This window comes from Ruegeria sp. ANG-R (genome assembly GCF_000813985.1).
Taxonomy (GTDB): Bacteria; Pseudomonadota; Alphaproteobacteria; order Rhodobacterales; family Rhodobacteraceae; genus Ruegeria.
On the sequence record NZ_JWLJ01000013.1, the window covers coordinates 1 to 56102 of the forward strand.

Genomic DNA, 56102 nt, shown 5'->3' on the forward strand with positions numbered 1-56102 from the left:
ACCGCAAGCAGAAAAAACACTTCTAACGGGATTTTTTTGATTTTTCATAATAAAGCGATTATTTTCAATTAGTTATACATCTTCATCGTGATCGTTACTCATCAATTTTGACTGTGCCCGGCCTAGAAACTCTTATTCGGGCTTCGATGCGTCTCCACACGAGCCCTATATATAGTGAATGCGCCACACCCGACTACAAGACTCATCCGACTCGTTGGCGATGGCATGATTCACTTTCTCCGCAAAAGTCGTGCTTTAACCGCCAAAATCATCAGGGCCTTGCGCATTTCATCCGGATGCGGTCAGGTCGCGGTATAGACCAGCCGACGATCCTGCAGACCGCTCATGAAACAAGTTATCAAATTCCCCCTGATGCGTTCCGTTGGTTTTGACGGCCTGCTTGTAACTTTTGCCGATACCATGACAGAATCTTCCAACCGGGCTGCACTGGCGCTTCGAAGTGCGGTGGAACACCTGGACCTGGACGGTGTTATTGAGACCTCGGCCTCGCTGGCATCGACCTATATCCGCTTTGACCCCCGGCAACTTCCGCATTCACGCATCAAAGGTCAGGTTCAGCAGGTGCTGGATCAGCGGAATTGGTATGACGCCCCTTTGCCCTCCGGCCGTCGATTAATACAGGTGCCGACCGTTTACGGCACCGATCTCGCACCGCAGCTGGATGAGGCGGCTGCAGCGGCGGGGCTGTCGACAGACGAAGCAATCGAAAGGCTTGGTCAGTCTCGCGTCCGGGTGCTGACAATCGGATTTGCTCCGGGGCAGCCATACCTCGGTCCGCTTGGACCCGAATTTAACATTCCGCGCCTGAAAGAACTAACGCCAATAGTTCCGGAAGGTGCCCTTGTACTGGCGATTTCACAGTTCGTGTTATTTTCAGGGCCCACGCCAACAGGCTGGCGGCATGTGGGGCAAACCGCGTTTCGGTGTTTCCGGCCCGAGATGACGCAGAGCTTTGCCCTTAATCCCGGCGACGAAATGCAGTTCGTTCCGATCTCGCGCGATGATCTGGAAGATATCCGTGCAACCTGCACAGATGGCAGTGGCGGGGCAACCTGTACGGAGATTCCTTCATGACCCTGGCCGTACACCGTATCGGGCCTGCCTGCACCATTCAGGATCAGGGGCGCACGGGATATCTGGATCAGGGGCTGTCCCGATCGGGTGCCGCCGACGCGCTGGCATTGTATGAAGGGGCGGCGTTACTGGGCCAAAGCCCCACATGCGCTGCGCTGGAAATGGCGGGGATGGGGGGTGAGTTCGAAGCGACCGCACCAACGGCTTTTGCCCTGACCGGCGCACCGATGCAGGCCAGCGTTGATGGCAGTCCGATTGCCTGGGATGCCTCGCATCTGCTGGAGCCCGGGCAACGGCTGGTAATTGGTTCCGTCCTTCAGGGCAGCTATGGATATCTGCATCTGGGCGGCGGCATCGATGCCGAGGTGTTTCTGGGATCACGTTCGACACATCTGACCGCCAGAATTGGTCAGGCTGTCCAGGCAGGTGATCTGCTGCCTGCGACCGGAACCGGCCGAACCGGAATGAAGCTGCGCACGGACGATCGGTTTTCCGGAGGTGTGCTGCGCGTGGTGGCCAGCTTTCAAACCTCACTGTTTGACGATGAAACACTTGCACGGTTTACCCAAACCGATTTCCGACGTGGTGCGCGGGCCAACCGGATGGGGATGCAACTGGACAGCGAGGGCGAGGGTTTCGCGGCCAAGGGTCAATTGAACATTCTGTCCGAGGTCATTACACCCGGCGACATCCAGATGACCGGCTCCGGGAACCCATTTATTCTGCTACCCGAATGCCAGACGACCGGCGGATATCCTCGCATCGCAACGGTTCTGCCCTGCGACATGCCTCGTGCTGCGCAAACCCCTGCGGGCGCGCAGGTCCGGTTCCAATTCGTGACACTGGAACAGGCCGTCGCGTTGCAGTCCGCCTATGCCGCTGACCTCGCGCGCTTGCCCGGTCACGTTGAACCTTTGGTTCGCGATCCGCATGACATTCCTGACCTGCTGTCCTACCAATTGATCAGCGGAATGATCTCGGCCACTGATTAAGGAGTTTTGCCGATGCCCCACGTCGATCTGAATGCCGATATGGGCGAAAGCTTTGGTCCCTGGAACATGGGTGATGATGACGCCCTGCTTAAGATCATCACCTCGGCCAATATCGCCTGTGGCTTTCACGCGGGCGACCCGGATGTAATGGCCAGAACGATGGCATTGGCCGCCGAGAACGGCGTGGGCATCGGCGCGCATCCCGGATTCCCCGATCTGCAGGGCTTTGGTCGCCGCAACATGAAAGTGCCCCATGCGTCTCTGCGAAACTTGGTTCGCTACCAGTTGGGCGCTGCTATAGGCATGGCCAAAGCCGTAGGTACCAAAGTACGGCATCTGAAGCTGCACGGTGCGCTGGCCAATATGTGCTCAGTCGATATCGACATGGCGCGAGCCTGCTATCAGGGCGCACTGGATGTGGACCCGGATATCATCATCATGGTTTTAGCAGTGACCAGACAGGAAGACGCCGTGCGCGAACTGGGATGCAAATGGGTCGGTGAGATTTTCGCTGACCGGGCTTACAATGACGATGGCACGCTGGTGGACCGGTCGTTTCCGGGCGCCGTGATTCACGACCCCGAGCTTGCAGGCCCGCGTATCCTCAGCATGGTCCGCGAAGGCGCGATCATCACCGAATCCGGCAAACGGCTTGAGACGTCAATCGACACGATCTGCCTGCATGGCGACGGCCCGACGGCAGTTCAGATCGCCCGTTCCGTTCGTCAGAATCTGATCGATGGCGGGGTCAAGGTCACAAAATTCATCCGCTAGTCACATCACAGTAAGGTTTGCGCCCCAGGTCCAAGCGGTTGCCCACAAGGGCTCCAGCACCCGGCATGGCGGCAAGCGCATGTTCTGATTGGCGCAAATTCAAGCACCATCTCGCAAAGAGATGCCCCAATGTCATTCGACCTGATAGGTATGATGTCTTCTTAACCAAAGATAGTGTCGCCGCCCTGACCGCCGCTGCCGGACAGGACGAGCAATACGAACACGGGCATGTTTTCGACCACCATATTCTCAAAAAAAAGGCTGCGATCAGATCGCAGCCCAGACCCATCCAGGAGAGAATATGTCGGGTCTTATGACGGCCCGATCATGAAACAAGTAACGTTTCGCGCCTGCAACCTGCGGCAGGCCAGATCGGCCTGTTCGCGGGTCATGCCCTGAAATGTCGCGTCGAAGCCCCGCGCGCTCTGGTTTACTTTGCGCAACGTGCCTTCCAGAGTGGTCATTTCCGACAGGGCGGTTTTCAGCAGAACCTTCTCCGCCTCATATCGGGTGGTGTAGCGGCCCACGTTGACGCCCCAAAGATGGCCACCGGATGTCGACAGGCGGGTAACAACCTCCTGTTCCGGCTCGGGCTGTTTGATAGGTTCAGCCGAAGCCAGCACAACGTCTTCGGGTCGCGCTTCGGGACGAGTCGTGCCGTCTGAGGGCGCAATATCGGCCGCAGCGATGGCAGCGGCGATACCATTCTGAATCCGGGCACCGTTCTTCTCGGCAGCCTCGGCCACGGAACCGGCCAACTGAACAGATGTGCCCGCAACCGGACGCAGAACCGGGCGCAGGCTCTTCTTCGGCGGCCCTGCCTGGGCTACCTGTACTGTGCCCAGACCCGCGTTTCCGGCATAGGCCGGGCGGGCCGGTTTGCGAATCGGCGCGCGTGAGGGGGCACGGCGAAAGCCCATATCCAGCAGTTCAGCGACGCGGGCATTGCGCGACGCACCGGATTTCCCGCCAAAAACGGTGGCGATGATGCGCTCATCCTTGCGCTTGGCCGAGGCGACCAGATTGAACCCTGCCGCGCGGGTATAGCCTGTCTTGATACCATCCGCTCCTTTATACGCGGCCAGCAAGCGGCGGTTTGTGTTCGGAACGGTCTTGATCCCGGCATGAGTCGATTGGCGCGAGAACAGGTTGTAATACTGGGGATAATCATAAAGCAGATGCCGCCCCAGCGTGGTCATGTCGCGCGCGGTCGACAAATGCCCCGCTTCCGTCAGGCCATGGGCGTTCTTGAAGGTTGTCCGGCTCATCCCCATCGCCTTGGCGGTACGGGTCATGCGGCGGGCAAAAGCGGCCTCGGACCCGCTGATCGCGATGCCGATAGCCGTTGCCGCATCATTGGCCGACTTCACCGCCGCTGCCCGGATCAGATAGCGGAACGCGATCGTCTGACCGGTGCGCAGGCCCAGTTTCGAAGGCGGCTCGGACGCGGCTTTCTTGGTGATGCGGACGGGCGTGTCCAGCGTGATTTCACCATTCCGTACCGCCTCGAACGCGATGTAGAGCGTCATCATCTTGGTCAGCGATGCGGGGTGCAACCGGGTATCGGCGTTGCGGGAATGCAGCACCTCTCCGGTACGCGCGTCTATCACCATTGCGGCGTAAGGGGCCGCTTGGCCCTGTAGTGGCGCAAAAGAAAGCAGCCACAGGAATGCTATAAGGAATAGGCCCATTCGGGCCGGAACTGTCCGCCGAATCTGCACGGTCTTTGCCTCTGTCTGCCTCGCGCCGCCGGGTTTTCCCGATCAGCAATTCTTATTGTGATATCCTCAAGGCTAACACAGAGACGGACTTAAAGAAACTGAAAGCTGCGTGGTCGCGGATCGCATCGACGCCCGAGATTGCCCTATATATGGTGGATTTCGCCAGCCCGGATACCAGAACGGCAATTGAGCCGAAATTCAGGCAGGCCGCGCCTTCGAATTTTCCGCAACTGATGTGAAACGGCAACAGGTCAGGAAATCCGGGCCACCAGCATCGCGAGACCTCCCAGATCGCGCAACTCGTGGAACCGCGGGCTGGCTATCGGAGTCTCCGCCTGCTCGATCTCCCACACCAGCCCATGGGGAACATGCACACCCCAGCACCCCGCCTCAATGGGTGCCACGACATCCGACCGCATCGAATTCCCGACCATCATCGAAGCGTCCGGGCCATCCCCATACTGTGCGAAAATCGTCGCATAGGTTGTCGCCGTTTTCTCGGACACGATCTCAACGCCATCAAACAGCTCACCCAAGCCAGACTGCGCCAGCTTGCGCTCCTGATCGATCAGATCGCCCTTGGTGATCAGCAAAACCTTATGTGTCCCGGATACTGCTTCGATAGCCTCACGCGCATGAGGAAGAAGCTCGATCGGATGGGCCAGCATCTCTTGCCCCGCTTCAATAAGCTGTCGGATGACGCGGGCTGGAACACGGTCGTCGGTCACCTGAATCGCAGTTTCGATCATCGACAAGGTAAAGCCTTTGATTCCGTATCCATAGTGTCGGATATTCCGCTTTTCAGCCTCCAGCAGCCGGTCCATCAGGTGATCGCGTTCGGCATGATCGGCCAGCAGCTCGGCAAAATACTCCTGCGTCAGCTTGAAGAAACGCTCGTTATGCCAAAGGGTATCGTCGGCATCGAACGCGATTGTGGTCAGCTTGTCGTTCATTGCAATTCCGTCTGGTTGCTCTTTTCTCTGACCACGGTGACGTTATATAAGCCGTGAAACAAACCGAAGCCTGAATCGGATTCTCTCAAGCAATGCTCGAAGATCAATGGATGATGTCTGACAAACCGGACGAGGACGACGAGACGTCGATCCTTGTCCAGACACGTCCGAAAACCAAGCGCCCGCCGCTGTACAAAGTGCTGTTGTTGAATGACGACTACACCCCGATGGAATTCGTGGTGCACGTTCTTGAACGATTCTTCGGTATGACACACGCACAGGCGTTTGAGATCATGTTGACCGTGCACAAGAAAGGTGTCGCGGTCGTTGGTGTTTTCAGCCACGAGATCGCCGAGACCAAAGTGGGCCAGGTCATGGATTTCGCCCGTCGGCACCAGCACCCGCTGCAATGCACAATGGAACGTGAAGAGTGACCTCTCCACACCCCTACTGCGCCTGACCGGACTGCGGAATTGCCCATGTCTCCTCGCCTCGATCTTGCCCTGAACAGCGGGCTGAACCTTTCGCAACCGCTGTCTGTGCTTGCACCCACACCAGATCAGGACCTGTCACTCCTGCCGCGCGGTTCAGAGGTGGTGCAGCCTTTCAAACCATTCCACGACCACTTTGCCACGCTAGGCTTTACCGTAACACCGGAAGTCGACGCCCCCTGCCAGGATGTCATCGTCTTTCTGCCCCGCGCCAAGGCGCTGGCCCGGGCATTGGTCTTTCGGGCCTGCACCCGCGCCAGCGGAATTGTCGTGGTAGACGGGGCCAAAACCGATGGCGTCGACAGCCTGCTGAAAGACATCCGCAAGCGAGTGGCGGTTGAGGGGCCAATCTCAAAAGCGCACGGTAAGATCTTCTGGTTTCAATCCGATGCAGCCGTCTTTGCAGACTGGGCCGCGCCCGACGTGCAGATGGTCGAAGGTTACCGGACCGCTCCGGGTGTATTCTCCGCCGATGGGATCGACCCGGCCTCGGCCCTGTTGCTGAAATCGCTGCCGCGGAAACCGGGTGGGCATGTGGCCGATCTGGGCGCGGGCTGGGGATATCTCTCGGCCGGTCTTTGCAGGAATGAGGCGTTGCGCAGCCTGCATCTTGTCGAGGCGGATCATACCGCGCTGACCTGCGCGCGGGCCAATGTTGACGACCCCCGTGCACGGTTTCACTGGGCCGACGCCACGAGCTGGGCCGCGCCCGAGCCGCTGGATGCAGTTGTCATGAACCCGCCCTTTCACACGTCACGCAGCGCGGACCCAACGCTGGGTCAGGGCTTTATCGCCAGCGCCGCCCGCAATCTCAAACGCAGCGGCGACCTATGGATGGTCGCCAATCGCCACCTGCCCTATGAGGCCACACTCAGCGCGGCATTCGTTCACGTAGCGGAAGTGGCCGGAGACAACAGATTCAAGGTTTTCCACGCCTCTCGCCCTCGGGCCTAAGGGTCGCTAACCTGCGCCAGAACTCAGGAGGATTCGCATGTCCTTTTCCATCGCGGGAAAAACCGCAATCGTCACCGGTGGCGCCAATGGTATCGGGCTCGCCATCGGGCGTCACTTCGCGGATGCGGGTGCCAATGTCATGTTCGCGGACATGGACGAAAAGCGCCTGACCGAAGAACTTGGCGAACAGGCTGATGACAGCAACATCCGCTATTTCGCGGGCGATCTGCGTGAAAAACTGACCATCGCCAACCTGCTCTCGGCCACGCTGGATGCGTTCGATCAGGTTGATATCCTGGTCAATGGTGCCCGACAGGTGATTTCATCGGACCCGCTGGACAGCGACGATGACTCGATGCGGATACTGCTGAACCAGAACCTGATGCCTGCGCTCAGACTCAGCCAACTGGTCGCGAAGCGGTTCATCAAACAGGCCGATGGCGATGATGAAAACCCCGCAGGCTCGATCATCAACCTGTCCTCGATCGCGGCACGACGGACCCATCCCGATCTGATGGCCTACTCAGTATCGACTGCCGCGCTGGATCAGATGACCCGCTCATTGGCCGTTGCCCTCGCGCCCAACCGCATCCGGGTGAATTCAATCGCGCTTGGCTCGGTGATGAGCGCCTCGCTGCAATCCACCCTCAGGGAAAACCGCGACTTCCGCGACGATATTGAAAAGCACACCCCACTTGCCCGGATTGCGGCTCCGAACGAACTGTCCGAAACCGCCCAGTTCCTTGCGTCAGATGCTGCAGGTTTCATGACCGGGCAGATTCTGACCATCGACGGCGGCCGCACTTTGCTGGACCCTGTCGCAGCCCCAGCCCACTAGACAAAATGTTTGATACCGAAAAAACCACCGCATCCGCGTGGTTCCGCCAGTTGCGGGACAAAATCGTCGGCGCTTTCGAAGCTCTGGAAGACAGCCATACCACCGGCCCCTTTTCCGAGGCCGAACCCGGCCGTTTCGAGGTAAAACACACCACCCGCCAATCCGAAGATGGTTCGGACGCTGGCGGCGGCTTGATGTCGGTGATGCGCGGCGGGCGTGTGTTCGAGAAAGTGGGCGTCAATGTCTCGACCGTCTACGGTACGCTCGGTGAACGTGCGCAGAACGCGATGGCCGCGCGCAAGGGCATTCCGGGGATGAAGGATGACCCGCGCTTCTGGGCGTCGGGTATCAGCCTTGTCGCGCATATGCAGAATCCGCACGTCCCCGCCGTTCACATGAACACGCGGATGTTCTGGACCCCGCACGCCTGGTGGTTCGGCGGCGGATCGGATTTGAACCCCTGCATCGAGTATGACGAGGACACCACTCATTTCCATACAACTCAAAAAGCCCACTTAGATCCGCACGGCATAGGCCATTACCCTCGCCTCAAGGAATGGGCAGATGAGTATTTCTACATCCCTCATCGTAAGCGCGCGCGCGGTGTCGGTGGCATCTTCATGGATGACTATTGCACCGGTGACTGGCAGGCGGATTTCGCCCTGACCCAGGACATAGGCCGCGCCTTCCTGCCCGCTTTCCTGCCCCTGGTGAAAAAGCGGCGGGTGCAGAGTTTTGACGCGACCGACAAGAACACGCAGCTTGTTCATCGCGGGCTCTATGCCGAATATAATCTGGTCTATGACCGGGGCACAAAGTTCGGGCTGGAAACCGGGCACGATCCCGATGCTGTGCTGATGAGCCTTCCGCCTCTGGCCAAATGGGTTTGACGGCTAGAAATTCATACCGATGAAATTGTCGTAACAGTAATTTTGCGCCGAGGCTGCAGACAGGTTCTCACCCACCTTGTTGACCGTGAGTGAATACCCCGATTTGGTGTCCGCACCGGGCGGCGGGGTAAGCGAAAACTGGACCGTCCGAATACCCTTCTCATAGGCTTTCGAGACATAAATGCGCTGAGAGTTTGAAACACCCAGCGTGCGGATTGCATAGTCCCCGATCCCGCACCAGTAGGTAACGGCGGCAGAGGACCCGCCGATGGGTTTCACCTCGAAGGTTCCATCCTTCAACGGTGTAATCTGGGTTCTGAATTGCGGCCTCAGCTTGTAGCCAAGACCAACGCCCTGAGCCCACGCCGACGTCGCCAGCAAGATCACCGCACTCAAAATCAAACCAAAACGCATTGCCACATCCCGTTCTCGAAATTGGATCATACTACCATGTCAAACCTAGGGCACTCGGACCATTGGGGAAATACCTGCGCTGACCAAAGTGCAACGTGATCGCACCATCAAAACCCGGAATCGCTGTACCGGGGGACGGCCCTACGGCGCGCGAACCCGCCCGCCGACATCCTGAGGCGCGAGAGCGACGGTCTTGATCACCGTATAGCATGTACTGCCCTGTTGCAGTTCCAACGCGGCGACCGAACGCCGCGTGACGCGCGCCAGAACGATGCCCGCAGGGGTTCTGACCGATACTATGGCTCCCGGGCCTTCGCCTGCGCGGATCGCGTCGACCTCGCCGGACAGTACGTTCAGCGCCGACAGCCCCTCGGGCGGTTTGTTGGACAGGATCACCTCCTGCGCCGGAATGCGAATGCGCAGTTCCTCTCCGATCCTGTGGGGAATGCGTGGCAGAAACAGCTGCGCACCGCCTGCGTTCAGTTCGGACAACCCGTCATCATGATGCGCCGCAACGCGGACCTGCAGCACCGCGCCAACCGCACGCACGCCCGCAGGGGCAACCGACGGGTCTGCCAGCACGTCGGACGCGGGACCATGGCGCACGACCCGGCCGTCCTGCAGCGCCACAACGGACGTTGCCAAACGGGCAACCTCGGCTGCCGAATGGGTCACATACAGGATCGGGACCGAGACCTCATCCCGCAACCTTTCAAAATAGGGCAGGATTTCCGCCTTGCGTGCATCGTCCAGTGCCGCAAGGGGTTCATCCGCAAGGATCAGGCGCGGGCAGGCCAGCAGGGCACGGCCAATGGCGACCCGTTGCTTCTCGCCACCGGACAGCATGGCGGGGCGACGGCCCAGCAGATGGCCGATGCCCAACATCTCGATCACCCGGTCCGGGCTTTCGCGTTGCGCACCGCGCGGGGCGAACCAGCGGCCATAGTTCAGATTTTGGCGCACGGTCAGATGCGGGAACAGGCGGCCTTCCTGAAAAATATAGCCCAAGCGCCTCCTGTGTGGCGGCAGCCAGATACCCTGGTCCGTATCGAACAAAACCCAATCATCGACCACCACACGCCCGGCGGTGGGCCGCAGCAGCCCGGCCACGGCGTTCACCACCGTCGTCTTGCCCGAGCCCGACCGGCCAAACAGAACCGTCACGCCCGAGGGCGCGTCGAAATCCAGATTCAGGGCCATCCCCGGCAATTGGTGTTGCAGCTGGACAGACAGGCTCATGATCCGGCCACCCGTCTGGCCACGCGGCGACCGACATATTCCGACAGGAACAATGCGCTCATCGCGATGACGATCGAGATGATAACCAGCCGCGTCGCCGCAGCCTCACCCCCCGGAACCTGCAGGAATGCATAAACGGCAGATGGCAGCGTTTGCGTCTGGCCGGGAATGTTCGAGACAAAGGTGATCGTGGCCCCGAACTCTCCCATCGCTTTGGCAAAGGCCAGGATCGCGCCGGCGATCACTCCGGGCAGGATCATCGGCAGCGTTACGGTGCCAAATACCAACAGGCGCGAGGCCCCCAACGTGGCCCCGGCCTGCTCCAGCTTGGGGTCGACCGCCTCGATCGACAGACGGATCGCGCGCACCATCAGCGGGAACGCCATGATCCCGGCGGCCAGCGCAGCCCCGGTCCAGCGGAATGCAAAGACGATACCAAGCTCGGACAGGGGTTTGCCCAGCGGACCTTGAATACCAAAAGTCAGCAGCAACAGATAACCGGTCACCACCGGTGGCAGGATCAGCGGCAAATGCACCAGCCCGTTCAGCACCTGCCGCCCGGGAAAGCGCCAGCGCGCCAGCGCATAGGCCACGAAAACCCCAAGCGGCAAGGTGATCAGCGTCGCCCAAAAAGAAACACGCAGCGACAGGCGCAACGCCTCCATCTCTGCCGGTCCCAGCCAGCCCATCGCGTTACCCTTCTGGCAGGGAGAATCCCTGCCTCAGAAATTCTGCCTGCGCCGTGTCGCTCTGCAGATATGTCAGAAACGCCTGCGCCCCCGGCGTTGCCGATAAGGTCAGCGCAGCCGGATAGATGATCGGCGGGTGAAATTCAGCCGGGATTGTTCCGACAACTCCGACCCGATCCTCAGCCCGAGCGTCCGAGCGGTAGACGATCCCCAAAGGTGCCGCACCCGCCGCCACCAGCGCCAGAGCGGCGCGCACATTGTCCGTCTGGGCAACTTGCCCCTGAACATCATTCCACAAACCCAAACCCTGCAGTGCAGCCTTGCCGTAAACCCCTGCGGGCACGGCATCGACCAGAGCCATCGCAAGATATCCGCCACCCAGCCGCGTGGTCAGATCGAACCCAGCCTCGATCTCTGCGCGGTCGCTCCCCGGAGCGCCAATCAGGACCAGCCCGTTGCCCAACAGGTCCACACGCGAGGCGCTTTCAACCAAGCCCTCGGTTTGAAGCACATCCATCCAGTTCTCATTGGCCGAGATGAACAGCTCTGCCGGAGCCCCCGCCTGAATCTGCCGCGCGAGCACTGAGGATGCAGCATAAGAGACGGTCACCTCGTGTCCGGTCTCAGCCTCAAATCCCGGAGCGATCGCATCCAGTGCAGTCTTGAGACTGGCCGCCGCAAATACCAACACACTTTCGGCCCGAAGCGGGGCCGCAAACAGCGCGCAAAAGGCCAAAGCCGCGATCAGACAGCGACACGCGCCGGTCATCTTGTGCCTCCGGTTCAGAGGGTTGCAATCCCTCTGGGCATATCGGAGGCGACACGGGGCAGGCAAGGCCCTTTGCCAATGCGGCCCCAAATGCGTCTCAACTCCGACACCTGCAGCCGTCGCAATTGGGATTGATCCCGGCCCGCTTTCAGGCTGTTGTAAGCCAACCAAAGACAGGACCTGCCAAATATGCTGCACCAGACCCCCGGTCTTATAGACGAAATCCGCTCACGCTTCGCCCATGTCGACGCCTGTCCATTTCAAGGCCCGCGTATCTTTTTCGAAAACGCAGGCGGCGCGCTGACGCTGAATTCGGTGGTCGAAACCTCGGCGAAGTTTGCTGCCATCCCGGACAATCAGGGGCGCGACAATGTGGCCAGCCATGCTCTGGTCGACATCATTAACCGGGCCAAGGCCGATTTGTCCGTGTTCATGAACGCCTCAAAAGGTCAGTTTTTTGTCGGCGAAAGCGGGACCGAATTGCTGTTCCGCATGATCCGCACCGCCAGCGTGAACGCGCCGAAAGGTGGAAAGCTCATAGGCAGTTCCATCGAGCATCCGGCCAGCCGCAGCGCCGCGCGCCGTTGGGCAGGGATCGCCGGTCTGGACTATGTCAACGTCCCCCATGACGACGCGACCGGCCTTGTGGCCGCCGACGACTATGCCGCGCTCATGACGCCGGATGTCGCGGTCGCGACAATCCTGCACGCCTCACCCGTGACCGGCATGGGCATGGACGTAGCCGCCATCTCGCGTGCCATCCGAGCGGTCGCGCCCGATTGCTTCATCATCGTCGACGGCATCCAGCACGCCGCCCACGGGCAAATGGATATCGACAGCTACGGCGTCGATGGATATGCGATCTCACCCTACAAAGTGTTCTCGCGCCATGGTTACGGCATCGCCTGGATTTCGGACCGGATGACCGCCCTGCCCCATGACCAATTGATCGACGCTCCGGCCAATGGCTGGGAATTCGGCACGCGCGATACAGGCTCTTACGCCACCATGTCCGACGTGATCACCTATTTCGATTGGCTGGGTGGCCGGGTATCCGACGAAGCCGACCGAGGGGACCGCATTCGTGCTGCAGGTCGCGCCATCCACGCTTACGAAACCCACCTGACCAACGCCATGATCAACGGCACTGGCAACCTGCCCGGCCTGCGCGATATGGACCACATCAGCATTCTGGCCGGAGCCGACAACCCTGCGCGCGAGGGGCTGGTCTCGATCACTGTGCACGACATCCCATCAGCTGACGTGGTGACTCGGCTGAACCAGCAAGGCATCCGCACCCATACCCGCAAGGCGGACCACTACAGCGGCAACGTCCTTGATCCTCTGGGGCTAAGCGATTGCATCCGCATCTCGCTGTGCCACTACAACACGGAACATGAGGTCGCTCAGTTGCTCGCCGTTCTCAAAGACATGAAACCCTGATTTGGCACCCGGCACAATTTTGCAAAAGAAATTGTGCCACACCCTCTTGCGCCCACGCACGCGCTTGGCTACATGAGCCCTCACGGGTGATTAGCTCAGTTGGTAGAGCGCTTCGTTTACACCGAAGATGTCGGGAGTTCGAGTCTCTCATCACCCACCATTCCCTTCATTTTCAATGGATTACTCAGGGTCTTGTAACGAGAACTTGGAGATTATTTGAGGATGAATGTACGGGAATCGAAACCTCAAAACCCCGTTGGACTACCCAGAGGATTGTTCCTTAGACGTAATGGATACGCCCTAAAGGTCGCTGTACCGACTGACTACCAAGACATTGTTGGCAAAAGAGAGAGCGTCCAAGGATTAGAAACTCGGGACCTATGTGCACGATAGAAGGTCCAGACGCATAAAGGCGCTGTGGGGGTCGGCATCATAGCCGTAGATTGGCCCGCAATAGCAATATCCCAACACTTCATACAATTTGCGCGCGGCGTCATATTCCGGGAGATGGGCGGCGCCGGTTTCGAGCACCAGTGCGGAGATGCCCTCGGCCCGCGCGAGGTCTGCCAAGTGGTTCATTATTATCCGCGCCAGACCACGTCCACGCGCTGCAGCCACTACATGTACCGACTTCACCTCGGCTGTGCCGTCCGGTAGCGCTTTCAACGCGCCACACCCCAATGGCTCATCGATCTCGTAGATTGCCCAGAATCGAATACCGGGTTCACGCAGCGACTCGACGTCGAGCGTATGGTTTGACGTCTGAGGTGTCGCGCCCCAGCTATGCGAAAGATGCGCCTGAATGATCGGCCGCAGATTCTCTGCTCCGGGATCAGCTTCGCGAATCTCTATCATTCGACGATACTTGATCAGTGCGTCCAGGGGGCGCGTCTGTCTGTGGCGAAGTTCTCGCCATAGCCGCGCGCGCGCAGGTTAGGTTTGCGTTTATGCGGCTCGCTTACTTGCGCGTCTATGCCGTTGTCCTTGGCATAGTCCAGCGCCTCTTCCTTGGTATCGAATTTCAGACGCACCTGAGTCTGAGTGTCATTGGACGAGGTCCAGCCCATCAGAGGATCAACTTCGCGTGCCGAAGCAGGGGCGTATTCCAAAACCCACTTGCGGGTCTTGGCCATCCCCGAGGTCATCGCATTTCGCGAAGGCTGGTAAATCCGTGCGCGCATGTCGCCTCTCCGTACTCACTTGGCTGGGCTTGTTTATGCGTCAGAGTGAGGCCCGGGACAAGATGACAATTGTCGCGCATTTCATCGATTTCCTAATGACAGAATCTGACATTAATGCCAGCTAACCACACGCGATATATGAAAAGGACGGCAAGATGATTCACCACGAACACCAAGTGGATATCGGCCCTCGGGCTGACTGATCGGACAGACCTTACTCAAGTTTAGGATGTCTAAGGTTCTCGACGGCAACCTGCCGGCGCTGGCGGACAAGGTGAATTTGGATCACATTCCGGATGCGCAACCCGCCTGCTATTGAATCTGATGTTTCCAGACCCGATCAGCCCTTGCAGTTGGACAAAATAAGAACAAATGTAGGGGCCTGACCCCGGAGCCCGCCCATGCCATACGCCCATTCCGACAAGAGCCAGCTGACTGCCGAGGACGTCCGCGCGCGTCTGAAACTCGAAGGCGGCAAGCAGTTTGTCATGAACACTGAGTTCGCCCCGGCGGGTGACCAGCCCACGGCGATTCAGGAGCTAGCGGGTGGCGTGAACGACGGTGAACGCGATCAGGTTCTTCTGGGGGCAACCGGGACGGGCAAAACCTTCACCATGGCAAAGGTAATTGAAGAAACTCAGCGCCCGGCGATCATCCTTGCGCCCAACAAGACGTTGGCGGCGCAGCTTTATGGCGAGTTCAAGGGCTTCTTTCCCGAAAACTCGGTCGAATATTTCGTGTCCTACTATGATTACTACCAGCCCGAGGCCTATGTCGCGCGGTCGGATACCTATATCGAGAAAGAATCCCAGATCAACGAACAGATCGACCGGATGCGCCACTCGGCCACGCGGGCGCTGCTGGAACGCGATGACGTGATCATCGTTGCCTCGGTGTCCTGCATCTATGGTATCGGATCGGTTGAGACCTACGGGGCAATGACGCAGGACTTGAAGGTCGGCAACGAATACGACCAGAGGCAGGTGATGGCCGATCTGGTCGCCCAGCAATACCGCCGCAATGATCAGGCGTTTCAGCGTGGCTCGTTTCGGGTGCGGGGCGATTCATTGGAAATCTGGCCGGCCCACCTTGAGGACCGCGCCTGGAAATTCTCGTTCTTCGGCGAAGAGTTGGAACAGATCACCGAGTTTGACCCCCTGACCGGCGAGCGCGCGGCGACGATGGAGCAGGTGCGGGTCTATGCGAATTCGCACTACGTCACGCCGAAGCCGACGATGAACCAAGCGATTATCGGGATCAAAAAGGAACTGCGTATCCGGCTGGACCAACTGGTAGGCGAGGGCAAGCTGCTGGAAGCTCAAAGACTAGAACAGCGCACCAACTTCGATCTGGAAATGCTCGAGGCTACCGGCGTCTGCAACGGGATCGAGAACTACTCACGCTATCTGACAGGCCGCGCGCCGGGTGAACCACCCCCAACCCTGTTCGAATTCATTCCTGACAACGCGATTGTCTTCGCGGATGAATCCCATGTCAGCGTGCCACAGATCGGCGGCATGTATCGAGGCGACTATCGGCGCAAGTTCACGCTGGCCGAGCACGGGTTCCGCCTGCCGTCCTGTATGGATAACCGCCCCCTCAAGTTCGAGGAATGGGACGCCATGCGCCCGCAATCCGTCTTTGTCTCGGCAACGCCAGCGAAGTGGGAGATCGAACAGACCGGCGGCGTCTTCACCGAACAGGTGATCCGCCCGACCGGCCTCTTGGACCCCGAGGTCGAAATACGCCCCGTCTCGATGCAAGTGGACGATCTGCTGGATGAGGTGCGCAAGGTCGCCGCCAATGGCTTCCGCACGCTGGTCACCACGCTGACCAAACGCATGGCCGAGGACCTGACCGAATACCTGCACGAACAGGGAATAAAGGTCCGCTACATGCACTCGGATATCGACACGCTGGAACGCATCGAAATCCTGCGTGACCTGCGTTTGGGTGCCTTCGACGTGCTGGTCGGCATCAACCTGTTGCGCGAAGGGCTCGACATCCCCGAATGCGGGCTGGTCGCCATTCTGGACGCCGACAAAGAGGGCTTCCTGCGCTCGGAAACCTCGCTGATCCAGACCATCGGCCGCGCTGCGCGGAACGCCGACGGCCGTGTGATCATGTATGCCGACAAGATCACCGGTTCGATGGAGCGAGCGCTGAACGAAACCAACCGCCGTCGCGCACGACAGATTGCCTATAACGAAGAACACGGCATCACCCCCGAGACGGTAAAAAAGAATGTCGAGGACGTTCTGGCCGGTCTCTACGAAGGTGACGTCGACATGAACCGCGTCACCGCCACGATCGACAAACCGATGCACGGCGCGAATTTGGAAGCCCATCTGGACGGCCTGCGCGACCAGATGCGCAAAGCCGCTGAGAACCTGGAATTCGAAGAGGCTGCCAACATCCGGGATGAGATCAAACGCCTGGAAGCGGTCGATCTGGCCATCGCCGACGACCCCATGGCGCGCCAATGGGCGGTCGAGAAAGCCTCGGAAGACGCGTTGAAATCGCGCGGACGGTCAACGGCTGGCAGGCCAGGGCAGCGGGGTGGGAATGTGAAGCGGAGGAAGAGGTAGGTCTTACCGGTGCATCGGCGCTGCTTTGATAGAACGGAATATACTCTCGATGTCAGGGTCGAGGCTAAGTTGTTCAAGAGAGTGTATTGTCTTTACCCCGTTCCCTAAAATCCGTCCCACTTCATCAGCACCAAACCTCTTGCTGAGCTCAACAAAATATCTTGGCTCAGGAATACTAAAATTCTTGGGTGTTTTGTTTGCACATTGATAAACGGCGTAGGACGCCAAGTCAGCATACCTCAATAGAGGTTCTTCCTCTTTCGATCTGGTTGTTATTGCAAATGGGTTAAACACTCGGAGATACTTAGCGTCTGAGTGCATTGGGGTATCTTTTATCTTGCCAATGTAACGTCGCATTGCGTCGTAGTCGTGGTTTCTTGTTTCAAAAATCACTGTTGGCGGTTCACTGGCAAAACCGCGATTAAGAAGATATTTTCCAACCCTCTCCAATAAGTAGACGGCACACTTGTTGTAAAACTTTTGCGGGTCCTTCTTTATTCGATCTGAATACGCACCTAACGTTGCTTTGTTAGAAATCACCGCAAAGTATCGTAAATTGACTTCGACGCTTCTTCTCGACCAATAGACTGTTTGGCTGTGCGAAAGGTCTGTTGCGTGCCGCCATTTCTTTCCCAAGTCGGAATTCACCGAATCCAACACGCGCTGTGCGTTTATTGCAACTGCTCTGGGCATGACAGCGGCAGCGAGTACAAAGTATGGGGAAGATCCACCTTGCTTCCCATCACGAACTTTAGCAATTCCTGACTCGCCGCTTTCATCAATGTATATAAAGCAACTCAATGAACTTACTCTAAAAAAATCTTCGGCTATTCAATCCCAAACCTAGCAACCGTAGGATGGGTTTCCAACCCATCGCGCCGCATCACCCAAACGAATGATGGGGTAAAACCCCATCCTACACATCGCGTCTAAATGAGGGCGGGGAAATCCCCGCCCGCTAACTTACCCCTTATCCCAATGGGCAATCACATCATACCCAACCGGCGTCGGCGGGCCTTCCATGAACTCGGCGAAATGGCCCCATAGCTCGGCCACTTTGGGCGCATTTGCGTTCGAGGTCGCTTCGCTCTCGACAACCGAGATCACATAGCCCGAGCCGTCTTCGTTCATCACGTTTGTGAAGCTGTGTATGCCGGGCATACCCATGATTTCGGATTTCAAAGAATTCAGTTTCGCCGTCGCCGCCTCACGCGTGCCGGGTTTCATTTTGTATTGTGTAATACGTGCAAACATCACTTTCCTCCCTCGTCTGGCGAAATTGCCATGGGGCGCGACCGGAACGGCCTCACCCCCCGCAAATTAGCACGGCAGCGCTGAATCTCGCATTGATACTTGGGATTTCGGCGTATTTTCAACCTGGCGCCTAAACCGTGTTTGGACACCGACACTTCAGGGTTGCAACCCCAGCGCACTCCCCACGCATGAGGTCCAAAGCGCGATTCACCGGGTGCGTGGCACCCGCGGGGTGCTGACCGAGGATCTGGCGCAGTTCTACGAAAAATCCGTCGGCGCCTTCAATCAGGCCGTCTCACGCAACATGGAGCTGTTCGAGGGCGACCGCTTTCAACTGACCTACGCCGAAACAGTCGAAAGCAGGGCCGTCGCGACCCCGCTTCGGCGCCGAAAAATATTTTAAAACAAGCGGCTGGATCAGCTATGCTGGCAGCAATGAAATTGACGTCGGCATGGTTGTACGATTGCCGATTGAGCGGCGAGCCCCTTGTCTCAGAGCTCTCGTTCTGGACACCACATACCTAAGATCTCGGCTGCAATTTGCTCAAACTATCCTGCAAAAATACGGGTGACGTCCTGACGGGAGCGGCGCGCCAACGGGTGAACGGCGAGAACGCAGAACGACCCGAGTTTGGACAAAATTCCGCCCAGAATCGCCAATAACCGCCGCAGTGCAACAATTCGAATACAGATTGGGATTCAATGAAAAAGGCAGCTCTTCTTCTTACTCTTTTGCCTGTGACAGCATTCGCCGAGGAACGGGTGTTTGAATGTGACGCGCCTGATGCGGAGCATCCGGAAATGGCGGCGCGACTCGTCAAATATGATGGTCAGCAAAAAGGCCATATAACGATTGGTGACATCGACAAAGAGGTAGATGTATTTCCGGGCCTAGACACTTTAACATACCTGTATATCGGCGACGATTATACGCTGCATTACAATGTGCATCCTGAAAAGGGCACATTCGATTTCTCCGCTTCAGGCAGCAAGTCCGGGTGGGGTAAAGGGGCATGCAAAGAGACAACTGGCCAGTAATAGCTCCGGGATTACTACGTGGTAGGCGCGGTCAGGAAGAAGCCACCTGCGCGCCTCTGCCTTTTGGAAGACAGCCACTTAACACCACATTGAGGGCCACGTTAACGGCTTTCGGCGCTTATGCCAAAATCTCACGATTGATGACCCGCCAGTTGGTCATAATGAGGGGCATCAATTACTTGTTCCCTTTGCGTTCAAGATGATCCACCCTCTGGCCAATAACGTCGTCATCGAAGCCTTCAGCCCCAATTTCAGAGCGGAATGCCTGGACGCGCTTTGTCTCCTGTCTCGGGCGGACGCCTACAAAAAATGGCGGAATGGTATAGATACCGCAGCGAAGAAAGACCGCACAATGCCATCGGGACCATTCTACCGGCAATGCTGGCAAACTCACTTGACGATACCAGCCCATCATACTGAGGAAATGCAGAGAATTCTGTACTCAGGTGCTAGAAGGTTGGGTGTCTGAGCAATAAAAAAACGGATCTGCCTAGCCACGACTTGAACCATACAACAGGCTCGTGCCTGAAAGTGGAGTTTTGGCGAGCCGTGGAGGACTCGAACCCCCGACCTGAGAATTAGAAGTTCCCTGCTCTAATCCAGCTGAGCTAACGGCCCACTCATATTTCGGCTGTATCCGCAAATTTGACCACCTTGTCAACTTGGTGGAGATTGGGGGCACCAACGGCCTTTCCACGCAAATGTGGGTAGGGGATACTCTGAGTGAAACCAAGATGATAGCAGGATATCCTGAGCAGATGGTGCCCTCCAAAGTGCAAAACGAAGAACTGGCCAGCGCATAATAAATCGAAGAAGAAGCGCAGCACTCTCTGAATCTGATTTGATCGTGAAATATTCTGGCGCGGCCCTCCGTCCGACAGGCGAGGTCGTCAGCCTGAGTGTAGCGACGCAGCCACCCAAGCTTGCATCATGATATCCCACCCGATCAGACCAGACATCTAATGGCACAAAACGAAACTCGATCGCGCGCCTGCAGTATCCGCACATTGGGCTTGTACAAATCAGGGCTTCAGGAACTTGGCGGTTCCAACGGTTCGTTGCCTGGGTGCCTCAACCTGCCGGGGGGCGCTGCGCGTTTGCCCGGACGCGACTGTGTCACGAAACGGTTGCCTGCTGGCCGAGCCGCAGGCTACCCCGTCGCCATCCGGGTCATTGCGTTTGTGATAACCAGGTCGGCCTTCAAGAAACGGGCCCGGAACCAGCCGTTGCACAACATCGCACCCGGCAAGCGCCACCAGATGGACGACGGCCTCGTGGCGCTCATAGTCGCTGACCCGCAGATAAACGCCTATGGTAATCATCGCTGTGGTCAACGGAAGCGCCAGCACCATCAGCAGAATGCGCGCCGGTGAGATCGCCTGCCTGCGCAACGCATCTGCCCGTCGCTGCCGCCTAGTCAGGCGTGGGCTTGGGTCGCCCTGTTCCGTCGGTTTCCCGGTTATCATGCCGAAGGTGATACATCCCTTATGTGGCAAAGCCATGGCCACGGACGCCGATCGCTCTAAAAAAATGCGCGATCAGCGCACTACGTGAACCGCGCATTTGGCGTGGCGCACCACATGGGTCGCGGTTGAACCCAACAGCAGATCCTGCATACCCGGACGGTGCGACGCCATAATGATCAGATCGGGTTTGTTCACTTCGGCCCAGTCCAGAATTGTGCGCCCGGAATGGCCCTCTATAACCACCCCCCGCGCGTGCGGCACGGTAGCCGCCAAAGCATCAAGCTCGGACTGGATCGCTTTGCGCGCTTCCGAAAGATACTCGGCCGGCATGTAAGAGATCGCATAGTCTGGGATGTGCTCGACCACATGCAGCAACGTGACCTCTGCCTGAGGCGTTGCAAGCAGTTGCGCCAGCTTCAGCGAAGCCGAGCTGTCCCGTTCGGCATCAAAGGAAATGGGAACAAGGATATTGTGGTACATGGCTCGCGCCTCCATAGTTGCGCAGCTATCCTGCTCTGCGCGCGGTAGCTGTGCCTTGACTCAGATCAGGTATCGCCGAATGTCTCGGCGACGTCGTACATCACGGGCTCAAAGCTCTTGCACAATTCGTTTACCCGCCGATTGCGCTCGCGCATTTCCGGCGTGCGCAGCATGGCCAGAAAATCCTCGCGCCGCTCCCATTGCGAATAATTGGCAATCCGGGTCTGGGCATCATTCACATGTAATCCGGCCGAAATGAAGCCGGGCTGTTTCGAGATAAACGCGGCATAAGCATCCGTCAGCGCCTCAAGAAGATCCTGGCAGGTTCCGGGGGTCATCTCGAACGTGGTGATGACGGTCTGATAACTGTTGGTTTTGGAAATCTGCGGCATATGGCTTCTCCTTTGTAGCTGGCCCGAGCCTAGCACAGCTTTTGGAAACGCCACGCTTTTCCTGCACATGGGCTCTGTTCCAGCTCAAAAAAACTTTCTCAAAGATGAACAGGATACTAACCATCCGTTAACCATGTCTGCCGATGCTGCGGCCATGGTGCGTCTGGTTCTCATCTGTATGTTGCTTTTGGCCTTGGGTGCTCCGGCACGGGCGGGGGCCTGGCTGCGCGAAAAGGGGTCAAGCTTCACCGCGATCTCGGTGACCGCTTTCAGGGAAGAGGACGACGTCTACAAGTACAAATCCTCACTCTATGCCGAATGGGGGCTGAGGCCGAAACTCACCATCGGCCTTGATGCCGAGGAACATCAGGATCTGTATGGCCATGCGCTGGTCTTTGCCCGCGTGCCGGTCGCCGATTTCGGGCCGGCTGGGCGTCTGGCAGCCGAGTTCGGCGTTGGCGCACACCACCGTCAATACGGCGCCTGGGCAATGTACAAGACAACGCTCTCATATGGCAAAGGCATTCAAACCGGGATTGGCGGAGGATGGATCAACATCGACGCCGCGCTCGAAGAGCGCACGCATGAAGCGCTGATCCACAAGCTGGATTTCACGGCGGGGCTGTCCTCGGGACGGCGGATTGATCCGCTTTTGCAGATCGAAACCTCGTATATTTCCGACCGGCCATGGTACTGGCGGGTGCGGCCCTCGCTGATGTACCGCCCGAAGACAGGAAACCTCACCTGGATTCTCGGCGCCGAACGTAACTCGAACGACGACAATATCGGACTTAAATTTGCCCTGTGGCGCAGCTATTGAAAGTGGGCCGTCCAAAGTCAGACGGCCCGCCACATCAATCAGGTATCGATCCGCAGGATGGTTGACACTGCCCCCCGCAACCCTTCGGACCAGCGCAGGCGAATGTCGCTCTGGCTCGAACCCTGCCTTAGCTCAACATACGGTGCAACATAGCGCACGGCGTTCAGGACGCTTCTCAGGCTGCCCAGCGTCACAACCGAGTCGCACCCGCGCGCCCTGCCCCCGAACGGCAACTGGTTCTGCGAACTGACCGTCCAGGCCGAGGACGGAGAACTTTGCGTATGCTGCACGCGCAACGGGTTCGCGCAGGGCGTATCGATCCCGTGGAACGTATTGTTCTCAAAACTCACATTCTTGTGCCGTTCCGGGTCAAGATCAGCAAAGCTGGTATCCACCCGATCCACACGGTCGATCCGCACGTTGTTGACGCGAAACTTGTTGCCGGTCACGGTCAGCCCGTTCAGGAAATGCCCCGTGCCATGGGGGCGGATCACCAGATAGCTGAACCAGGGCGCGACATCGCTTGCGTAAAAGATGTTGTCGGTGATGCTCAGCGCGCTGAACGAAAAGCTGGTGAAATAATCCGGGTTCGCGTCGTGCTCGTTTGTCCACTCGATAAAGCAGTTGTCGACATAGTTCTCGGCGATGGACGAACTGTTATAGCCACCAATGATCACCAAGCCGGCGTTCCGCACGCCGTTGGCCACGTTATCGCCCTGGAAGAAGTGGTTGCCCAGCACCAGATTGTTGTCGCCGCTCAGCACTGCAAAATGATGGAACCGCGTGGCCCGGTTGTGGCGCAACTTGACGTCATTGGCGTTGGCGTTCAGCGCGATCGAGCTTCGATCCGGTACATCCAGACTTTCCTCGGTCGACAAAAACTGACAGCCATCGATCAGCATCCCCTGACATCCGCGCCCGATTGAGGTGATGCCGCGATCCTTCGGGCGACTGATGAAACAGTCCTTCAGCACAAACGTGTTCCCGCCCGGAGACAATCGGATCGCACTGCATCGACCGTTACACTGGAACTCGATCCCTTCCATGTTGAACTTCTGCAGCGCGCTGAACCCGCTGAAATCCAGCAGATATTTGAACGATGTAAAGGTGAAGGTCTGCGTGCCCGCCGCATCATAGGTCGGCGCGCTCAGCGTGATCTCACCCGTGCTTTCGTTTTTCGACTGCACATAAACCTCGCGCCCGACGCCGCTGCCGGTGACCAGCGACCCCACCGGGATATTGGCCACATTGGCCACGTTGGTCAGCGTATCGGGATCAGACGGGCTGTAGGTCGCGATTGAGGTGAAGGTCTCGGTATCCCAGGCCGAGCTGCTTTTGACATCAAACTGCCCGTTGCGCACCACCCGACGCGTGGCATAGCCCGTCCGGTTCGGCACCGCCGCCGCCATATCGATGGGCTCGGTCACTGCAATCTTACGCCCGCCTAGATCCAGCGATTCATGGTCCGAGCTATTTAACAGCGCCTGAAACGCCTTTTTAAACGCCAGCATCTCGTCACCAAAGGCCGTGATATAGGTCGGCAGATCGAAATTCTTGGTCAGCAGCAGCATCTTGTCGACCGGCATCGTGACCGTACCGTCGAACGAGACCTCGGACGCCATATTGGTGTTCTCTTCCAGCCGGAACTCACCTTGCGGCACATAAACCTTGCGTCCGTTCGCAGCCTGATCCGCTGCCTCAAACGCCGCCGAGTCATCCGTAACCCCGTCGCCCACCGCGCCGAAATCACGCACGTCCACCAAACCGATCATGTCGCGCAGGAACACCGAGGTCACATCGGTGATCTCGATGTCATCCACCCGCACCACGGCACCATTGGTGCCTTCAATATCCAAACCAAAATGGCCATAAAGCGCCGCATTGCCCCATGGCATATCGACACCGGGGCGCAGGCCCGTGCCCACGATGGCGGTCACCTCATGCACGGTGCCATAGCCGGTCAGTTGCACCGCCGGGCCCTGCTCGACCAACCCGTCCACATGCGCATCTCCGGCACCACCGGCCCAGCCCGCGATCCGCACCTCGGGCAGCGGCCCACTGATCGCCTTCACCCGCGCCTTGATCTGCAGATAGCAGCCCGGCAACAAGGGCGTCTGCCCCATATAGCGCAGCCGCTGCGGTTCTGCCGTCTTGTAAATCTCCAGACAGCCCGCAAAATCCGCATCCGCTGGAACGAACACGCCCGTACCCGACCCTTCATAGGTCGGAGAGCCCGGCGTGCCGTCGCCACTGGACCAGACCCCAAGACCAGCCGCATAGGCGGGCGGCATGAACACGATGCCGTCGGTGATTGCCTTGTTCATGTAAAATCCCTTTCCCAATCGCGCCAAGCTCGCGCGCCAAAACCCGATACCGCCCGGGCCCTGAGCCCAAGCGCATGGGTCTGAGTATCGAAAAGGGATTAATCGCTGCTCTTACCACCGTGACGGTGGTGTTGCCTCAGGCCGACGGGTCGGAGTTGCCCAGCAGTTGTACACCATTGATCTTCCAACGGCCCTCTTGCTGGATCATCTGGTAGTCCAGCAAATGCACCCGTCCGTCACCATCGGTGATCATGACCTTCTGCCAAAGGGCTCCGCTAATCTCGCGCAGCTCCAGAAACCGCACATCCGCTGGCCGCCAGACCATCGGATAACCGCGTCGCACCATGACCCCGAAATTATCCGGGTCACCAAACAAGCGCTGGATATTGGGGCTGGCAAAGGTGAACGCGGTGGCAAAGTCATCCGCCTTGAACGCCTGTATCTGGGCCGAAATATTGGCCTCGATCTCGGCATTCTGAGCAAAAGCTACGGATGCCAGTCCGGCACTCAGGGATAGGGCAAGCAATAATCGACGCATGGGGCCACCTCCTGAATCAAGAGTAGCCCCACGCGGGATCAGGTCAAATCAGACCAGTTCTCCGGCCAGTGCCTTGTCGATCAGAGCAATCGTCTCTGGCACGCCATAAAGCGCGATGAAACCACCGAACCGAGGGCCCTGCGACGCCCCCAGCAGCACCTCATAAAGCGCCGTGAACCAACCACGCATCGGGTCAAACCGCTCACGCCCGATGGAATAGACCACCGATTGCAGTGCCTCATCTTCCATCGGCCCGTCATAGGCTTCCAAGGCCGCCTTCAGCGCCTCTAGCGCCTCACGTTCCTGATCCGTCGGCGCGCGGTGTGCGCGCGTCGGCTTGACGAAATCGTTGAAGTAGCGCACCGCAAAGCCCGCCGCCTGATCGAGATCAGGGTGCGTTTCCGCCGTGGCCTCAGGCGCATAGCGGCGAATGAAGCCCCATAGCGCCTCTTTGTCCTCTGCCCCGGAAACCGACGCTAGGTTCAACAACATCGCAAAGGGAACCATCAGCGTGGACTCGGGCACATTTCCACCATGGATATGCCACACCGGATTGTTCAGCTGCGCCTTCAGGTCCTGCCCCGGATAAGCCCGCAACTGCTGATGATACTCATCATACGCCTTCGGGATCACGTCGAAATGCATCCGCTTCGCCGTCTTGGGCTTTTGATACATGAAGTACGCCAGAGATTCAGTCGGCGCATAGGTCAGCCATTCGTCAATCGAAACACCATTACCCGACGACTTGGAAATCTTCTGACCGTTTTCGTCCAGAAACAGCTCATAGCTGAAATGTTCGGGCGCACGACCGCCCAAGGCCCGGCAGATCGCGTCATAGATTTTTTCGTTGGTGGCATGTTCCTTGCCATACATCTCGAAATCCACGCCCAGCGCCGCCCAGCGCGCGCCGAAATCCGGCTTCCACTGCAGCTTGACGTTTCCGCCAGTCACGGGCAGCGTCCATTCCTTGCCATCCTCGTCATCGAAAGTGACAGTGTAGGTCTCGGCACAAACCTTCTTCATCGGCACATACAGAACCCGCCCGGTCTCGGGATGGATCGGCAGGAAAATCGAGTAGGTCTGCTGACGCTCTTCGCGCAGGCTTTTCAGCATGATCGCCATCACGTCGTCATACTTCTCAACGGCGCGCTTCAGGATCTCGTCAAACTGGCCCGAGCGGTAAAACTCGCGCGCCGAATAGAATTCGTACTCGAACCCGAAGGTATCGAGGAACCGGCGCAGCATGGCGTTGTTATGCTCACCAAAGCTGTCATGCGTGCCAAACGGATCCGGCACCGAGGTCAGCGGGCATTGCAGATAGCCCTGCAGCGCCTCAGGGTTCGGCACATTGCTGGGCACCTTCCGCATCCCGTCCAGATCGTCCGAGAAACAGATCAGCTTGGTCGGGATATCCGACAGCGCCTCAAACGCGCGCTTGACCATCGTGGTCCGCGCGACCTCGCCAAAGGTGCCGATATGCGGCAGACCCGAGGGGCCATAACCCGTTTCAAACAGCACATATCCCTTTTCCGGAGCACCCTGCTTATACCGTTTGAGCAACCGCCGCGCCTCTTCAAACGGCCACGCCTTGGACGTCATCGCGGTTTCACGCAGGTCAGACATTTGGATACTCCATCGGGAAACGTGCCAGACACCCCATGCGCCCGGACCGGCCCCTGTTATTGTGCAGGTGCAGTATGAGTCAATAAAGGGCCGGGTTTTTTGGGGCAAACGACACGGAAATTCGCGATTGGTGCACGAATAAAGCGTCTGGTTATTCCTGGCTTTGCGAACGTCAATTTTCCGCTGTTCATTTCGCAAAACACGTTTCAATTTAGTACCATGGTCAAAGCACTGGTAACCACTGTCATCGTCATTGCATTAACGCTGATCTCTCAGCTCGGAGGGCTTGCTTGGATCATCGCAATGCCCTTTCGAAGGAGAGTAATAGCATTCATCCTCGCTTACATTACGCTCTCGGTTGCTGCGGTATGGATTGCCCCTAAATTTGGGCGCGTGCCTCTATCGTGCTTCGACAGCGGCAGCCTGGCAATGCAATCGAAAATGTACTGCGCGCTGAACAGGAACTATGTTGTCCCCGAACTAAAAGAGGCGCTGATCGACGTTTCAACGGCAATGAGTGACAAATACACAGGCACGAAAACACTTGTACTGGATGCCAACTTCCCGTTTTTGAAAGGCTTTCCGTTGCTCCCGCATCTGTCCCACGATGACGGAGAGAAAGTTGATCTGGCATTCTACTATCGTGACGAAAATGCCTACCTGCCAAGCCAAACAAAGTCGCCCATCGGTTATTTTGCCTTTGAGGACGGGCCAACGGTTTGCCCAAAGCAAACACTTACGTTGCGGTGGGACATGGCTTGGCTTCAAGGAGGCTGGCCTGACTACCAGATTGATGAAACGCGTATGAAGACCGTGTTGCAATTGTTGGTGGCAGATCATCGTATCGGGAAGGTTCTCGTAGAACCACATTTGGTCGAACAACTCGGCACCCAGAACGCAAAAATCAGATTTCAGGGATGCCGAGCCGCGCGTCACGACGATCATATCCATATCCAGCTGTAGGGTGTCCTCCGCCGGCGGCAAGTTCGCAAACTACCTGTTGAACCTCCCCGCCCCCCCTCCTATCGTGCGGGCAACAAACGTATCAATCAGGACAACCCCATGACCGAGCAGATCCCACACCCCATGTCCCCGCAGGATTGCCTTGTGGCGATCATGGTGGCGGTTTCCGCCTCGGACGAGAACATCCGCACGGCCGAGCTGGTCAAGATCGAAGGCGCGGTCAACATGCTGCCGGTTTTTGCCGGTTACGATATCGACCGTACCCGCCGCGTCTCGCAGATTGTGTTTGATTTGTTCGAGCAGGAAGACGGGCTGGACGCCCTCTTTGGTCTGGTCCGCGAAAACCTGCCCGAGCGGCTGAACGAAACCGCATATGCGCTCGCCTGTGACGTCGCCGCCGCTGACGGCACACTGGCCGAAACCGAACTGCGCCTACTGGAAGAAATCCGGTATGAGCTCAGCATCGACCGCCTGCACGCCGCCGCTATCGAACGCGGGGCCCGGGCGCGGCATACAACCTAGCTGCCGTAGAGCGTACCCCAGCGCTCGATCAGATTGCGTTGCAATTTACGGGACCGCCGGTTCCAGGCCCGCGCGCCGTCCGGGCGTTCGCGCGACGCGCGCGGGATCGTGGCACGGTGCGCGGTATCGGCGGTGAAGATCGCAAAAGCCAGATCCACCCCATCTGCCGTTGTCATATAACCGCCAAGACCCGAGACGAAGTTCAACGTCCCCGTCTTTGCGTCGACCTTGATCGGATGATCCTTGACCGGCTGCCCATTTTTGTCGGCCAGTGTAAAGGACCGAAGCAATGGCCGCAGCTCCTCTGATTGCCCCGCCGCCACCAGCGTTTTGACCAGACCGGCGGGGGCCATGCGCGACGCTCCGCTGAGGCCGGAATGGTCGACCATCGCGATCCCATCCGCACCAAAGCGCTCTGCGGCCCACAGGTTCATTTCTGCAGCGGATTCCTCAAGGGTCTGCGGCGCAACCCCGCGCGCCTTGGTGGCCGCCAAACCCACCATTTCAGCGGTTATATTGGTCGAATATCTCAGCATCCCCTTCAGGATGCTTTCCAACGGATCGCTCTGATGCACCACCAGCTCGGTCCCTTGCGGTGCTTGCCGCGTTACCTGTACCCGGCCAAGCACGATCCCGTTCACGCGTGCCAGCGTGCGGAACACATCCCCGGCATAAAGCGCAGGCTTGCGCACCGGCAACCAGCGTGCCCCACCATTGCCTAGCGCGCCTTTGGCCACGGTCCAGCGATCCTGCCGCGCGCTTGGCTGATAGGTGTAAATCGGCAGGCTGCGGTTCTCGACCCGCATCGACGCCATATCCACCGACGGCATGTAGCTTGCACTGCGCGCATCCATGGTCACGTCATAGCCGGTGCCCTCGCGTTTCCATTCGAAATGCACGCGGTTGAAATTCAGGGAAATCCCGCTGATCGACGGGCTATAACCCAGATGATCCGGCTGGCCGGGATCGATGCTGAAGACGTAAGGCAGCGCCCCGTCATACACCTTGAACGCACCCTGTACCTCGGTGATCCCGGCCTTGCGCAGATTGGCCGCCATGGTGGCCAGCGCATCGGTATCCAGCAAGGGATCACCGCCACCCGCAAGGATCAGGTCGCCTTTCAAAATACCATTCTCGACCGGCCCATCCGCGATCAGGCGCGTTTCGAACCGATGCTCAGGACCCAGCACATCCAACGCGTAAAGCGCGGTCAGCGCCTTTGCGACGCTGGCGGGCGGCAGGCTCTGCCCTTCGCCATACACTTCCAGCGGGGTTCCGGTTTCCACATCGGCGACGGCAAAGACAACCTCGCCCCTCAGCCCCGCCGCTTTAACCAGCCGCTCGGCCCCGCTGGGCTGCGGCCCACGCAGCACGGGGCGCAGAGACACCAAAGGCGCCTCGGCCAGCCCCGTACCCGGAACCAGAGACGCCCCCAATCCACCCAGAAATAAACGACGCGAAATACGATCAACCATGGGTCTAATAGAATCCCAGAGCTTAAATACAGACAATCACTAGATTAAGATTATGCGCCAAGAGGAGTCATTCGGGCAACACCCCATCGCTCCAACCTCCGCGCTTGCGCAACTCGGTCGAGCTGACATCGACCATCGGCACGTTCACAAAACACCATGCCGGAGCCTGCGCCCGCCCCAACAAATGCCGCGCCTGCCCGTCGATGCGGTACTTGGCGTAAAGCCGCGCCGCCGGCGACATCCGCGCTGAAATCCGATCCCCCGGTCGCGCCACGACGCCCACCGGCACGCTGTCCATGATCTCCCGCCAGTCCTTCCAGCGGTGAAACTGTGCCAGATTATCCGCGCCCATCAGCCAGACGAACCGGACCTGCGGATAAAGCCGCCTCAGCGCTGCCAGCGTATCCGCCGTCGCCCGCGTCCCTGTCAACGCCTCGATATCCGTCACCTCAACCCACGGATGCCGCATCACCTCCCGCGCCGCCACCATCCGCTGCACCAAAGGCGCAGGCCCGCGTTTCTTCAGCGGATTGCCCGGAGACACCAGCCACCACACCCGATCCAGCCCAAAGGCCTTCATCGCCTCGCGCGTCACATGCACATGGCCTTGGTGCGGAGGATCAAACGACCCCCCGAACAACCCCACGACCTGCCCGGGCCGCGCATATGGAATGGTACTGCGTTCCATCCTCTGCTGATGTTCAGAACTGAGAGATGTTGTCAATCAATCGGCTGCACTACATCGCCAAGCCTGACCTGCCCCGGTTGCACCACTTCGGCACACCATCCCCCATGCCCTCGCATGGCAGAATAACCCCCTTTGCCCAGCGCCTCCTCCATCCGGCTGCAGGGCGCACAAATCACAGTGAACCGTAAAACAGCCTCCCCCACCTGCACCTCGCGCCCCTTAAGTGCCGCCAGATTGATCCCTGAAACCACCAGATTGCGCCGCAGGGTTTCAGGCGCCACGGGTTCTTGCCCCAGATAAGACCCAATCGCCCCCAGATGCTCCTGCTGGATCAAAGTTACCGCCCGCTTGCCCGCGCGACTGCGGTCGCCGTCGAGGCCAACGGCTGAGATCAGCGTTGAGGCCACCGCTTTGACCGTAGCCCGCCGATCGGGCCGCATTCCGATCCATTCAACGCGCCCGGGCTGCGCCCAGCCGGAAATCAGGGTCTTCAAATCCGCCATCGCTAATCTCGCCGCATTGCTCTCATTCGAGCTAGTAGCGTAACTTTCTCAAAGCAAGAGCGGCAGGGTTACTGCCTGCCGCCCTATAATCGTCATCAGATCAATACTTCACCGTCAGTGAGAGTGTTTGCTGGCCGGTTGCAGATACAAGCCCGGCGCAGGTTGTTCCAAATCGTGCGGATCTTGACCTTGGACCGGAATTTCCACCCAATTGTGGCTCCCATTGGCACATTCCTGAATGGTCGGGAAAAACAGCATCTGATCTGCCGCAAGCGATCCATCCAGCTTGGCCCGGAATGTGAATTCATCGTAGTGATCATTCGACAATTCGCCAGTCCAAACAATCTCTTGCACACCCGATGTCAAGGTCGTGCCGTAGTAGTCATAGCTGTTGGCATAGTCGCCCGAGACAGTCTCGAGCGTCCAGCCCGGCTTGGGCATCGGCTTAACTGAAATTACACCTTCAGGGATTGCAATGCGCAGTTTCAGCGTTGCTTCACCTTCGCAGCCGTGACCAACCCGCATCACGCCTTTGTAGAAGCTGCCCACCTGGGCCTCCTGCTGCTCGAGTGTGGCATGTGCGTTCACAGTTGTCCCCATTACAGCCACGATCATCGCAGCCGATGCAAATGTCATCAGTTTCATAAGAATTTTCCTTGTTTGACGTTTGGTTTCGTCCGGTATCATCCCGGATTAAAGCTTCACGCCATCCAAGGGGGGGGCACGCGCATAATACGCCTTTGTCGCACCAAACGGCACCATCGCCGCCTGCGTTGGAATAAGAAGCGACACACATTTTGCGGAAAAGGACTCCAGCGCCGGAGCTTCACTAAGGGTGACGCCACTCTCGGCCATAGTGCAGATCGGGCACTTGCTTTCATCAGCGCTTGTTTCACCGAATCCGCAAATGTCTCCGGGTGCAAAGCCCAGCAAAACCGGATCTGAAGGTGATGACACGGGCCGTGCAATGTGCAGGCTGGCCAATACGACAAAGCCCAACGCTGCAAGCAGCGCCAATCCCGTTCTAAGGCGATTCCGTGTCGTCACTTTGACAGGCCAATTCGATTTCCGTTCATCGACGGCTTAGTACCCCTTCCGGCCCGACGCAACGCCTTCTGACAATTGAGCACACGCCTCCGCAATCAAAATCAATCCCTCGACGCGATCCCGATTGCCCCAGCGCCCACCTTTCGCTATCACACCGCCCAACTCAATTTCCCCGACCCAGAGGACGCGACATGGCCGCCTATCAATATGTCTACCACATGCAGGGTGTCTCCAAGACCTATCCCGGTGGCAAGAAGTGCTTTGAAAACATCCACCTCAGCTTTCTGCCCGGCGTGAAAATCGGTGTCGTCGGCGTCAACGGCGCGGGTAAATCGACCCTGATGAAGATCATGGCGGGCCTCGACACCGACTTCACCGGTGAAGCTTGGGCGGCTGAGGGCGCCAAGGTCGGCTATCTGCCGCAGGAGCCACAGCTGGATGAAACGCTCACAGTCCGCGAAAACGTCATGCTGGGCGTGGCCGCGAAAAAGGCCAAGGTCGACCGATTCAACGAGATCGCCATTGAGATGGCGGAAAACTATTCCGATGAACTGATGGAAGAAATGACCACCCTGCAGGATTCCATCGATTCCGAAAACCTGTGGGACCTCGACAGTCAGATCGACGTCTCGATGGAGGCGCTGCGCTGCCCGCCGGACGACGCCAACATCGCCAACCTCTCGGGCGGTGAGAAACGCCGCGTGGCGCTCTGCAAACTGCTGCTCGAAGCGCCCGACATGCTGCTGCTTGATGAGCCGACCAACCACCTGGATGCCGAGACCATCGCCTGGTTGCAACAGCACCTGATCGACTACAAGGGCACCATCCTGATCGTCACCCACGACCGTTATTTCCTGGACGACATCACCGGCTGGATCCTCGAACTCGACCGTGGCCGCGGCATTCCTTACGAGGGCAACTACTCCGCATGGCTGGAACAAAAGGCAAAACGGCTGGAGCAGGAAGCGCGCGAGGACAAGTCCAAGCAGAAGACCCTGCAGCGCGAATTGGAATGGATGCGTCAGGGCCAGAAGGCCCGTCAGGCCAAATCCAAGGCCCGGATCAACGCCTATAACGAGCTGGCGGATCAGTCCGAACGCGAAAAGCTGACCCGCGCCCAGATCGTCATCCCCAACGGCCAGCGCCTTGGTGGCAAGGTGATCGAGGTCGAGGGCCTGTCGAAACACATGGGCGACAAGCAACTGATCGAAGGGCTGGACTTCGCCCTGCCCCCCGGCGGCATCGTCGGTGTCATCGGCCCCAACGGAGCAGGTAAATCGACGCTCTTCAAAATGCTCACCGGTCAGGAACAGCCCGACGCAGGCACCATCACGCTGGGCGACACGGTCGAGCTGTCCTATGTCGACCAGTCCCGCGACGACCTGAAAGACAACGACACCGTGTGGGAGGCAATCACTGGCGGCGCCGAGATCATCCAGTTGGGCGACGCGCAGGTCAATTCCCGCGCCTATTGCTCGTCCTTCAACTTTAAGGGCGGCGATCAGCAGAAAAAGGTCTCGCTGCTGTCAGGGGGTGAGCGCAACCGCGTCCACATGGCTCGCCTGCTGAAAGAGGGCGGCAACGTCCTGCTGCTCGACGAACCGACCAACGACCTTGACGTCGAAACCCTACGCGCACTGGAAGACGCGCTGGTCGATTTCGCCGGCTGCGCCGTCGTCATCTCACACGACCGCTTCTTCCTCGACCGGATTTGCACGCATATTCTGGCCTTCGAAGGCGACGCCCATGTGGAATGGTTCGAGGGCAACTTCGAGGACTACGAAGAAGACAAAAAGCGCCGTCTGGGACCGGACGCTCTGGAGCCCAAGCGATTGAAGCATAAGAAGTTTGCGAGGTGACACTTGCCGCACAAAGTTTCTAAAGCTCAAGCAGATTGGACGATAGAACACCTATGCAAGTATGGGGATACGGATATATTTCCGTACCCCTTTGAACTTAAGTTTCTTAAGGACTTCAAAGACAAGATTTCTGATGAGATCGCAGGCACTGACCTCCATCAATATAATCAGATTTCGGCAATTGAGTCACTTGTACCAAAAAATAGGTACGGATTTCGCGTCGCACATCAGTTGTTTCCAATCGATCTGCTGGTGTTTTCTTCACTTGTATTCGAAGCCGCGCAGCAATTGGAACAATATCGCGATCCCGCAAAGAACTCGCGTGTGTTTTCATATCGGTTTTCACCCGACAGTGAATTCAGGCTATTTAGTGCTGATCACCGTTTTAAAGACTGGATGTCACGAGTATGGGCGTTAGCGGCGTTTGGAGAAGACGAATATTCGCATGTAATTAAGACTGACATTTCCGATTTTTATCAACGGATTTATCGCCATCGCATTGAAAACATAGTTGAAACCGCCACTGGCAGCAAAGAGATAGCCAGCCTAATAGAAAGGTTCATGGACAGTTGGCGAGGCAAACAATCGTTCGGAATTCCAGTCGGTGGGAACGCGGCTCGAATTTTGGCAGAGGCGGCACTAAGTGATATCGATCAAGCGATGATCTCTGAGGGCTATGATTTCTGCAGATACGTCGACGATTTCGTAATTTTCGTTAAACACGAACAAGACCCAGATGCCGCAATTGCTTTTCTCGCGGGGCAGTTGTTCACCAATGAAGGTCTTGGCTTAAACAACCACAAAACCCGACTGTTCACTCAAAAAGAGTTCTTTGAATCATACGAGGTAGTTAACGCTGAAGATCAGGACGCGGCCGAAGAAGCGGCAGTTGAGAAGCTATTTTGGGCCGCATATGACGATGACGGTAGCAACCCTGAAGCATTCGAAATGCTGCTCCAACAAGATTTGAGGGGTCAACTAGAAGAAGAGATTTCGAAGGACTTTTGGGACGTCAGCCACATCAAAGTATTGCTGAGAGCTCTACGGCTCACAAAGAACAAAGACATACCTAAGTACATTCGAGAGAATCTAAAACAATTCCTACCCTTTGCAAAAGACGTCGTACTTCTGATTGACGAACTTGGCATAGATGGCGATTCAACTTTCAAAGATGCTGGCGACGAAATAGTTGAGTTGTTGTTATCAGAGCGTTTGAGACCCCTAGAAGCTACAAGGGCATGGCTGCTTGAGCTATTTGTTAGAAACCGGGTCGATATAAGCGCTGCCCAAGTCCGCCGCCTTGATGCTCTTCCCGGAACTCTCGATGCCCGTCAACTTTGTTTGATTAGGGGTGCAATGCGAGATTTGGGCTATTTTCGGCAGCGAAAAGCTCGAGTTGATGAACTGCCCGTCTGGACCCAGCCCGCATTTATCTTTGCGGCTAAATGCCTCCCGCGAGAAGAGTATAGGTTTTGGTTGAATAGCATCAAAGACCGCGTTCGCTTTCCTCTCGGCTCTCAGTTCGTTTCATGGTGCAGGCAACTTAACTAGCAAGCGTAGGATGGGGTTACACCCCAACTTCCCCGCCCCCAACACCCGACGCCTAAACCTCGATTTAATCGCACCCCACCGCGTCGAATAATCCGCATCCCCCGGCGGCAAGGTCCAAATCGCGTGCAGGTGATCGGGCAACACCACAAACGCGTCGCACCAAAACGGCCGCTCCCTTTGGGTCACCGCAAAGGCTGCTCTCAAATGCTCCACCTCGCGCACCAATAGGTCCGACAACCGATCAGCCAGAGAGGCGGTGAAAAAGTACTTGGCTCCGGGAATGCGGACCCGCCGATAATCGCTCATAACCCGACAGGAACACGGGCTTGGTTAACGGTTGCTGAATCCCGAAGGCGCGCTTTGTGTGGATAACCGCAACATATCGGTTACCGCCGGAACGATAACCAAACCCATCGGCGGATTCTTGTACAAGTCGGACGATTGCCCCTCAAACCCTTGTACAAACCCTACAATCCACCCTTGCCACATCGCCTGACCGATGCCATATCCATGAGGCTTACGTTTTTCTATTTCGACCTGCTGTCTCCTTCCACGGCGTTCAGTCTATCGATCCAGACAACGACGCCGGGCTGCCGCAACTCCGTGGGCAGCACTTAAACAGGAGTAACGGATATGCCAGCAGGCACCGTAAAATGGTTCAACACCACCAAAGGCTTCGGCTTTATCGCACCGGAAGAGGGCGGCAAAGACGTCTTCGTACACATCTCGGCTGTCGAGCGTTCGGGCCTCACCGGTCTGGCCGACAACCAGAAAGTCACGTACGAACTGCGCGCCGGTCGTGACGGCCGCGAAAGCGCAGACAACATCGAACTGGCCTAAGCCGTTCAAAGGGCGGAGTTTTTTCTCCGCCCACCCCACTATACCAGCGTTGAGTGTGTGGCATAGGGAATACATCACAATCGGGTTATCTCTCCCCGGTGATTGACCAATTCGGCTATCATTTCGAAACTACGTTTATGATTTCTTTGGTCATTTGAGGGAAACCACCATGTTCACACGCCGCGTATTTCTGGCTGGTACTGCTGCCAGCCTGCTGCCGGGCGTAGCCAGCGCCAAAAAAGCGGTCGAGTATGATCCGACGCCGCAATTCGTGCGGGTCAAAAAGCAATTCCTGCCCGGTCAGCTGCTGGTCGTTCCCCGCTCCTTCTACCTTTATTATATAACCGAACCCCGCAAAGCGATCCGCTACGGCTGCGGTGTTGGCAAGGCTGGTTTGGAGTTCACCGGAACCGCAACCATCGACGTCAAGAAGGAATGGCCCACATGGCGGCCGACCGATGAGATGATCGAACGCGACCCGGTGGCCTATGCCCGCTTCAAGGATAACGACTATGTTCAACCCGGCGGAAGCGATAACCCATTGGGCGCGCGTGCGCTCTATCTGTTCCAGAACGGCGTCGACACCTATTTCCGTATCCATGGCACGACGCAGCCTCAAACCATTGGGCGCGCAGCGTCGAATGGATGTATCCGGATGCTGAACGAGCATGTGGTCGACCTGTATAACCGGGTCCCGATTGGTACAGTCGTGACAGTGGTCTAAGCTGCAGACCAGTCAACATCGTCGGCTTCTTCGATCGCAAGCCGACCTTCGGGCCAAGGGCGCGCCAAGCCCTGCGCCTCATCTTCGGTTCCATGCAACCAGCCTTGTGCGTCCCGCGCTTCCAATAAAACACCCATACGGTGATGGATCGGTTCTACATCCGCGTTCGGCTCACAGGTCACTGCGGCGACCTGATCCACGCGTTGCCCGCCCGGGGCTTCCCAGCTGTCAGTAATTGCAGCAAACAACAGCGGCGATCCGTCCTTTGCAGTGATCCGCCAGGCTGTCTTGCGCCGCTTCTCTCCGGTCCATTCATACCAGCCATCAACAGGGATGATCGCACGTCCAATGCCGTCGAAAGCGCTTTTGTCAAAAACCGTCTCGGAGCGGGCATTGATGATGGTCTCCATCACCGGGCGCCCGCGCGCATTGACCCTGCCAACCGGGATCATCCCCCATCGCATAGCCGTCAGCCCATCGCCGGTCAGAACAATCACGTCCTGACCGGGTTGAATATTCCGGCGTGGGGTTTGACCCTCGACGCGGTCGGTGACGCCCAGAAACCGAGCGATCTCTGCAATTGGTCGCGTCAGGAAAAACCGCCCCGGCATTGCGCCCTCCTAATCTGCCGCCCGCTCCGCAAGCGCTAAAACAAAGGGGCCCAGAGAGTCGACAATCAGTGCGACTCCTTCGGCATTTGGGTGGATGCCATCGGATTGCATGTATTGGCGCGCCGCCGCCGGATCGCCCCCAGCTGTGAGCCCGTCAAAGAAACTCTCAGCATAAAGCGCGTCATATTGCTGTGCCAATTCCGGGTAGATCGCATCGAAACTTTGCTTGTAGTCAGCACCGTAGTTACCAGGTGCCTGCATCCCGATCAGCAACACATCGACATCCGATGCCTGGGCTGCGCTCATGATCGCCTCGAGGTTGGAGCGTGACACACCCGGATCAATTCCACGCAACAGATCATTGCCCCCAAGGGCCACTATCATGCCGTCGACCTCTGGTGTCAGCGTCCAGTCGACGCGGGCTGCACCTCCTGCGGTCGTGTCACCGGACACGCCGGCATTGATCAGGTGTATATCCGCCCCTTCATTCTGCAGCCAGCGCTGCAGTTGGGAGACAAACCCTTCCTGCTCCGGCAACCCGTATCCTTGCGTCAGGGAATCTCCGAGTGCGGCAATCACTACCGATTCAGCCGTCGCAGCAAATCCGCAACAGATGAACACACCCGACATCAAGACCTTGCGCAGCCTGAGTTTCGCGCCATATCCCAATGAACTGTACTCCCCATAATGGCCTGATCGATGACGACACCCATTCTCACCCTCCAAGATGCCGCATTATCGCTGGATGGCAATGCCGGAAGAGTGGATATCCTGCATGACATCTCGCTGACCGTGCACAAGGGTGAAACACTGGGGCTGGTCGGTCCGTCGGGTTCGGGGAAATCTTCGCTGCTGATGCTGATGGGAGGGCTGGAGCAAGCGACCAGCGGCCGCGTGACCGCCCTGGGTCATGATCTGACCGAAATGGGCGAGGATGCGCTGGCGCGCTTCCGGCGGGATGCCATGGGCGTTGTGTTTCAAAACTTCCACCTGATCCCGACCATGACCGCACTGGAAAACGTGGCTACACCACTGGAGCTTGCCGGCCACAAGGACGCCTTTCAACGCGCCGAGGCCGAGCTGAAAGCTGTCGGTCTGTCTCACCGGAACGATCACTACCCCGCACAGTTGTCAGGGGGCGAGCAGCAGCGCGTCGCACTGGCCCGCGCATCGGCGCCGAGGCCGCAGATACTGCTGGCTGACGAACCGACCGGCAATCTGGATGAGGCCAACGGATCAGCGATCATCGAGCTGTTGTTCGGTCTGCGCGACCGGCATGGTGCGACTTTGGTGCTGGTCACGCACAGCCATATGCTGGCGCAAAAATGCGACCGCGTCGTGCGCCTGCGCGATGGTCGTATCTCCGAGGAGTCTCAACGCGAGGCCGCGGAATGAGCCTGCGTCTGGCCGGGCGTCTGGCGCGGCGCGAGCTGCGCGGCGGGTTACGGGGGTTTCGGGTATTTCTGGCCTGTCTGGCTTTGGGAGTTGCTGCGATTGCAGCGGTGGGCACGGTTCGTCAGGCAATCCAGACCGGCCTGCAACAGGAGGGCGCATCGCTTCTGGGCGGGGATGCGCAGCTGGAATTCACCTATCGCTTTGCCGACGATCAAGAACGTGCGTGGATGGAAAACACCGCGCGGGCGGTATCGGAAGTCGTCGATTTCCGGTCTATGGCCGTGACGGGCGACGCGGCGAGCGCGCGACGCTCGTTAACGCAGGTAAAAGCCGTGGATAGTGCTTATCCGCTGCTGGGTTCAGTGAGTCTGAAACCAGATCTTTCCCTGACCGAGGCGTTCGCAGGTGCCGAGGGGCTGCCCGGTGCCGTCATGGCTCCGTCTCTGATCGACCGTCTGGACCTGTCGGTCGGCGACCGGTTCGAACTTGGCACGCAGACATTTGTTCTGATGGCCGCACTAGAGCATGAACCGGATGGTGCGGCAGATGGGTTTTCCCTCGGGCCGCGCACATTGGTGCAAACCGAAGACCTGCGGTCTTCGGGCCTGCTGGCTCCGGGCACTTTGTTTTCAACCAAATACAGGTTGACTCTGCCGCTAGGTGCAGAATTGGACCCGCTTGCGACAGAGGCGAGACTGGCCTTTGAAGGAACCGGTATGCGCTGGACCGATGCCCGCAACGGTGCGCCCGGAATATCCGAATTTGTTGGCCGCCTCAGCGCGTTTCTGATCCTGGTTGGCCTGTCCGGGCTGGCGGTTGGAGGGATCGGGGTGTCAGCTGCCGTTCGTGCTTATCTCTCCCTGAAAACGGAAACGATTGCGACGCTTCGCACTCTGGGCGCTGACCGGGCAACCATATTTCAAACCTATATGATCCAAATCGCCGTTCTGTCTGGCGTCGGAATTGCCATTGGTCTGATTTTGGGCGCAGCAATACCGCTGCTTCTGGCCCCTATTATCGAGACGCAATTGCCAATCCCGGCTGTGTTTTCGCTGTACCCACAACCGCTCGCCGAGGCGGCGCTCTATGGTGCGCTGACGGCATTTCTTTTCACACTCTGGCCGCTTGCCAGAACCGAAGAAGTGCGCGCTGCGACCTTGTTCCGTGATGCACTATCTACGGCGCGTAGTATTCCTCGACCAATATACGTCGTTGCAACAGCTGTGGGCCTGGCGCTTCTGATCGGGGCTGCCGCATGGTTCAGCGGTTCAACCCGATTGACGCTATGGACCAGCGCGGGCCTGGCAGGTGCACTTGCCTTGCTGGCGTTTTCCGCTTTCGGTATTCGCAAACTGGCCGGGACTGCCACCCCATGGGTACGAGGCCGCCCGGCCTTGCGGTGGGCGCTGTCCGCCATCTCGGACCCGCGAGAGGGCGCGGCATCCGTGGTATTGTCGCTTGGCCTCGGACTGTCGGTCCTTGCAGCGGTGGGGCAGATCGACGGAACGCTGCGCAATGCGATTTCGGGCAACCTGCCGGATGTTGCCCCCTCGTATTTCTTCGTGGACATCCAGAAGGGCCAGATGCCGGGGTTCAGCGAGCGTCTGGACAACGACCCCAGCGTCAGCCGGGTTGAAAGCGCGCCAATGCTGCGTGGGATCATTACCAGGATCAACGGAAAACCCGCAAGAGAGGTTGCAGGCGATCACTGGGTGCTGGATGGCGACCGGGGCGTGACCTATTCCGCCCAACCACCTCAGAACGCCCGCGTGACCAACGGCACATGGTGGCCCGAGGATTACAGTGGCCCCCCGCAGGTCAGCTTTGCCGCTGAAGAAGCCGCCGAAATGGGTCTGAAACTGGGCGATGAACTGACCGTCAATATTCTGGGTCGCGATATCACAGCCGAACTGACCTCGCTGCGCGAGGTTGATTTTTCGACGGCTGGTATGGGGTTCATCATGTCGATGAACCCCTCAGCTCTGGCCGGTGCGCCGCACAGCTTCATCGCAACCGTCTATGCCGAGGAACAGGCCGAGGCCGCCATTCTGCGCGATCTGGCCGGACAATTCCCCAATATCACGGCGGTTCGTGTCCGAGACGCCATTGACCGTGTCTCTGGCCTGTTGGCGGGGTTAGCGGCTGCCACCTCATACGGCGCAGGCGTCTCTCTGCTGACCGGATTTCTGGTGCTGATCGGCGCCGCTGCCGCAGGTGAGCCCGCGCGCAGATATGAAGCGGCAATCCTCAAAACTCTGGGCGCCAACCGAGGGCGCATACTGCGCAGCTTTGCACTGCGTGCGGTCCTGCTCGGGGCTGCTGCAGGATGCGTCGCCCTGCTGACCGGTATTCTCGGCGGCTGGGCAGTCGCCACATACATTTTCGACACAGCCTTCACGGTCATCTGGCCCTCTGCGCTTGGCATAGTCTTCGCAGGTGTCGGCGTGACGCTGGGCGCGGGGATGCTCTTTGCCCTGCGGCCGCTTTCGGTGCGCCCGGCGCGCATCCTGCGCGCCAACGATTAAACTCAGCGCACGCAGGCGACGGGCTGCAGAATCTTCAACAGCTGATCATTGTCGCAAACCAATGCGTCGAGCGTGATTTCGTCCAGTGAGGCATAAAACACCTCAGCCGCGTCCTGCAGTGCCAAACGCAAACGACACGCATCCGTCAATGGGCAGGTGTTATCGGCATCCGCAAAGCACTCGGCAATCGGCAATCCACCCTCGACATGGCGAAACACGGACCCGACCCGAATCTGATCCGCCGAACGCGCCAGCGTCATGCCACCATTGCGACCGCGTTGAGTGCTGAGATAGTCCAGCTGGCTCAGCTGGTTGATCACCTGCGCCAGATGGTTTTCAGAGATGTTGCAGACGTCGGCGATCTCGGCCTTCGTGACCAGCCGATCCTGATGCGCGGCGCAATACATCAATACGCGCACTGCAATGTTTGTCCGTTTGGTAATCCGCATGAGGGCCTCCCGAATCTCAAGATGAAGCCTTATTGCATGTCTGGTAAAAAGACTGTTTGACATACATCAATCGTCAAAGAAGGACGCGACCCGCATGGCAAACCCTTACTTCTTCGGCTATGGCAGCCTCGTGAACCTGTCGACGCACGATTTTCCCGACCCGCGCCCGGCGCGTCTGAAGGGCTGGCGGAGGGCGTGGCGGCACACCGATCTGCGCCCGGTCGCCTTTCTGACTGCGATTCCAGATCCCTTGTCAGAAATCGACGGCATGATCGCTCACGTGCCCAAAAACGACTGGGCCGCGCTGGATGAACGGGAATGGGCCTATGAACGCGTGCCTGCCACGCGATCAGTCTCCCATACGCTGACGCAGGAGGCAGAAATCGCCGTCTACGCTGTGCCCCATGACCGCCATACAGCGCCCAGCAATCACCATCCACTGCTGCTGAGCTATATCGATGTCGTGGTGCAGGGGTACCTGAGGGCATTTGGATCGGACGGCGCTGATCGCTTCTTTACCACAACCGATGGCTGGGACGCGCCGATTTTGAATGATCGTGCCGAACCGCGATATCCGCGTCATCAGCAACTCAATCCCACCGAGACTGAATTCGTGGACGACCGTCTGAAGCGCGTATCGGCTCGTATTTTGCAGCCCGGAGACCAAAGAAAAGCAGGCCAACTGCCTGCCTCCTTCGTGTTTTAAGATACTCTCTGCGGGTCAGCCCCGCGCGCGGATCACCTGCAGCAGCGGCAGCAAGGTCGCCATCTCGGGCCCGCGCTCCATCCCGGTCAGCGCTTTCCGCAGCGGCATGAACAAGCCTTTGCCTTTACGGCCCGTGGCCTCTTTCACCGCCTTGGTCCATGTGCCCCAGGTCTCGGCGTCAAACGGACCCTCGGGCAGCAGGGCCACCGCCTCGGCGATGAATTCACGATCTTCATCCGCGATCAAAGGTTCTGCCCCTTCGCGGCACAGGTCCCACCAGCCTTTGAGATCGCTTAAGGTGGTGATGTTCTCACGCGCCATCGCCCAAAAGGGCTCGGCCAGTTCCGCAGGAACGCCGGCGTCTGCGACGGCATCAGTCACATCAGCCAGAGGCAGCGATTGCAGGTGCTTCGCGGTCAGCGGAAACAGGTCCTGCACGTCGAACTTGGTCGGCGCGGCGCCAAAACGGTTAATGTCAAACCCATCGATCAGCTCGGACATATCCGAACGCAGTTCGACCGGATCGGACGATCCCAGACGCGCCATCAGGCTCAGCAGCGCCATCGGCTGCACACCTTGTTCGCGCAGATCGCGCAGCGCCAGAGTGCCCAGACGTTTGGATAGCGCCTCACCCTGCGGGCCGGTCAACAGCGAGTGATGCGCAAAGCGTGGGCAAGTGCCGCCCAACGCTTCGATGATCTGAATCTGCGTCGCCGTGTTGGTCACATGGTCCGAGCCACGCACAACGTCGGTCACGCCCATCTCGGTATCATCGACCACGGACGCAATCGTATAGAGAACCTGACCATCGCCCCGGATCAGTACAGGATCAGAGACCGAGGCGGCATCGATCGAGATGTCGCCCAAAATGCCATCGTTCCACTCGATCCGTTCGTGATCCAGCTTGAACCGCCAGACGCCATTGCCGCGTTCGGCCCGCAGGGCGTCTTTCTCGGCATCCGACAGCTTCAACGCGGCACGGTCATAGACCGGCGGCTTGCCCATGTTCAGTTGCTTCTTGCGCTTGAGGTCCAGCTCGGTCGGCGTCTCAAACGCCTCGTAGAAACGGCCCATCTCGCGCAGCTTGTCCGCAGCTTCGGCATAACGGTCCAGCCGCTCCGACTGACGCTCGACCCGGTCCCAATGCAGGCCAAGCCATTCCAGATCCTGTTTGATCGCGTCGACATATTCTTCCTTCGACCGCTCAGGGTCGGTGTCATCGATGCGCAGGATAAACGTACCGCCAGCTTTACGGGCGATCAGATAGTTCATCAGGGCGGTGCGCAGGTTGCCCACATGGATGTAGCCGGTGGGCGACGGGGCGAAACGGGTCGTGGTCATGGAGTTCTCCTGTTGGCGCGGCTCATCTCACATGGGCGCGTTTTTGTCCAGCAGGGGCTTTCAGGTAGGCTCGACCGGCCACATTGCATCAAGGCGCTCAAGCCCGGCTTTGATCAGTTCGGACAGCACATCGAGGTCGATATCCGGCAGCTTGTTCACGTAGAGGCAGGATTTCCCCAGCTTGTGTCTACCCAATCTCGACAGGATATCCCCAAAATCGGCATATCCCGGCATGATGTAAATGGAGTGTGCGGCCTTGCGCGGGGAGAACCCCGTTGCAAGAAAGTCACCCTCGCGCCCCGACGCATAACGATAATGATACCGGCCATAGCCGACAATCGACTGCCCCCACATCACAGGTGTGAATCCGGTGGTTTTGCGAAACAGCCTGTCCAATTCCTGCGCCTCTTCCGCCTTTCGCGCAGGGACTACGCCCGCTAGGAATGCCGGAACGCTGTGTCCGGTCGGCAGGGTTTTGTTCTCGGATGGCGGCATGAACACAAAATAACACGTAATGTTCAACCACGCAGCCTATGTGTTGGGTTAAGAAAGTGGCCAGAAACCCGCGCCGACCTATTTCTACAACTGGCGTTCTGACAGGGAGACATAGACATGACCATCAAATTGACGCGCAGAGCGGCGCTGAGTGCCGCAGCCGCATTGCCTTTTGCATCCGCAGCCGCTCCGGTTTTGGCGGCGGGGGAGCCGACCAAAGCAAATTCAACCGTCGCCAAATCATTCCAACTGGGTGATTTCTCGGTTACGACATTGCTGGATGGCAGCGTGCCTCGCGATGATGCCAAAGCGCTTTTCGGCGCTGATGTACCGGATGACGAATTTGCTGCTGTTTCGGCCGAGAATTTCATTTCTCCTGAAATCGCCCAGTTCTTCTTCACCCCGACTCTTGTTAACACCGGCTCGGAACTGGTGCTGTTCGACACGGGGTTGGGACAGGGCGGCATTCAGGCCGCGCTTGCCGATGCAGGTGTGAGCCCCGACCAGATTGATGTGGTTGTGATCACGCATATGCACCCCGACCATATCGGTGGCATGACGACGGATGGCGCACCAACATTCGCAAACGCGCGATTTGTGACCGCAGCGCCAGAGTACGATTTCTGGTCCGCGATGGATGCAGGAAACCGTGTTGGAGACATGGTCGCTGCCAAAGTTACTCCTCAGGCCGAAAAGATGACGTTCCTTGAAGATGGTGGCGAGGTCGCCTCGGGGATCACCGCCGTCGCGGCATATGGGCACACGCCCGGCCATACTGCTTACCACCTGGAAAGCAACGGCCAACGGCTGGTTCTGACCGCTGACCTTGCAAACCATTACGTTTGGTCCTTCGCGCGTCCCGAGTGGCCATTCAGCTTTGACATGGACCCGGCTGCGGCAACCGCTTCGCGCCGGAACGTACTGGGGATGCTGGCCGCAGACAAAGTGCCCATGATCGGTTATCACATGCCCTTCCCGGCGGCCGGATATGTCGAAACCCGAGGGGACGGGTTCCGGTTCGTACCGGTCAGCTATCAGATGATGAGCTAGTAACCGGGGTCCGGCCGTACTTTTGAACCATCCGTGAAACGGGACAGGCGAAAGGCGGCCGGATCAACACAAGGCGCGCTTTCCGTGACCAAATCCGCCGCCAACCGACCTGCGGCAGGGCCAATCCCGAACCCGTGACCAGAGAAACCGGTTGCGATGTGCAGGCCCGGCACCTCATCCACTCTGGATATGACCGGAATCGCATCCGGGGTCACATCGATCAATCCGGCCCAGCTTTGCACGATTTCCGCCCCTGCAAGCGCCGGCAATCCCTTGCGGGCGCGGGCCCAGGCCCGTCGCAAAGCCTTTTGAGAGGGTTCGGGGTCTAAGACCCGACAATGTTCGAACGGGGTGACATCCGTCGGCAGCCAGGCCCTGTCGTCTTTTGTTTCGACCATCCAGCGGTTTGACAGACGAAACCGCAAGGACCGCCACTCTTGCCGAAAAGCGGGCAGAAACTGCAATCCAAGACGAAAGCTGTCGGGAACGATATCAACCGTATTCTCGTGACCCGACGCAATCGTATACCCCCCGTCCAAGCGCTTTCGAATGGCGAAATCGTCGGTCCAGACAGACACCTCGGGACCGGGTTCAAGCGGAGAGGTTCGCATGACTGTGTTCAGCACTTTGAGCTGAGGCAGGGCGATCCCTGCATTCCCTGCAAACAGACGCGACCAGGCCCCGCCAGCCAGCACAACCTGGCTACAACTCACGCGCCCCCGCTCGGTGAAGACACCAGAGATCCGGCCTGCTTCACGATCGATGCTCCGAACCGCGCATTGCGTCATGATCGCGGCCCCACGGTCGCGGGCAGCTTCGGCTATCGCAGGTGCTGCCAATTGCGGTTCGGCACGTCCGTCCTGCGGCATGTACAGCGCCGACCGAAGTCCCATGGCGTTGTCGGGCAACAAGGCATCCAGTTCCGGCCCGGACACCATCCGGGCGCCTGTCTGCAGCCCTTCAACATGGCGCAACCATCGCGTCAGGTTGCCATCGTCCCGCGTGCCCGATGCGCCGAACAAGATACCTGAGGATACGTAACCGGTGGGCCGCCCGAGTCGCGTATCCAGCCCATGCCAGATACGGATCGCCTCTTGCATCAGGGGGATCTCGCGCGGGTCGCGTGTTCCAAGCCGAACCCAGCCCCAGTTGCGCGAGCTTTGCTCGCCAGCGATCCGGCCTTTCTCGCATAACAGGACGGAAACACCTCGCTCTGCCAGCTCAAAAGCGGTCGAAGCGCCGATGATGCCGCCGCCGATAACGACGACATCCACATGTTTGGGAAGTATGAGATCAGATTCGACAGGTGTCGGAGTAGGGCCAGGCATCAACCGCTCGGTGCTCGTTTATCGAAGCGATATCCAGCCTGAAGAACGCTACGCTGGCAACTTGGAACAAAGACAGGTCCGGGCAATTACCCGAACCTGTGGCCAATCGGCCAATGCGCGGCAGAATCCGCCACGCATACATGTATCGATCAGGCTGCGCCGGACAGTTGTGCCCATTTCTGGCGCAGAACCTTGCTCAACCCCGGATCGGCCTGCATCACAAGCGGCTCCTGAGGCTGCAATACCGGGAATTCCGGCCGCAGCGGGACCGGGCCCGCTTCCATAACGGGCGTCGGTTCTTCCTGGCTCAGGATGTCTGCAATCGCGGCATCCAGCGCCTCTTCATCCAACTTACGCGGCGCGGATTCCATAGGCTTCCACTGCAACGGAGAATGAAGCGGTTTATCGTATCCATCTGTCATTTGACCAACAATACCTTTACTGACATCCACAACACGGACGCCTTTTCCCAGTTCAACAATCCCGGTCGTTAGGTCTGAAAATGGCAGGCCCACCTACCGGATTGCGTCACATCCGCCTCACATAAGGCGAACCCCTGTCACAAATGTGGCAAAAAATGGACCTCGGCACAAGCGAAACATACGATTCCAGCGCGCAAGCGACTGGAGTTCATAAACAATTCACATTCCTGATTTTTATTGCTGATAATTCAGCAACAATAATGCGCCGAGAGTGAACCTAGCTCCGGTCCCGCCAGCGATTCACAATCGGGTAGCGGCGATCCAGCCAGAACGCGCGCGGCGTCAATCGTGTGCCCGGCGCGGACTGAAAACGCTTGTATTCACTGATGTAAATCAGGTGTTCGACCCGTCGCGCTTCGACTTCATCAAAGCCCGCTGCAACGCAATCGGCGATCGAGCCATCCTGATCCACCAGAATATCGAGGATGGCGTCGAGCACGGGGTAATCCGGCAGGCTGTCGCTGTCTTTCTGATCTTCACGCAACTCGGCACTCGGCGGTTTGTCGATGACCGACGGGCGGATGACCTGGCCCTCGGGCCCCTTCATCCAGTCCCGGTGATTGGCGTTGCGCCAGCGGCAGGTCTCGAACACACGCGTTTTGTAAAGGTCCTTGATCGGGTTATAGCCACCGTTCATGTCCCCGTAGATCGTGGCGTACCCCACTGCGATCTCGGATTTGTTACCGGTGGTCAGCAGCATCTCGCCGAACTTGTTCGAGATCGCCATCAGCAGCAGCCCCCGCAGGCGGGATTGTACGTTTTCTTCGGTCAGATCCTCGTCGCGCCCGCCGAACAGCGGAGCAAGAGTGCTGGTCACCGCCGCCCTGCTTTCGGAAATCGGTACGTAGTCATAATGAACGCCGAGCGCCTCCGCGACTGCTTCGGCATCGTCCAGAGAGCCTTGGCTGGTGTATTCTGACGGCAGCATCACGCAGCGTACATTTTCGGCCCCGATGGCATCCACCGCTATCGTTGCAACCAGCGCCGAGTCGACGCCGCCCGACAGACCAAGAACCGCTTTCCCGAAACCGGTCTTGCCCATGTAGTCACGCAGGGATTGCACCATCGCGCGATAATCCTGCTCCCACACGTCCGGCTGCGGCACCACCTCGCCGGAGGCTATCCGCCATCCCTCATCGCCGCGCAGCAGGTCGATGTTCTGCACAACCTCATCAAAAACAGGCATACGGAACGCAAGCTCGCCACCGGGGTTCAGGCCAAAGGTGGCACCGTCAAAGATCTGGTCGTCCTGACCGCCCACCATGTTCAGATAAATCACCGGCAGCCCCGTCTCGACGGTACGCGCCACCATGTGGTTGAGCCGGATGTCATATTTATCGCGGAAATAGGGCGAGCCATTGGGAATCAGCAGGAACTCGGCCCCTGTCTCCTCAAGCGTTTCGGCGACGTCCTCATGCCAGCCATCCTCGCAGATCGGGCTGCCGATCCGAACGTTGCCGACCGCATAGGGCCCGCCCATCGGGCCTGCATCATAAAGGCGGACTTCGTCAAAGACAGTCTCATTCGGCAGATGATGCTTGAGAACCTTGCTGACGATGGTGCCGCCCCTGAGGATCAGATAGGCGTTGTACAACTTACCGTCGTCAATCCATGGGCCTCCGATCGCCAGCGCAGGGCCATCGGCGCATTCTTCCGCCAGTGCTAGTACGGCCTGCATCGCCGCTGTGTGAAACACGGGCTTCATCACCAGATCCTGGGTATTATAACCGGTGATGAACATCTCGGGCAGCGCCACCAGATCAGCCTGCGCCGCGCGCCCTTGCTGCCAGGCGGCCCTGGCCTTGGCGGCATTCCCTTCGATATCCCCAACCGTGGGGTTCAGCTGTGCCAGCGTGATGCGGAAACGGTCGGCCATTTTGCCCTCTTGCCCTCGTCAGTCCTTCAGGGATTTATCAGATCACACCGCAAGTAAAAGACAAATACGGCAAAAGCCGTTGCTCTGCCTTCGGCGGTATCCTAGTTTTGCGCCAACACAAACACGTCGTGAAAGCCGCAGGCAGGTACAAACATGAAAGCGATCCGCACATCCATTATCGCTGCAACGATCGCCACGCTGGCGCCCCTGGCGTCGGCCCAGCAGGACGGACAGGTTGTTATCAAAGATGACGAAGTCGGAGGTGTCTATGAGGGCACGTTCGAAAATGGCCTGCGGCACGGCACCGGCACCTATCGGCTGCCCAACGGGTTCGAGTATTCCGGCCAGTGGGTCGAGGGGGAAATTCAGGGGCAGGGCATTGCACGCTACGACAATGGCTCGGTCTACGAAGGTGATTTTGTTAAAGGTCAGCCCGAAGGACGTGGCAAAATCGTGTACCCCAATGGTCAGACCTATGAAGGGGAATGGTCCAACGGCGCGATCAATGGCACCGGTATCGTAACCTATGCCAACGGCCTGCGCTACGAAGGCGGCTTCAAAGACGCCCAGCACCATGGCCGGGGCATACTTACCGACCCGAATGGACATGTCTATGACGGCGACTGGGTCGATGGCCGAAAAGAGGGCAATGCTAAAATCACTTATTCCGATGGCAGTGCTTACGACGGCGAGGTAAAGGCCGGGTTGCGGTACGGCCAAGGCAGTCAGGTCTGGGTCGACGGCATGACCTACGACGGATCATGGGTTGAGGACCACATGCACGGGATGGGTCGTCTGGTTCAGCCCAACGGAGATGTCTACGAAGGCGAACTCGTCAACAACCGCCGTCAGGGCAAAGGCAAATCCATCTATGCCAACGGCGCAACCTACGAAGGCGACTATGCCGATGATCAGCGCCACGGTCAGGGCACATACAAGGGCGGTGACGGTTTCCAGTACACCGGCGAATGGCAGCAGGGTCAGATCGAGGGTCTGGGCGAGATGATCTATCCCGACGGATCGGTCTATGTCGGTGATTTTCAAGACGACCTGCCCCATGGCAAAGGACAGACAACCTATCCCGACGGCTCGGTCTACGACGGTGACTGGATCGCTGGCGTGTTCGAGGGCACGGGAACGGCAACGTACTCCAACGGAACGGTCTACAAGGGCCAGTTCAGAAACGCCCGCAGTCATGGCAAGGGCGTCCTGACCTTCGCCAATGGCTATCGCTATGATGGGGATTGGGCGGATGGCGTCCGGCAAGGCAAGGGCAAAGCGACCTTCCAGGATGGAACCGTTTACGAGGGCGATTTCCAGGACGGCAAGCGCCATGGCAAGGGAACGCTCACCCGCCCCGGTGGCTTCAGCTATACAGGCGAATGGGCAGACGGGAAAATAAACGGGGCCGGAACCGCAACCTATGAAACCGGGGATGTCTACGAAGGTAATTTTCTGAACAACAAACGCCACGGCGAAGGCACGATGCGTTTCGCGGGCGGTGAAGTTGAAACCGGGGTCTGGGAGAACGACACGCTGGCGCGTGAAACCGAGAACGCACCCGAGACACAAAGTCCCGGTGCAGAAGCCGAAACCCCAGAGCCTGAGCCCGATACCGAAAGCTCGGATACAAACGACGGCTAGGCCATCCCTACCAAGGCACGCGCTTTCCAGCCCAGTCGTAGAAACCGCCAGTGTCGGTTGGCGAAAGGCTGTCTATTACATGGAGTAGATTGGCGGCCGCTTCACCGGGTTCGACAGCCGGGTGGCGGCCGAGATATTTTCTCGTGAAGGCCGTCTTCACCGTACCGGGATGTAGCGCGACGCAAAGGGCGTGACTATGAGTGCGCGCCAGCTCAATCGCGGCCGTATGCACGATCTGGTTAACCGCTGCCTTGGCCGCTCGGTAACTTACCCAGCCGCCAAGCCTGTTATCTCCGATCGATCCGACACGCGCCGAAAGTATGGCGATTACCGATTTCCGATTACGCGGCAACAGCCGATGGACCTGCTTCAGCACCAATGTCGGGCCAACCGCATTCAGGGCAAACTGGTCTATCATCGCGCGTGCCGAAACGGCGCGCATCGACTTTTCCGGCCTCGCCCCATCAATCTCAAGCGCACCAGAAGCAACTATGATCAAATCGAACGGGCCGGCGAGCTTTGCCAACACTTGCTCAACCGCGTCAGGATTGGTCAGGTCAAACCCATCCACAGATCTGGACAGGCGCGTCACCGCAACGCCCTGCGCCTGCAGGTGATCGCTCAATGCGCGCCCGATTCCACCAGAAGCGCCAATTATCAATGCGGTTTCCATCAGGCCAAAGCTAGACGAAAACCCTGCCCCTTCAATATCCCACCCAAATTCCGCTGTGATTCAATTTCCCGCTTTTCATTCGCCTCATGCGCTGTATAAGCTGAACCCCATGATCAACCGCGCAGATATCGCCTTTGCCGACGCCGCACCCTGCGGCGCGTCGCTGCGTGGTCTACTGATCCTAATCCGCCTCTGAGCGTGCCAACCGGCGCGCCCGCTCAGAGGAGGACGCCCGCGCGCCAAAAGGCTTAGGACAGAAGAAGAAAGTGTACCCCATGACCAATGCAACCGACCAAGACCGCGTCTTGATCTTCGATACCACTTTGCGCGACGGCGAGCAGAGCCCCGGCGCAACCATGACCCACAACGAAAAGCTGGAGATTGCCGAGCTTCTGGATGAGATGGGCGTCGATATCATCGAAGCCGGATTTCCCATCGCCTCAGAAGGAGACTTCAAAGCGGTATCCGAGATTGCTGCGCGTTCGAAGAACAGCCGCATCTGTGGCCTGGCACGTGCCAATTTCGCCGATATCGATCGGTGCTGGGAAGCGGTGAAATACGCCGGAAAGAGCCGCATTCACACCTTCATCGGAACCTCTCCGCTGCATCGCGCGATTCCGAACCTGTCCATGGACGAGATGGCGGATAAAATTCACGAGACGGTCAGCCACGCGCGCAACCTTTGCGAAAACGTGCAATGGTCGCCGATGGACGCCACCCGGACCGAGTGGGACTACCTGTGTCGCGTGATCGAGATCGCGATCAAGGCAGGCGCCACGACAATCAACATTCCCGACACCGTCGGCTATACCGCTCCAGTGGAGTCGGCCGACCTGATCAAGCGCCTGATCGAGACCGTTCCCGGCGCGGATGAGGTGGTCTTTGCCACGCATTGCCACAACGACCTTGGCATGGCGACCGCGAACTCGCTTGCCGCCGTCGCAGGCGGTGCCCGTCAGATCGAATGCACCATCAACGGCCTGGGCGAACGCGCAGGCAATACGGCGCTGGAAGAGGTCGTGATGGCGCTGCGCACCCGCAACGACATCATGCCGTGGCACACGGGCATCGATACCACCAAGATCATGCACATCTCGCGCCGGGTGGCGACGGTGGCGGGCTTTCCGGTCCAGTTCAACAAAGCCATCGTCGGTAAGAACGCATTCGCCCATGAAAGCGGCATCCATCAGGACGGGATGCTGAAGAACCGCGAGAATTTTGAGATCATGCGCCCCGAAGATATCGGCCTCTCGGGCACCTCTTTGCCATTGGGCAAACACTCGGGCCGTGCGGCGCTGCGCGATAAGCTTGAGACGCTGGGCTATGAAGTCGGTGATAACCAGCTCAAGGATATCTTCGTACGGTTCAAAGATCTGGCCGACCGAAAGAAAGAGGTCTTTGACGATGACCTGATCGCCCTGATGTCGCTGGATGATGACGACGATTGCCTGCAGCTCGTGTCAATGAAAGTAACTTGCGGTACGGGGGGGCAGGCTGAATCGACGGTTGAGCTGGAGTTCGATGGCAAGGATGTCATCGCCACCGAGCATGGCGACGGACCGGTAGATGCGACCTTTAAGGCGATCCGTGCTATTTACCCCAACGAGGCACACTTGCAGTTGTATCAGGTACATGCGGTGACGGAAGGAACCGACGCGCAGGCCACCGTATCCGTTCGCCTGGAAGAAGATGGTATGATCGCGACCGGTCAATCTGCGAACACCGATACGGTTGTTGCCTCGGCCAAAGCCTATATTCACGCGCTGAACCGTCTGATCATGCGCCGTGAAAAGGCCGGCCCGGGCGCGGACACGCGTGAGATCAGCTACAAAGACCTGACCTGATCGCAGGCAAAACGAAGGGCTCCCGCACCCGCGGGTGCCCGGCTTCGCCGAACCCCCTTGCGGCTTTGGGCCGGGCAGCGCGCCGCCGGCGCGCTGCCCGGCCCAACTCGTTTGACAGCATCTCTGATGCAGGCGAACGAGGCGGGAGCACTACTGCCTATTTTTGGGAAAACAGCCTCAGAGCTGCGCAAACACTTTCGAAAGACGGGCCATCTCGTTTTCGATGCCAAAGGGTGCATTCAGCACGAACATGCCCGACCCGATCATCCGATGCCCCTCGCGCGCTGGGGGAAAACCCACCTCATGGCTCATCGCCTTCGGGTAACCTGCAGATTTCAGGGCTGCGATCATGGGTGCATGACGTGCGTCCGTTAGAAGCGGATACCAAAGCGCGATCACCCCGACATTCCATTTGCGATGCAGCTTGGCAATCAACCCCGGCATACGGTCGTAATCCGCTTTTACCTCATAGCTGGGATCTATCAGCATCATTCCCCGCCGAGGCGACGGGGGCAGCAGAGACTGCGCCAGCTCGAACCCGTCCTGCCGATAAACCTTCGCCCCATATGGCGACAGAGCCAAGGAAAGCGCCGCATGTTCCTGTGGATGCAACTCAGCCAAGTGCAGGCTGTCCTGATCCCGTAGTAGATTGGCCGCGATCAGCGGCGATCCCGGATAGGCCGCCGCACCATGGCGCGCCTGCACCGCCTCCAGCACCCGCGACATCGGATGATCGGCGGCAAACCAGCCCTCACGCTGCGCCCGTGCAATTCCCGCCGCGGCTTCTCCGGTTCGAACGGCCTCGACTGCGTCGAGCTGATACAGACCGCGCCCGGAATGCGTCTCAATGTAGCTGAGCGGCTTGTCTTTTTGCGTCAGGTAGCCCAGCACCCATGCCAATAAAGCGTGCTTTTGTACATCAGCCAGATTTCCGGCGTGGTAAATATGTTGATATGAGAGCATTTTGCCTTCTAAAGTCCCCAACAATAAGGCGGAAAGGTGCTGATTAACGCGGAATCAGCCCTTTTACCGGGCGAGTTGGCACCCTATAAGTCATCCGTCCCGGAACCGTCGAGTCGCGGGCAGTAGAAAAACCGACATACAGGATCAGGGGAAACATGGGGATCTTTGGCAATCTGGGCGGCCTGTTCACAGCGGACATGGCTATCGACCTTGGAACGGCAAATACGCTGGTTTATGTCAAGGGGCGCGGTGTGATCCTGTCAGAACCCTCGGTTGTCGCGTACCACGTCAAGGACGGCGTAAAGAAGGTTCTGGCCGTCGGCGAAGATGCCAAGCTGATGCTGGGCCGGACGCCGGGTTCGATCGAAGCGATCCGCCCGATGCGTGAAGGTGTGATTGCCGACTTCGACACTGCTGAAGAAATGATCAAGCATTTCATTCGCAAGGTGCACAAGCGCTCGACCTTTTCAAAGCCCAAGATCATCGTTTGCGTCCCGCATGGTGCAACTCCTGTTGAAAAGCGCGCGATCCGCCAATCCGTTCTGTCTGCAGGCGCCCGCCGCGCGGGCTTGATTGCCGAGCCGATTGCAGCAGCGATTGGTGCGGGGATGCCCATCACCGATCCGACCGGCAACATGGTTGTTGATATCGGTGGCGGCACCACCGAGGTCGCCGTTCTGTCGTTGGGTGACATCGTCTATGCCCGCTCGGTCCGCGTTGGTGGTGACCGGATGGATGAGGCGATCATCTCATACCTGCGTCGCCAGCAGAACCTGCTGGTGGGTGAATCCACCGCCGAACGCATCAAAACCACCATCGGCACCGCGCGTATGCCCGACGATGGCCGTGGCCAGTCGATGCATATCCGGGGGCGCGACCTGCTGAACGGTGTGCCCAAGGAAATCGAGATCAGTCAGGCTCAGGTCGCCGAAGCTCTGTCGGAACCCGTGCAGCAGATTTGCGAGGCGGTAATGACCGCTCTGGAAACCACGCCACCCGATCTGGCGGCCGACATCGTCGACCGGGGCGTGATGCTGACCGGCGGTGGTGCACTGCTGGGCGATCTGGATCTGGCGCTGCGCGAACAGACGGGGCTGGCCGTGTCGATTGCCGATGAAAGCCTGAATTGTGTGGCTTTGGGCACCGGCAAGGCGCTGGAATACGAAAAACAACTGCGCCACGCGATTGACTACGAAAGCTAAGGCGCGCACCCTTGTGGGGTGAGAACTCGGGCACGAGCAGCACGGGAAGGTAACCTGTGGCAAAGGACCGATCACAGCGTGACGAATACACGACCCCCCTGCGCCGTTTGCTTCTGGGGATCGTTGTTCTGTGCCTTCTGGGTATCTTTCTGGTCTGGCGCATCGACAGCCCGCGCGTCGAACGGTTCCGCGCTCAGGTGGTGGACACGGTTGTGCCCTCTATGGAATGGGCGATGGTGCCGGTTACGGCGCTGGTGAACCTCTCTCGTGATTTCCAAAGCTATCAGCGCCTCAGCGAACAGAACCAGGAACTGCGCAGCGAACTGCGCCTGATGCGCGCGTGGAAAGAGGCCGCGTTGCAGTTGGAACAGGAAAACGCC

At 58.5% G+C, this 56102-nt stretch carries 57 protein-coding genes and 2 tRNA genes (1 of these 59 running past the window's edge); 27 read left to right on the plus strand and 32 right to left on the minus strand.

The genetic code is table 11. From position 1 onward, the window contains the following. Positions 1–345: 345 nt before the first annotated feature. Genes RA27_RS20945 through RA27_RS20955 form a run of 3 tightly spaced genes read left to right on the plus strand, consistent with a single transcriptional unit; the run spans position 346 to position 2861 of the window. Positions 346–1095: a carboxyltransferase domain-containing protein gene (locus RA27_RS20945; protein WP_039543569.1), complete on the plus strand. Its 750-nt coding sequence runs from the start codon at positions 346–348 to the stop codon at positions 1093–1095. Next, positions 1092–2087: a biotin-dependent carboxyltransferase family protein gene (locus tag RA27_RS20950; RefSeq protein WP_039543572.1), complete on the plus strand. Its 996-nt coding sequence runs from the start codon at positions 1092–1094 to the stop codon at positions 2085–2087. Before RA27_RS20945 ends, RA27_RS20950 begins: the two co-directional genes overlap by 4 nt. Positions 2088–2099: 12 nt before the next feature. Then, a complete protein-coding gene (locus tag RA27_RS20955) occupies positions 2100–2861 on the plus strand; it encodes a 5-oxoprolinase subunit PxpA (protein ID WP_039543574.1) in 762 nt (253 codons plus the stop codon). 311 nt (positions 2862–3172) lie between these two features. Here the strand turns inward: RA27_RS20955 and RA27_RS20960 are convergent, their stop codons facing one another. Both RA27_RS20960 and RA27_RS20970 read right to left on the minus strand, forming a co-directional pair. Beyond that, positions 3173–4552 (minus strand): D-alanyl-D-alanine carboxypeptidase family protein, encoded by a 1380-nt coding sequence (locus tag RA27_RS20960; protein WP_039543577.1) that lies wholly within the window; start codon positions 4550–4552, stop codon positions 3173–3175. Positions 4553–4833: 281 nt separating this feature from the next. Then, positions 4834–5535 (minus strand): HAD family hydrolase, encoded by a 702-nt coding sequence (locus RA27_RS20970; RefSeq protein ID WP_039543582.1) that lies wholly within the window; start codon positions 5533–5535, stop codon positions 4834–4836. 92 nt (positions 5536–5627) lie between these two features. On the opposite strand from RA27_RS20970, the gene clpS reads away from it, so the two are divergent. From clpS to hemF, 4 genes are read left to right on the plus strand one after another with little or no spacing between them, the layout of a single operon-like run. Beyond that, entirely contained in the window at positions 5628–5969 is a 342-nt protein-coding gene (gene clpS, locus RA27_RS20975; RefSeq protein WP_039543584.1) for an ATP-dependent Clp protease adapter ClpS, read from the plus strand. A gap of 45 nt (positions 5970–6014) precedes the next feature. Further along, the gene (locus tag RA27_RS20980) at positions 6015–6980 is read left to right on the plus strand and encodes a class I SAM-dependent methyltransferase (protein WP_039543586.1); all 966 of its coding nucleotides are present in this window, start codon (positions 6015–6017) and stop codon (positions 6978–6980) included. 37 nt (positions 6981–7017) lie between these two features. Then, complete coding sequence (locus RA27_RS20985; protein WP_039543589.1) at positions 7018–7818, plus strand: SDR family oxidoreductase; 801 nt, start codon at positions 7018–7020, stop codon at positions 7816–7818. A gap of 5 nt (positions 7819–7823) precedes the next feature. Continuing rightward, a complete protein-coding gene (gene hemF / locus RA27_RS20990; protein ID WP_039543593.1) occupies positions 7824–8708 on the plus strand; it encodes an oxygen-dependent coproporphyrinogen oxidase in 885 nt (294 codons plus the stop codon). 3 nt (positions 8709–8711) lie between these two features. Here hemF and RA27_RS20995 read toward each other — a convergent pair whose 3' ends face one another. The 4 genes from RA27_RS20995 to modA form a co-directional block, all read right to left on the minus strand. Next, positions 8712–9122 (minus strand): hypothetical protein, encoded by a 411-nt coding sequence (locus tag RA27_RS20995; protein ID WP_039543804.1) that lies wholly within the window; start codon positions 9120–9122, stop codon positions 8712–8714. Between the two features lie 141 nt (positions 9123–9263). Then, complete coding sequence (gene modC, locus RA27_RS21000; RefSeq protein WP_039543595.1) at positions 9264–10361, minus strand: molybdenum ABC transporter ATP-binding protein; 1098 nt, start codon at positions 10359–10361, stop codon at positions 9264–9266. Then, entirely contained in the window at positions 10358–11050 is a 693-nt protein-coding gene (gene modB / locus RA27_RS21005; RefSeq protein ID WP_039543597.1) for a molybdate ABC transporter permease subunit, read from the minus strand. Before modB ends, modC begins: the two co-directional genes overlap by 4 nt. A 4-nt stretch (positions 11051–11054) precedes the next feature. Further along, complete coding sequence (gene modA / locus RA27_RS21010) at positions 11055–11819, minus strand: molybdate ABC transporter substrate-binding protein (RefSeq protein WP_039543599.1); 765 nt, start codon at positions 11817–11819, stop codon at positions 11055–11057. Positions 11820–12008: 189 nt separating this feature from the next. Between modA and RA27_RS21015 the strand changes: the two genes are divergently transcribed. Together RA27_RS21015 and RA27_RS21020 are read left to right on the plus strand one after the other, a co-directional pair. After that, a complete protein-coding gene (locus tag RA27_RS21015; protein WP_039543602.1) occupies positions 12009–13262 on the plus strand; it encodes an aminotransferase class V-fold PLP-dependent enzyme in 1254 nt (417 codons plus the stop codon). Between the two features lie 84 nt (positions 13263–13346). After that, positions 13347–13422, plus strand: a tRNA-Val gene (locus RA27_RS21020). A gap of 218 nt (positions 13423–13640) precedes the next feature. Here RA27_RS21020 and RA27_RS21025 read toward each other — a convergent pair. Together RA27_RS21025 and RA27_RS21030 are read right to left on the minus strand one after the other, a co-directional pair. Continuing rightward, a complete protein-coding gene (locus tag RA27_RS21025) occupies positions 13641–14117 on the minus strand; it encodes a GNAT family N-acetyltransferase (protein WP_039543605.1) in 477 nt (158 codons plus the stop codon). 14 nt (positions 14118–14131) lie between these two features. Next, a complete protein-coding gene (locus RA27_RS21030) occupies positions 14132–14443 on the minus strand; it encodes an ETC complex I subunit (RefSeq protein WP_010442452.1) in 312 nt (103 codons plus the stop codon). A gap of 401 nt (positions 14444–14844) precedes the next feature. Here RA27_RS21030 and uvrB point away from each other — a divergent pair, with 401 nt between their 5' ends. Beyond that, positions 14845–17031 carry an excinuclease ABC subunit UvrB gene (gene uvrB / locus RA27_RS21035; RefSeq protein ID WP_039543607.1) on the plus strand — a complete coding sequence of 729 codons (2187 nt, stop codon included), beginning with the start codon at positions 14845–14847 and terminating at the stop codon, positions 17029–17031. A gap of 3 nt (positions 17032–17034) precedes the next feature. On the opposite strand, the gene RA27_RS23855 is transcribed toward uvrB, so the two are convergent. After that, a complete protein-coding gene (locus tag RA27_RS23855; RefSeq protein WP_193746560.1) occupies positions 17035–17832 on the minus strand; it encodes a DUF3800 domain-containing protein in 798 nt (265 codons plus the stop codon). Between the two features lie 162 nt (positions 17833–17994). Continuing rightward, positions 17995–18285 (minus strand): hypothetical protein, encoded by a 291-nt coding sequence (locus RA27_RS21045; protein ID WP_039543614.1) that lies wholly within the window; start codon positions 18283–18285, stop codon positions 17995–17997. Between the two features lie 214 nt (positions 18286–18499). Between RA27_RS21045 and RA27_RS24775 the strand changes: the two genes are divergently transcribed. Together RA27_RS24775 and RA27_RS21055 are read left to right on the plus strand one after the other, a co-directional pair. After that, entirely contained in the window at positions 18500–18688 is a 189-nt protein-coding gene (locus RA27_RS24775) for an ORF6N domain-containing protein (RefSeq protein WP_039543616.1), read from the plus strand. Positions 18689–18987: 299 nt separating this feature from the next. After that, complete coding sequence (locus RA27_RS21055) at positions 18988–19323, plus strand: hypothetical protein (protein WP_039543617.1); 336 nt, start codon at positions 18988–18990, stop codon at positions 19321–19323. 540 nt (positions 19324–19863) lie between these two features. Here RA27_RS21055 and RA27_RS21060 read toward each other — a convergent pair. The 4 genes from RA27_RS21060 to RA27_RS21075 form a co-directional block, all read right to left on the minus strand. Continuing rightward, positions 19864–19941 (minus strand) — tRNA-Arg (locus tag RA27_RS21060). 404 nt (positions 19942–20345) lie between these two features. Beyond that, positions 20346–20825: an excalibur calcium-binding domain-containing protein gene (locus tag RA27_RS21065; protein WP_241484123.1), complete on the minus strand. Its 480-nt coding sequence runs from the start codon at positions 20823–20825 to the stop codon at positions 20346–20348. Between the two features lie 36 nt (positions 20826–20861). Continuing rightward, a complete protein-coding gene (locus RA27_RS21070) occupies positions 20862–21269 on the minus strand; it encodes a universal stress protein (protein WP_039543805.1) in 408 nt (135 codons plus the stop codon). Positions 21270–21334: 65 nt separating this feature from the next. Next, positions 21335–21661 (minus strand): antibiotic biosynthesis monooxygenase family protein, encoded by a 327-nt coding sequence (locus tag RA27_RS21075; RefSeq protein ID WP_039543622.1) that lies wholly within the window; start codon positions 21659–21661, stop codon positions 21335–21337. Between the two features lie 133 nt (positions 21662–21794). On the opposite strand from RA27_RS21075, the gene RA27_RS21080 reads away from it, so the two are divergent. After that, positions 21795–22481, plus strand: coding sequence for a hypothetical protein (locus RA27_RS21080; RefSeq protein ID WP_241484124.1), 687 nt, complete (start codon positions 21795–21797; stop codon positions 22479–22481). A 38-nt stretch (positions 22482–22519) separates the two neighbouring features. Here the strand turns inward: RA27_RS21080 and RA27_RS21085 are convergent, their stop codons facing one another. From RA27_RS21085 to RA27_RS21095, 3 genes are all read right to left on the minus strand, one after another. Then, positions 22520–24805: a glycosyl hydrolase family 28-related protein gene (locus tag RA27_RS21085; RefSeq protein ID WP_039543625.1), complete on the minus strand. Its 2286-nt coding sequence runs from the start codon at positions 24803–24805 to the stop codon at positions 22520–22522. Positions 24806–24941: 136 nt separating this feature from the next. Then, on the minus strand, positions 24942–25343 hold the full coding sequence (locus tag RA27_RS21090) for a DUF4864 domain-containing protein (RefSeq protein ID WP_039543627.1): 402 nt from the start codon (positions 25341–25343) through the stop codon (positions 24942–24944). 48 nt (positions 25344–25391) lie between these two features. After that, complete coding sequence (locus RA27_RS21095; RefSeq protein ID WP_039543630.1) at positions 25392–26966, minus strand: lysine--tRNA ligase; 1575 nt, start codon at positions 26964–26966, stop codon at positions 25392–25394. Between the two features lie 99 nt (positions 26967–27065). Between RA27_RS21095 and RA27_RS21100 the strand changes: the two genes are divergently transcribed. Together RA27_RS21100 and RA27_RS21105 are read left to right on the plus strand one after the other, a co-directional pair. Next, on the plus strand, positions 27066–27929 hold the full coding sequence (locus RA27_RS21100) for a hypothetical protein (RefSeq protein ID WP_241484125.1): 864 nt from the start codon (positions 27066–27068) through the stop codon (positions 27927–27929). A 99-nt stretch (positions 27930–28028) separates the two neighbouring features. After that, positions 28029–28451 carry a tellurite resistance TerB family protein gene (locus tag RA27_RS21105; RefSeq protein WP_039543633.1) on the plus strand — a complete coding sequence of 141 codons (423 nt, stop codon included), beginning with the start codon at positions 28029–28031 and terminating at the stop codon, positions 28449–28451. On the opposite strand, the gene dacB is transcribed toward RA27_RS21105, so the two are convergent. The 5 genes from dacB to RA27_RS21130 all read right to left on the minus strand — a co-directional run bounded on the left by dacB (position 28448) and on the right by RA27_RS21130 (position 32134). Next, positions 28448–29926 (minus strand): D-alanyl-D-alanine carboxypeptidase/D-alanyl-D-alanine-endopeptidase, encoded by a 1479-nt coding sequence (gene dacB, locus RA27_RS21110; RefSeq protein ID WP_039543636.1) that lies wholly within the window; start codon positions 29924–29926, stop codon positions 28448–28450. The genes RA27_RS21105 and dacB overlap by 4 nt on opposite strands. 67 nt (positions 29927–29993) lie before the next feature. Next, positions 29994–30614: a nicotinate-nucleotide adenylyltransferase gene (locus tag RA27_RS21115; RefSeq protein ID WP_052265429.1), complete on the minus strand. Its 621-nt coding sequence runs from the start codon at positions 30612–30614 to the stop codon at positions 29994–29996. A 32-nt stretch (positions 30615–30646) separates the two neighbouring features. After that, on the minus strand, positions 30647–31117 hold the full coding sequence (locus RA27_RS21120; RefSeq protein WP_039543638.1) for an MOSC domain-containing protein: 471 nt from the start codon (positions 31115–31117) through the stop codon (positions 30647–30649). A 114-nt stretch (positions 31118–31231) separates the two neighbouring features. Next, positions 31232–31762: a DUF1775 domain-containing protein gene (locus tag RA27_RS21125; protein WP_039543641.1), complete on the minus strand. Its 531-nt coding sequence runs from the start codon at positions 31760–31762 to the stop codon at positions 31232–31234. Positions 31763–31810: 48 nt separating this feature from the next. Further along, positions 31811–32134, minus strand: coding sequence for a hypothetical protein (locus RA27_RS21130; RefSeq protein WP_039543645.1), 324 nt, complete (start codon positions 32132–32134; stop codon positions 31811–31813). 221 nt (positions 32135–32355) lie between these two features. Between RA27_RS21130 and ettA the strand changes: the two genes are divergently transcribed. From ettA to RA27_RS21150, 4 genes are all read left to right on the plus strand, one after another. Beyond that, positions 32356–34023: an energy-dependent translational throttle protein EttA gene (gene ettA, locus RA27_RS21135; protein ID WP_039543646.1), complete on the plus strand. Its 1668-nt coding sequence runs from the start codon at positions 32356–32358 to the stop codon at positions 34021–34023. A gap of 3 nt (positions 34024–34026) precedes the next feature. Then, positions 34027–35574, plus strand: a complete 1548-nt coding sequence (locus RA27_RS21140) for an RNA-directed DNA polymerase (protein WP_039543648.1) — start codon at positions 34027–34029, stop codon at positions 35572–35574. 633 nt (positions 35575–36207) lie between these two features. After that, positions 36208–36414, plus strand: coding sequence for a cold-shock protein (locus tag RA27_RS21145; protein ID WP_008757902.1), 207 nt, complete (start codon positions 36208–36210; stop codon positions 36412–36414). Between the two features lie 169 nt (positions 36415–36583). Continuing rightward, entirely contained in the window at positions 36584–37138 is a 555-nt protein-coding gene (locus RA27_RS21150; RefSeq protein WP_039543652.1) for a L,D-transpeptidase, read from the plus strand. On the opposite strand, the gene RA27_RS21155 is transcribed toward RA27_RS21150, so the two are convergent. Further along, a complete protein-coding gene (locus RA27_RS21155) occupies positions 37135–37749 on the minus strand; it encodes an SOS response-associated peptidase (RefSeq protein WP_039543653.1) in 615 nt (204 codons plus the stop codon). The two genes, RA27_RS21150 and RA27_RS21155, sit on opposite strands and share 4 nt — an antisense overlap. A 9-nt stretch (positions 37750–37758) precedes the next feature. After that, positions 37759–38379 carry an arylesterase gene (locus RA27_RS21160; RefSeq protein ID WP_039543656.1) on the minus strand — a complete coding sequence of 207 codons (621 nt, stop codon included), beginning with the start codon at positions 38377–38379 and terminating at the stop codon, positions 37759–37761. 69 nt (positions 38380–38448) lie between these two features. Here RA27_RS21160 and RA27_RS21165 point away from each other — a divergent pair, with 69 nt between their 5' ends. Both RA27_RS21165 and RA27_RS21170 read left to right on the plus strand, forming a co-directional pair. After that, complete coding sequence (locus RA27_RS21165) at positions 38449–39144, plus strand: ATP-binding cassette domain-containing protein (RefSeq protein WP_039543658.1); 696 nt, start codon at positions 38449–38451, stop codon at positions 39142–39144. Next, positions 39141–41669 (plus strand): FtsX-like permease family protein, encoded by a 2529-nt coding sequence (locus RA27_RS21170; RefSeq protein WP_039543660.1) that lies wholly within the window; start codon positions 39141–39143, stop codon positions 41667–41669. Before RA27_RS21165 ends, RA27_RS21170 begins: the two co-directional genes overlap by 4 nt. A gap of 2 nt (positions 41670–41671) precedes the next feature. Here RA27_RS21170 and RA27_RS21175 read toward each other — a convergent pair whose 3' ends face one another. Further along, on the minus strand, positions 41672–42118 hold the full coding sequence (locus RA27_RS21175; RefSeq protein WP_039543662.1) for an Rrf2 family transcriptional regulator: 447 nt from the start codon (positions 42116–42118) through the stop codon (positions 41672–41674). A 94-nt stretch (positions 42119–42212) separates the two neighbouring features. On the opposite strand from RA27_RS21175, the gene RA27_RS21180 reads away from it, so the two are divergent. Further along, on the plus strand, positions 42213–42824 hold the full coding sequence (locus RA27_RS21180; RefSeq protein WP_039543664.1) for a gamma-glutamylcyclotransferase family protein: 612 nt from the start codon (positions 42213–42215) through the stop codon (positions 42822–42824). A gap of 15 nt (positions 42825–42839) precedes the next feature. On the opposite strand, the gene gltX is transcribed toward RA27_RS21180, so the two are convergent. Next, positions 42840–44165 carry a glutamate--tRNA ligase gene (gene gltX, locus RA27_RS21185; RefSeq protein WP_039543666.1) on the minus strand — a complete coding sequence of 442 codons (1326 nt, stop codon included), beginning with the start codon at positions 44163–44165 and terminating at the stop codon, positions 42840–42842. Positions 44166–44225: 60 nt separating this feature from the next. Beyond that, complete coding sequence (locus tag RA27_RS21190) at positions 44226–44660, minus strand: DUF1801 domain-containing protein (protein ID WP_039543668.1); 435 nt, start codon at positions 44658–44660, stop codon at positions 44226–44228. A gap of 117 nt (positions 44661–44777) precedes the next feature. Here RA27_RS21190 and RA27_RS21195 point away from each other — a divergent pair, with 117 nt between their 5' ends. Then, complete coding sequence (locus RA27_RS21195; protein ID WP_039543671.1) at positions 44778–45710, plus strand: MBL fold metallo-hydrolase; 933 nt, start codon at positions 44778–44780, stop codon at positions 45708–45710. Here RA27_RS21195 and RA27_RS21200 read toward each other — a convergent pair. The 3 genes from RA27_RS21200 to RA27_RS21210 form a co-directional block, all read right to left on the minus strand. Continuing rightward, the gene (locus RA27_RS21200; protein WP_039543673.1) at positions 45707–47038 is read right to left on the minus strand and encodes an FAD-binding oxidoreductase; all 1332 of its coding nucleotides are present in this window, start codon (positions 47036–47038) and stop codon (positions 45707–45709) included. The two genes, RA27_RS21195 and RA27_RS21200, sit on opposite strands and share 4 nt — an antisense overlap. Positions 47039–47187: 149 nt before the next feature. Further along, positions 47188–47409, minus strand: coding sequence for a hypothetical protein (locus RA27_RS21205; protein ID WP_241484126.1), 222 nt, complete (start codon positions 47407–47409; stop codon positions 47188–47190). 328 nt (positions 47410–47737) lie between these two features. Beyond that, positions 47738–49396: an NAD+ synthase gene (locus RA27_RS21210; RefSeq protein ID WP_039543676.1), complete on the minus strand. Its 1659-nt coding sequence runs from the start codon at positions 49394–49396 to the stop codon at positions 47738–47740. Positions 49397–49549: 153 nt separating this feature from the next. Here RA27_RS21210 and RA27_RS21215 point away from each other — a divergent pair, with 153 nt between their 5' ends. Then, positions 49550–51040, plus strand: coding sequence for a 2-isopropylmalate synthase (locus RA27_RS21215; RefSeq protein ID WP_039543679.1), 1491 nt, complete (start codon positions 49550–49552; stop codon positions 51038–51040). 7 nt (positions 51041–51047) lie between these two features. Here RA27_RS21215 and RA27_RS21220 read toward each other — a convergent pair whose 3' ends face one another. Beyond that, positions 51048–51713, minus strand: a complete 666-nt coding sequence (locus tag RA27_RS21220; RefSeq protein ID WP_039543682.1) for an SDR family NAD(P)-dependent oxidoreductase — start codon at positions 51711–51713, stop codon at positions 51048–51050. A 275-nt stretch (positions 51714–51988) separates the two neighbouring features. Here RA27_RS21220 and RA27_RS21225 point away from each other — a divergent pair, with 275 nt between their 5' ends. Beyond that, a complete protein-coding gene (locus RA27_RS21225; protein ID WP_039543685.1) occupies positions 51989–53557 on the plus strand; it encodes a 2-isopropylmalate synthase in 1569 nt (522 codons plus the stop codon). A gap of 177 nt (positions 53558–53734) precedes the next feature. Here RA27_RS21225 and rlmJ read toward each other — a convergent pair whose 3' ends face one another. Then, positions 53735–54520 carry a 23S rRNA (adenine(2030)-N(6))-methyltransferase RlmJ gene (gene rlmJ, locus RA27_RS21230; RefSeq protein WP_039543688.1) on the minus strand — a complete coding sequence of 262 codons (786 nt, stop codon included), beginning with the start codon at positions 54518–54520 and terminating at the stop codon, positions 53735–53737. A gap of 155 nt (positions 54521–54675) precedes the next feature. On the opposite strand from rlmJ, the gene RA27_RS21235 reads away from it, so the two are divergent. Continuing rightward, entirely contained in the window at positions 54676–55722 is a 1047-nt protein-coding gene (locus RA27_RS21235; RefSeq protein ID WP_039523195.1) for a rod shape-determining protein, read from the plus strand. Positions 55723–55778: 56 nt separating this feature from the next. After that, positions 55779–56102: the 5' portion of a rod shape-determining protein MreC gene (gene mreC, locus RA27_RS21240; protein ID WP_039543691.1), read on the plus strand. 579 nt of this gene lie beyond the right edge of the window; 324 of the gene's 903 nt are visible here — the first part of the coding sequence; its start codon is at positions 55779–55781; its stop codon lies beyond the right edge, outside the window.

Bases quoted from the DNA above. Each gene is read 5' to 3' on its own strand.
- RA27_RS20945 (WP_039543569.1), top strand. From the start codon at position 346: ATGAAACAAGTTATCAAATTCCCCCTGATGCGTTCCGTTGGTTTTGAC.
- RA27_RS20950 (WP_039543572.1), top strand. From the start codon at position 1,092: ATGACCCTGGCCGTACACCGTATCGGGCCTGCCTGCACCATTCAGGAT.
- RA27_RS20955 (WP_039543574.1), top strand. From the start codon at position 2,100: ATGCCCCACGTCGATCTGAATGCCGATATGGGCGAAAGCTTTGGTCCC.
- RA27_RS20960 (WP_039543577.1), bottom strand. From the start codon at position 4,552: ATGGGCCTATTCCTTATAGCATTCCTGTGGCTGCTTTCTTTTGCGCCA.
- RA27_RS20970 (WP_039543582.1), bottom strand. From the start codon at position 5,535: ATGAACGACAAGCTGACCACAATCGCGTTCGATGCCGACGATACCCTT.
- clpS (WP_039543584.1), top strand. From the start codon at position 5,628: ATGCTCGAAGATCAATGGATGATGTCTGACAAACCGGACGAGGACGAC.
- RA27_RS20980 (WP_039543586.1), top strand. From the start codon at position 6,015: ATGTCTCCTCGCCTCGATCTTGCCCTGAACAGCGGGCTGAACCTTTCG.
- RA27_RS20985 (WP_039543589.1), top strand. From the start codon at position 7,018: ATGTCCTTTTCCATCGCGGGAAAAACCGCAATCGTCACCGGTGGCGCC.
- hemF (WP_039543593.1), top strand. From the start codon at position 7,824: ATGTTTGATACCGAAAAAACCACCGCATCCGCGTGGTTCCGCCAGTTG.
- RA27_RS20995 (WP_039543804.1), bottom strand. From the start codon at position 9,122: ATGCGTTTTGGTTTGATTTTGAGTGCGGTGATCTTGCTGGCGACGTCG.
- modC (WP_039543595.1), bottom strand. From the start codon at position 10,361: ATGAGCCTGTCTGTCCAGCTGCAACACCAATTGCCGGGGATGGCCCTG.
- modB (WP_039543597.1), bottom strand. From the start codon at position 11,050: ATGGGCTGGCTGGGACCGGCAGAGATGGAGGCGTTGCGCCTGTCGCTG.
- modA (WP_039543599.1), bottom strand. From the start codon at position 11,819: ATGACCGGCGCGTGTCGCTGTCTGATCGCGGCTTTGGCCTTTTGCGCG.
- RA27_RS21015 (WP_039543602.1), top strand. From the start codon at position 12,009: ATGCTGCACCAGACCCCCGGTCTTATAGACGAAATCCGCTCACGCTTC.
- RA27_RS21025 (WP_039543605.1), bottom strand. From the start codon at position 14,117: ATGATAGAGATTCGCGAAGCTGATCCCGGAGCAGAGAATCTGCGGCCG.
- RA27_RS21030 (WP_010442452.1), bottom strand. From the start codon at position 14,443: ATGCGCGCACGGATTTACCAGCCTTCGCGAAATGCGATGACCTCGGGG.
- uvrB (WP_039543607.1), top strand. From the start codon at position 14,845: ATGCCATACGCCCATTCCGACAAGAGCCAGCTGACTGCCGAGGACGTC.
- RA27_RS21045 (WP_039543614.1), bottom strand. From the start codon at position 18,285: ATGTTTGCACGTATTACACAATACAAAATGAAACCCGGCACGCGTGAG.
- RA27_RS21055 (WP_039543617.1), top strand. From the start codon at position 18,988: ATGAAAAAGGCAGCTCTTCTTCTTACTCTTTTGCCTGTGACAGCATTC.
- RA27_RS21065 (WP_241484123.1), bottom strand. From the start codon at position 20,825: ATGGCTTTGCCACATAAGGGATGTATCACCTTCGGCATGATAACCGGG.
- RA27_RS21070 (WP_039543805.1), bottom strand. From the start codon at position 21,269: ATGTACCACAATATCCTTGTTCCCATTTCCTTTGATGCCGAACGGGAC.
- RA27_RS21075 (WP_039543622.1), bottom strand. From the start codon at position 21,661: ATGCCGCAGATTTCCAAAACCAACAGTTATCAGACCGTCATCACCACG.
- RA27_RS21080 (WP_241484124.1), top strand. From the start codon at position 21,795: ATGTCTGCCGATGCTGCGGCCATGGTGCGTCTGGTTCTCATCTGTATG.
- RA27_RS21085 (WP_039543625.1), bottom strand. From the start codon at position 24,805: ATGAACAAGGCAATCACCGACGGCATCGTGTTCATGCCGCCCGCCTAT.
- RA27_RS21090 (WP_039543627.1), bottom strand. From the start codon at position 25,343: ATGCGTCGATTATTGCTTGCCCTATCCCTGAGTGCCGGACTGGCATCC.
- RA27_RS21095 (WP_039543630.1), bottom strand. From the start codon at position 26,966: ATGTCTGACCTGCGTGAAACCGCGATGACGTCCAAGGCGTGGCCGTTT.
- RA27_RS21105 (WP_039543633.1), top strand. From the start codon at position 28,029: ATGACCGAGCAGATCCCACACCCCATGTCCCCGCAGGATTGCCTTGTG.
- dacB (WP_039543636.1), bottom strand. From the start codon at position 29,926: ATGGTTGATCGTATTTCGCGTCGTTTATTTCTGGGTGGATTGGGGGCG.
- RA27_RS21115 (WP_052265429.1), bottom strand. From the start codon at position 30,614: ATGGAACGCAGTACCATTCCATATGCGCGGCCCGGGCAGGTCGTGGGG.
- RA27_RS21120 (WP_039543638.1), bottom strand. From the start codon at position 31,117: ATGGCGGATTTGAAGACCCTGATTTCCGGCTGGGCGCAGCCCGGGCGC.
- RA27_RS21125 (WP_039543641.1), bottom strand. From the start codon at position 31,762: ATGAAACTGATGACATTTGCATCGGCTGCGATGATCGTGGCTGTAATG.
- ettA (WP_039543646.1), top strand. From the start codon at position 32,356: ATGGCCGCCTATCAATATGTCTACCACATGCAGGGTGTCTCCAAGACC.
- RA27_RS21145 (WP_008757902.1), top strand. From the start codon at position 36,208: ATGCCAGCAGGCACCGTAAAATGGTTCAACACCACCAAAGGCTTCGGC.
- RA27_RS21150 (WP_039543652.1), top strand. From the start codon at position 36,584: ATGTTCACACGCCGCGTATTTCTGGCTGGTACTGCTGCCAGCCTGCTG.
- RA27_RS21155 (WP_039543653.1), bottom strand. From the start codon at position 37,749: ATGCCGGGGCGGTTTTTCCTGACGCGACCAATTGCAGAGATCGCTCGG.
- RA27_RS21160 (WP_039543656.1), bottom strand. From the start codon at position 38,379: ATGTCGGGTGTGTTCATCTGTTGCGGATTTGCTGCGACGGCTGAATCG.
- RA27_RS21165 (WP_039543658.1), top strand. From the start codon at position 38,449: ATGACGACACCCATTCTCACCCTCCAAGATGCCGCATTATCGCTGGAT.
- RA27_RS21170 (WP_039543660.1), top strand. From the start codon at position 39,141: ATGAGCCTGCGTCTGGCCGGGCGTCTGGCGCGGCGCGAGCTGCGCGGC.
- RA27_RS21175 (WP_039543662.1), bottom strand. From the start codon at position 42,118: ATGCGGATTACCAAACGGACAAACATTGCAGTGCGCGTATTGATGTAT.
- RA27_RS21180 (WP_039543664.1), top strand. From the start codon at position 42,213: ATGGCAAACCCTTACTTCTTCGGCTATGGCAGCCTCGTGAACCTGTCG.
- gltX (WP_039543666.1), bottom strand. From the start codon at position 44,165: ATGACCACGACCCGTTTCGCCCCGTCGCCCACCGGCTACATCCATGTG.
- RA27_RS21190 (WP_039543668.1), bottom strand. From the start codon at position 44,660: ATGCCGCCATCCGAGAACAAAACCCTGCCGACCGGACACAGCGTTCCG.
- RA27_RS21195 (WP_039543671.1), top strand. From the start codon at position 44,778: ATGACCATCAAATTGACGCGCAGAGCGGCGCTGAGTGCCGCAGCCGCA.
- RA27_RS21200 (WP_039543673.1), bottom strand. From the start codon at position 47,038: ATGCCTGGCCCTACTCCGACACCTGTCGAATCTGATCTCATACTTCCC.
- RA27_RS21205 (WP_241484126.1), bottom strand. From the start codon at position 47,409: ATGGAATCCGCGCCGCGTAAGTTGGATGAAGAGGCGCTGGATGCCGCG.
- RA27_RS21210 (WP_039543676.1), bottom strand. From the start codon at position 49,396: ATGGCCGACCGTTTCCGCATCACGCTGGCACAGCTGAACCCCACGGTT.
- RA27_RS21215 (WP_039543679.1), top strand. From the start codon at position 49,550: ATGAAAGCGATCCGCACATCCATTATCGCTGCAACGATCGCCACGCTG.
- RA27_RS21220 (WP_039543682.1), bottom strand. From the start codon at position 51,713: ATGGAAACCGCATTGATAATTGGCGCTTCTGGTGGAATCGGGCGCGCA.
- RA27_RS21225 (WP_039543685.1), top strand. From the start codon at position 51,989: ATGACCAATGCAACCGACCAAGACCGCGTCTTGATCTTCGATACCACT.
- rlmJ (WP_039543688.1), bottom strand. From the start codon at position 54,520: ATGCTCTCATATCAACATATTTACCACGCCGGAAATCTGGCTGATGTA.
- RA27_RS21235 (WP_039523195.1), top strand. From the start codon at position 54,676: ATGGGGATCTTTGGCAATCTGGGCGGCCTGTTCACAGCGGACATGGCT.